At 62.7% G+C, this 56,625-nt stretch carries 49 protein-coding genes, 3 tRNA genes and 2 riboswitches; of the genes, 29 read left to right on the forward strand and 23 right to left on the reverse strand.

Features of this window, described 5'->3' with window-relative positions:
• On the forward strand, positions 1-1,939 hold a 1,939-nt coding region (locus AC4BBN_RS17060; protein ID WP_490593193.1), incomplete at its 5' end, for a type I secretion C-terminal target domain-containing protein.
• Positions 1,940-2,056: 117 nt separating this feature from the next.
• Here the strand turns inward: AC4BBN_RS17060 and AC4BBN_RS17065 are convergent.
• Together AC4BBN_RS17065 and AC4BBN_RS17070 are read right to left on the reverse strand one after the other, a co-directional pair.
• Entirely contained in the window at positions 2,057-3,982 is a 1,926-nt protein-coding gene (locus tag AC4BBN_RS17065; protein ID WP_490593194.1) for a bifunctional diguanylate cyclase/phosphodiesterase, read from the reverse strand.
• 34 nt (positions 3,983-4,016) lie between these two features.
• Positions 4,017-4,658: a transglutaminase-like cysteine peptidase gene (locus tag AC4BBN_RS17070; protein WP_490593195.1), complete on the reverse strand. Its 642-nt coding sequence runs from the start codon at positions 4,656-4,658 to the stop codon at positions 4,017-4,019.
• A gap of 326 nt (positions 4,659-4,984) precedes the next feature.
• Here AC4BBN_RS17070 and AC4BBN_RS17075 point away from each other — a divergent pair, with 326 nt between their 5' ends.
• On the forward strand, positions 4,985-6,322 hold the full coding sequence (locus AC4BBN_RS17075; RefSeq protein ID WP_490593196.1) for a TolC family outer membrane protein: 1,338 nt from the start codon (positions 4,985-4,987) through the stop codon (positions 6,320-6,322).
• A gap of 42 nt (positions 6,323-6,364) precedes the next feature.
• Here AC4BBN_RS17075 and AC4BBN_RS17080 read toward each other — a convergent pair whose 3' ends face one another.
• Entirely contained in the window at positions 6,365-6,871 is a 507-nt protein-coding gene (locus AC4BBN_RS17080) for a hypothetical protein (protein ID WP_490593197.1), read from the reverse strand.
• 233 nt (positions 6,872-7,104) lie between these two features.
• Between AC4BBN_RS17080 and AC4BBN_RS17085 the strand changes: the two genes are divergently transcribed.
• Entirely contained in the window at positions 7,105-8,388 is a 1,284-nt protein-coding gene (locus tag AC4BBN_RS17085; RefSeq protein WP_490593198.1) for a purine-cytosine permease family protein, read from the forward strand.
• Between the two features lie 58 nt (positions 8,389-8,446).
• Here the strand turns inward: AC4BBN_RS17085 and thiD are convergent, their stop codons facing one another.
• Positions 8,447-9,289, reverse strand: coding sequence for a bifunctional hydroxymethylpyrimidine kinase/phosphomethylpyrimidine kinase (gene thiD, locus AC4BBN_RS17090; protein WP_490593199.1), 843 nt, complete (start codon positions 9,287-9,289; stop codon positions 8,447-8,449).
• Between the two features lie 42 nt (positions 9,290-9,331).
• A riboswitch (TPP riboswitch) is annotated at positions 9,332-9,429 on the forward strand.
• A 45-nt stretch (positions 9,430-9,474) separates the two neighbouring features.
• Between thiD and AC4BBN_RS17095 the strand changes: the two genes are divergently transcribed.
• The 7 genes from AC4BBN_RS17095 to AC4BBN_RS17125 all read left to right on the forward strand — a co-directional run bounded on the left by AC4BBN_RS17095 (position 9,475) and on the right by AC4BBN_RS17125 (position 13,328).
• A complete protein-coding gene (locus AC4BBN_RS17095) occupies positions 9,475-10,542 on the forward strand; it encodes an FAD-dependent oxidoreductase (protein WP_490593200.1) in 1,068 nt (355 codons plus the stop codon).
• Positions 10,539-10,736, forward strand: a complete 198-nt coding sequence (gene thiS / locus AC4BBN_RS17100; RefSeq protein ID WP_490593201.1) for a sulfur carrier protein ThiS — start codon at positions 10,539-10,541, stop codon at positions 10,734-10,736. Before AC4BBN_RS17095 ends, thiS begins: the two co-directional genes overlap by 4 nt.
• Before the next feature lie 4 nt (positions 10,737-10,740).
• Positions 10,741-11,541, forward strand: coding sequence for a thiazole synthase (locus tag AC4BBN_RS17105; protein ID WP_490593202.1), 801 nt, complete (start codon positions 10,741-10,743; stop codon positions 11,539-11,541).
• A 6-nt stretch (positions 11,542-11,547) separates the two neighbouring features.
• Complete coding sequence (gene thiE, locus AC4BBN_RS17110; RefSeq protein WP_490593203.1) at positions 11,548-12,420, forward strand: thiamine phosphate synthase; 873 nt, start codon at positions 11,548-11,550, stop codon at positions 12,418-12,420.
• 71 nt (positions 12,421-12,491) lie between these two features.
• Positions 12,492-12,567: transfer RNA gene (locus AC4BBN_RS17115), tRNA-Asn, on the forward strand.
• A 74-nt stretch (positions 12,568-12,641) separates the two neighbouring features.
• A tRNA-Asn gene (locus AC4BBN_RS17120) sits at positions 12,642-12,717 on the forward strand.
• 146 nt (positions 12,718-12,863) lie between these two features.
• Positions 12,864-13,328, forward strand: coding sequence for a DUF192 domain-containing protein (locus AC4BBN_RS17125; RefSeq protein ID WP_490593204.1), 465 nt, complete (start codon positions 12,864-12,866; stop codon positions 13,326-13,328).
• Positions 13,329-13,372: 44 nt separating this feature from the next.
• On the opposite strand, the gene AC4BBN_RS17130 is transcribed toward AC4BBN_RS17125, so the two are convergent.
• Positions 13,373-13,954 carry a superoxide dismutase gene (locus tag AC4BBN_RS17130; protein ID WP_092755508.1) on the reverse strand — a complete coding sequence of 194 codons (582 nt, stop codon included), beginning with the start codon at positions 13,952-13,954 and terminating at the stop codon, positions 13,373-13,375.
• A gap of 43 nt (positions 13,955-13,997) precedes the next feature.
• The gene (gene xseA / locus AC4BBN_RS17135; RefSeq protein ID WP_490593205.1) at positions 13,998-15,314 is read right to left on the reverse strand and encodes an exodeoxyribonuclease VII large subunit; all 1,317 of its coding nucleotides are present in this window, start codon (positions 15,312-15,314) and stop codon (positions 13,998-14,000) included.
• Between the two features lie 339 nt (positions 15,315-15,653).
• On the opposite strand from xseA, the gene AC4BBN_RS17140 reads away from it, so the two are divergent.
• The 6 genes from AC4BBN_RS17140 (at position 15,654) to adk (ending at position 19,431) form a co-directional block, all read left to right on the forward strand.
• Positions 15,654-16,286: a MotA/TolQ/ExbB proton channel family protein gene (locus AC4BBN_RS17140; RefSeq protein WP_490593206.1), complete on the forward strand. Its 633-nt coding sequence runs from the start codon at positions 15,654-15,656 to the stop codon at positions 16,284-16,286.
• A gap of 6 nt (positions 16,287-16,292) precedes the next feature.
• Positions 16,293-16,709 carry an ExbD/TolR family protein gene (locus AC4BBN_RS17145; protein WP_490593207.1) on the forward strand — a complete coding sequence of 139 codons (417 nt, stop codon included), beginning with the start codon at positions 16,293-16,295 and terminating at the stop codon, positions 16,707-16,709.
• 4 nt (positions 16,710-16,713) lie between these two features.
• Positions 16,714-17,730 carry a tetraacyldisaccharide 4'-kinase gene (gene lpxK / locus AC4BBN_RS17150; protein ID WP_490593208.1) on the forward strand — a complete coding sequence of 339 codons (1,017 nt, stop codon included), beginning with the start codon at positions 16,714-16,716 and terminating at the stop codon, positions 17,728-17,730.
• A gap of 18 nt (positions 17,731-17,748) precedes the next feature.
• A complete protein-coding gene (locus AC4BBN_RS17155; protein WP_490593209.1) occupies positions 17,749-17,931 on the forward strand; it encodes a Trm112 family protein in 183 nt (60 codons plus the stop codon).
• Positions 17,928-18,683, forward strand: a complete 756-nt coding sequence (kdsB, locus tag AC4BBN_RS17160; protein ID WP_490593210.1) for a 3-deoxy-manno-octulosonate cytidylyltransferase — start codon at positions 17,928-17,930, stop codon at positions 18,681-18,683. The genes AC4BBN_RS17155 and kdsB overlap by 4 nt, the downstream gene beginning before the upstream one ends.
• A gap of 91 nt (positions 18,684-18,774) precedes the next feature.
• Positions 18,775-19,431: an adenylate kinase gene (adk, locus tag AC4BBN_RS17165; protein ID WP_490593211.1), complete on the forward strand. Its 657-nt coding sequence runs from the start codon at positions 18,775-18,777 to the stop codon at positions 19,429-19,431.
• A gap of 51 nt (positions 19,432-19,482) precedes the next feature.
• Here the strand turns inward: adk and AC4BBN_RS17170 are convergent, their stop codons facing one another.
• Positions 19,483-20,505 carry an asparaginase gene (locus tag AC4BBN_RS17170; RefSeq protein ID WP_490593212.1) on the reverse strand — a complete coding sequence of 341 codons (1,023 nt, stop codon included), beginning with the start codon at positions 20,503-20,505 and terminating at the stop codon, positions 19,483-19,485.
• Between the two features lie 98 nt (positions 20,506-20,603).
• Between AC4BBN_RS17170 and lexA the strand changes: the two genes are divergently transcribed.
• The 3 genes from lexA to AC4BBN_RS17185 all read left to right on the forward strand — a co-directional run bounded on the left by lexA (position 20,604) and on the right by AC4BBN_RS17185 (position 22,798).
• A complete protein-coding gene (gene lexA, locus AC4BBN_RS17175; RefSeq protein ID WP_490593213.1) occupies positions 20,604-21,281 on the forward strand; it encodes a transcriptional repressor LexA in 678 nt (225 codons plus the stop codon).
• Between the two features lie 86 nt (positions 21,282-21,367).
• Positions 21,368-21,706, forward strand: coding sequence for a hypothetical protein (locus tag AC4BBN_RS17180; RefSeq protein ID WP_490593214.1), 339 nt, complete (start codon positions 21,368-21,370; stop codon positions 21,704-21,706).
• Between the two features lie 84 nt (positions 21,707-21,790).
• The gene (locus AC4BBN_RS17185; RefSeq protein ID WP_490593215.1) at positions 21,791-22,798 is read left to right on the forward strand and encodes a D-2-hydroxyacid dehydrogenase family protein; all 1,008 of its coding nucleotides are present in this window, start codon (positions 21,791-21,793) and stop codon (positions 22,796-22,798) included.
• Between the two features lie 109 nt (positions 22,799-22,907).
• Here AC4BBN_RS17185 and AC4BBN_RS17190 read toward each other — a convergent pair whose 3' ends face one another.
• Positions 22,908-25,067 (reverse strand): hypothetical protein, encoded by a 2,160-nt coding sequence (locus AC4BBN_RS17190; RefSeq protein ID WP_490593216.1) that lies wholly within the window; start codon positions 25,065-25,067, stop codon positions 22,908-22,910.
• A 303-nt stretch (positions 25,068-25,370) separates the two neighbouring features.
• On the opposite strand from AC4BBN_RS17190, the gene AC4BBN_RS17195 reads away from it, so the two are divergent.
• Positions 25,371-26,090 carry a Crp/Fnr family transcriptional regulator gene (locus AC4BBN_RS17195; RefSeq protein ID WP_490593217.1) on the forward strand — a complete coding sequence of 240 codons (720 nt, stop codon included), beginning with the start codon at positions 25,371-25,373 and terminating at the stop codon, positions 26,088-26,090.
• An 18-nt stretch (positions 26,091-26,108) separates the two neighbouring features.
• On the opposite strand, the gene AC4BBN_RS17200 is transcribed toward AC4BBN_RS17195, so the two are convergent.
• Complete coding sequence (locus tag AC4BBN_RS17200; RefSeq protein ID WP_490593218.1) at positions 26,109-26,795, reverse strand: hypothetical protein; 687 nt, start codon at positions 26,793-26,795, stop codon at positions 26,109-26,111.
• Positions 26,796-27,041: 246 nt separating this feature from the next.
• Positions 27,042-27,118, reverse strand: a tRNA-Arg gene (locus AC4BBN_RS17205).
• Between the two features lie 67 nt (positions 27,119-27,185).
• Here AC4BBN_RS17205 and nagA point away from each other — a divergent pair.
• The gene (gene nagA, locus AC4BBN_RS17210; protein WP_490593219.1) at positions 27,186-28,307 is read left to right on the forward strand and encodes an N-acetylglucosamine-6-phosphate deacetylase; all 1,122 of its coding nucleotides are present in this window, start codon (positions 27,186-27,188) and stop codon (positions 28,305-28,307) included.
• 86 nt (positions 28,308-28,393) lie between these two features.
• Here nagA and AC4BBN_RS17215 read toward each other — a convergent pair whose 3' ends face one another.
• The 3 genes from AC4BBN_RS17215 to AC4BBN_RS17225 are packed head-to-tail and all read right to left on the reverse strand — an operon-like array spanning position 28,394 to position 31,838.
• Positions 28,394-29,851, reverse strand: a complete 1,458-nt coding sequence (locus AC4BBN_RS17215) for an ATP-binding protein (RefSeq protein WP_490593220.1) — start codon at positions 29,849-29,851, stop codon at positions 28,394-28,396.
• Positions 29,844-30,563 (reverse strand): response regulator, encoded by a 720-nt coding sequence (locus tag AC4BBN_RS17220; RefSeq protein WP_490593221.1) that lies wholly within the window; start codon positions 30,561-30,563, stop codon positions 29,844-29,846. Before AC4BBN_RS17220 ends, AC4BBN_RS17215 begins: the two co-directional genes overlap by 8 nt.
• 9 nt (positions 30,564-30,572) lie before the next feature.
• Positions 30,573-31,838: an ABC transporter substrate-binding protein gene (locus AC4BBN_RS17225; protein ID WP_490593222.1), complete on the reverse strand. Its 1,266-nt coding sequence runs from the start codon at positions 31,836-31,838 to the stop codon at positions 30,573-30,575.
• A 272-nt stretch (positions 31,839-32,110) separates the two neighbouring features.
• On the opposite strand from AC4BBN_RS17225, the gene AC4BBN_RS17230 reads away from it, so the two are divergent.
• From AC4BBN_RS17230 to AC4BBN_RS17260, 7 genes are all read left to right on the forward strand, one after another.
• Entirely contained in the window at positions 32,111-33,358 is a 1,248-nt protein-coding gene (locus AC4BBN_RS17230; RefSeq protein ID WP_490593223.1) for an ABC transporter substrate-binding protein, read from the forward strand.
• A 122-nt stretch (positions 33,359-33,480) separates the two neighbouring features.
• Positions 33,481-34,395, forward strand: a complete 915-nt coding sequence (locus tag AC4BBN_RS17235) for a carbohydrate ABC transporter permease (protein ID WP_490593224.1) — start codon at positions 33,481-33,483, stop codon at positions 34,393-34,395.
• A gap of 19 nt (positions 34,396-34,414) precedes the next feature.
• Positions 34,415-35,245, forward strand: a complete 831-nt coding sequence (locus AC4BBN_RS17240; protein ID WP_490593225.1) for a carbohydrate ABC transporter permease — start codon at positions 34,415-34,417, stop codon at positions 35,243-35,245.
• Positions 35,246-35,259: 14 nt separating this feature from the next.
• Positions 35,260-36,399 (forward strand): ABC transporter ATP-binding protein, encoded by a 1,140-nt coding sequence (locus tag AC4BBN_RS17245; RefSeq protein ID WP_490593226.1) that lies wholly within the window; start codon positions 35,260-35,262, stop codon positions 36,397-36,399.
• A complete protein-coding gene (locus AC4BBN_RS17250) occupies positions 36,396-37,319 on the forward strand; it encodes a glucosamine kinase nucleotide-binding domain-containing protein (RefSeq protein ID WP_490593227.1) in 924 nt (307 codons plus the stop codon). Before AC4BBN_RS17245 ends, AC4BBN_RS17250 begins: the two co-directional genes overlap by 4 nt.
• A gap of 50 nt (positions 37,320-37,369) precedes the next feature.
• The gene (locus AC4BBN_RS17255) at positions 37,370-38,431 is read left to right on the forward strand and encodes an SIS domain-containing protein (protein ID WP_490593228.1); all 1,062 of its coding nucleotides are present in this window, start codon (positions 37,370-37,372) and stop codon (positions 38,429-38,431) included.
• 381 nt (positions 38,432-38,812) lie between these two features.
• Positions 38,813-41,575, forward strand: a complete 2,763-nt coding sequence (locus tag AC4BBN_RS17260) for a DEAD/DEAH box helicase (RefSeq protein WP_490593229.1) — start codon at positions 38,813-38,815, stop codon at positions 41,573-41,575.
• A 46-nt stretch (positions 41,576-41,621) separates the two neighbouring features.
• Here AC4BBN_RS17260 and AC4BBN_RS17265 read toward each other — a convergent pair whose 3' ends face one another.
• The 8 genes from AC4BBN_RS17265 to AC4BBN_RS17300 form a co-directional block, all read right to left on the reverse strand.
• Complete coding sequence (locus AC4BBN_RS17265; protein WP_490593230.1) at positions 41,622-44,081, reverse strand: putative bifunctional diguanylate cyclase/phosphodiesterase; 2,460 nt, start codon at positions 44,079-44,081, stop codon at positions 41,622-41,624.
• 111 nt (positions 44,082-44,192) lie between these two features.
• Positions 44,193-45,011 carry a substrate-binding periplasmic protein gene (locus tag AC4BBN_RS17270; RefSeq protein ID WP_490593231.1) on the reverse strand — a complete coding sequence of 273 codons (819 nt, stop codon included), beginning with the start codon at positions 45,009-45,011 and terminating at the stop codon, positions 44,193-44,195.
• Positions 45,012-45,439: 428 nt separating this feature from the next.
• Positions 45,440-46,672, reverse strand: coding sequence for a D-amino acid dehydrogenase (locus tag AC4BBN_RS17275; protein WP_490593232.1), 1,233 nt, complete (start codon positions 46,670-46,672; stop codon positions 45,440-45,442).
• Between the two features lie 158 nt (positions 46,673-46,830).
• A riboswitch (glycine riboswitch) is annotated at positions 46,831-46,939 on the reverse strand.
• Between the two features lie 18 nt (positions 46,940-46,957).
• Positions 46,958-47,671 (reverse strand): anti-sigma factor, encoded by a 714-nt coding sequence (locus AC4BBN_RS17280; protein ID WP_490593233.1) that lies wholly within the window; start codon positions 47,669-47,671, stop codon positions 46,958-46,960.
• Positions 47,668-48,261 carry a sigma-70 family RNA polymerase sigma factor gene (locus AC4BBN_RS17285; protein WP_490593234.1) on the reverse strand — a complete coding sequence of 198 codons (594 nt, stop codon included), beginning with the start codon at positions 48,259-48,261 and terminating at the stop codon, positions 47,668-47,670. Before AC4BBN_RS17285 ends, AC4BBN_RS17280 begins: the two co-directional genes overlap by 4 nt.
• Positions 48,262-48,306: 45 nt before the next feature.
• The gene (locus tag AC4BBN_RS17290; protein ID WP_490593235.1) at positions 48,307-48,861 is read right to left on the reverse strand and encodes a DUF3455 domain-containing protein; all 555 of its coding nucleotides are present in this window, start codon (positions 48,859-48,861) and stop codon (positions 48,307-48,309) included.
• 228 nt (positions 48,862-49,089) lie between these two features.
• A complete protein-coding gene (dgcA, locus tag AC4BBN_RS17295) occupies positions 49,090-50,073 on the reverse strand; it encodes an N-acetyl-D-Glu racemase DgcA (protein WP_490593236.1) in 984 nt (327 codons plus the stop codon).
• On the reverse strand, positions 50,070-51,077 hold the full coding sequence (locus AC4BBN_RS17300; RefSeq protein ID WP_490593237.1) for an N-acetyltransferase DgcN family protein: 1,008 nt from the start codon (positions 51,075-51,077) through the stop codon (positions 50,070-50,072). Before AC4BBN_RS17300 ends, dgcA begins: the two co-directional genes overlap by 4 nt.
• A gap of 291 nt (positions 51,078-51,368) precedes the next feature.
• Here AC4BBN_RS17300 and AC4BBN_RS17305 point away from each other — a divergent pair, with 291 nt between their 5' ends.
• On the forward strand, positions 51,369-52,145 hold the full coding sequence (locus AC4BBN_RS17305) for a transporter substrate-binding domain-containing protein (RefSeq protein ID WP_490593238.1): 777 nt from the start codon (positions 51,369-51,371) through the stop codon (positions 52,143-52,145).
• A gap of 4 nt (positions 52,146-52,149) precedes the next feature.
• Here the strand turns inward: AC4BBN_RS17305 and AC4BBN_RS17310 are convergent, their stop codons facing one another.
• Together AC4BBN_RS17310 and AC4BBN_RS17315 are read right to left on the reverse strand one after the other, a co-directional pair.
• Positions 52,150-53,088, reverse strand: a complete 939-nt coding sequence (locus AC4BBN_RS17310; protein WP_490593239.1) for a helix-turn-helix domain-containing protein — start codon at positions 53,086-53,088, stop codon at positions 52,150-52,152.
• Positions 53,089-53,312: 224 nt separating this feature from the next.
• Positions 53,313-56,243: an EAL domain-containing protein gene (locus AC4BBN_RS17315; protein WP_490593240.1), complete on the reverse strand. Its 2,931-nt coding sequence runs from the start codon at positions 56,241-56,243 to the stop codon at positions 53,313-53,315.
• Positions 56,244-56,625 lie beyond the last annotated feature (382 nt).

Raw genomic sequence — 56,625 nt, forward strand, 5'->3', positions numbered from 1 at the left:
CAACGGAGCGGCCTCCGCCGCCAACGATTTCGAGCAGGGCCCCAACGGCCACGCCTACAGCGTGACCGTGGTCGATGCCGCAGGCAACAGCTCTAGCGCCACCATCACCCTCAATGAGACGAATGTGGACGAGGCCTCCGTCCTTTCTGCGGACACCAAATCAACACCTGAAGATACGCAACTGCACATACTAGAAGCCGCTGGCGTCCTGGCAAATGACAGCGATGTGGACTCCAAGTTGACGGTGGTCAGCTTCTCAGTGAATGGAAGCAACTACGTAGCTGGTGACTCCGCCACCCTATCTGGCGTTGGCGTACTCACACTCAATTCCAATGGCAGCTATGACTTCACGCCGGAAGCCAACTACAGCGGCAATGTGCCCATAGTGACGTACACCACCAATACTGGCGCACATTCCACCCTTTCCATCAACGTCACACCTGTAGCCGACGCGCCGACATTGGCTGTGACAGAGCACATCTACGCACTGAGCGAGAACTTCGATAGCCACAACGGCAGCGCAGCAGCCTCTTACTCTGTGGGCTCGCTCAACAACGGTAACGGTGGCACAGGCGCCTGGCTTACTGACAATGCAGACGGCACCGTTGAAATCGGTCGGGCAAGCGATTACGGCGTAAGTCCGGGCAGCAACGCCGTATTGGAGATTGAAGCCTGGAATTCAGGTATTGCCGACAATCTGTACACCAACATCACGACCAAGGCTGGAGAGATGTACACCGTCAGCTTTGACGCTGCGCTCCGAAACATTTCTCAGGCGACTAACAGCGTGATGTACGTGTACTTCAACGGTCAATTGGTGGGTGAAGTCAACACCACATCCCATACGTTGAGCAACTACACGTTTAGCTTCATTGCCGATACATCCGGCACCAATAAGCTAGAGTTTGTTGCCGGTGACTCCAATAGCTACGGAGTTGTAATGGACAACATCAACGTGGCATTGAGCACCAACACAGGTGTTGCTGGGTACTTGGTCAATCTGCCAAGCATCTCTTCCGCACTGACGGACGCATCGGAAACTTTGACCATGTCCATCGGCAACATTCCGGTTGGCGCGGTGCTCACCGATGGCACGCCCTCTCACTCTTTCACCAGCACAGCTGGCGCGACGACCGCAGACGTCAGCAACTGGGATCTCAGCCATATCGCGTTGGTCCCGACCAGCGATGCCAGTGGCGCAGTCACGCTTACTGTGACGGCAACATCGACGGAATCCGATGGCAGCACTGCCTCCACCAGCCAAGACATTCACTTGAGCGTAACGGGCGACGCGAGTGGCTGGGTTGGCACCATATCGGCGGACACGCTCGTCAATAACTCTGCCACCGGCGCCACTCTGTGGGGACTGGATGGTGACGACACTCTGACGGGCAATTCCGGCAATGACACCCTGGTCGGCGGCGCAGGTCATGACACCTTGAATGGCGGAGCCGGAGACGACGTGCTATCGGGCGGAGCGGGCGACGACACGCTCAACGGCGGTAGCGGCGCCGATGTTCTGTCAGGCGGTGCAGGCAACGACACTCTCAGGGGCGGCGATGGTGCCGACGTCTTCGTCTGGCGGCTGGCCGATGCGGGCTCTGCGGGTCACCCGGCCATCGACACTATCAAAGACTTCAATACAGCGGCCAATACGGACGTACTGAATCTGCGTGACTTGCTGACCGGTGAGAACCAAGGCAATTTGAGCAACTACCTGCACTTCGAAGTATCAGACGGCAACACTATCGTGCATATCAGCTCCACCGGCGGCTTCTCGGCAGACGGGCATACAGTGGGCGGCAGCTACAACAGCTCGGCTGAAAACCAAGAAATTGTGCTGAACAATGTCAATTTATCCACTCTGTATGGAGGCACCAACTCGGATGCAAGCATCATCAGCAACCTATTGGCCAACCAAAAGTTGATCACCGACTGAGTGCCTGCTACGCCGCGCCAAGCCTTGGCGCGGCAAAAATATCCAGCCAGCCAGTCAGACTGTGGCCCAAGCCCCAAGCGCTGCATGCAGCTGGCCGACCCGCTGCAGCGCAGCCTTCTAGGCTACGCTGCGTACTGCAGGACCGGTAGCCCCGTCGAACCCCAACGTGCTCAGCACCTGCAACTCGGCGTCACTGGCTACACCTTCAGCCAACACTTGCAGCCCAATATTGTGGGCAATGCCAGTCAAGCCCTTCAGAAACACCGCATTTCCCGAATTGCGGTCTATCTCCCGAATAAAACTGGCGTCCACTTTCAGATAGTCCAGCCCCAAATCATGCAAGGAGCCGATCTGGCTGAAGTGGTAGCCAAAATGCTCCAGTCCGACCCGGCAATGCGCCGCCTTCAGCAGCCGGCACAAAGCCCGGAACGCAGCAAAATGCTTGTACGCGCTAGTCTCCGAAACCTCCACCCATAGGCGCGGCGCAACATCACGGTAGGGCTCCAGCAAAGTCGATATTTTTTGCAGAAATGCAGAGTCGCTCAGCGAATGCCCGGAGAGATTGATGGCAAGGCCCGGCAAACCAGGCTGTTCGCGCAAGGTGCGCAAACCCAAGCTCAGCGCCATCAAATCAATGGCCGGCGTAAGCCGCAGACGCTCGGCTACCGGGAAAAACCGCGCTGCAGGCAGCCAATCCTCGTCCAGACCCAGCTTCAAGCGCATGGGGCATTCCTGGTGCAATAACTGCCCCGACAAAGCCACCACCGGGAAGGCCGCCAACGCGACCCATTGCTTATCAAGCGCACCGAGTATCAGCTTGGACCACTGCTCGGATGTTTGCGGTCGCAGCTCGCCCCCTTGCGGCTCTTGCAAAGCCTCCTGCACCACATTGCCATTGGCCGCCTGCGCGCTGGCCAAGGCTGCATCCACCCGGGTCAGCAGTGCGCTCAGCTCCATACCTGGCACAAAGTGTCCCACCCCGATAGCCGCAACCGGGCCGTCTTGTAAAAAAGGCCCGGCCTTCTCGACAAGCTCCTGCATCAAGGCCTCGGCACCCACTCGCCCGAGTTCTTCTCCCGGCAATAGCAGCGCGAAATCTGCCCCATTGAGCCGCGCGGCCAGCCCCTGGCCGCGGCGCAGCACCTGTTGCTGTATGCATTCGGCCATGCGACACAGATAGTCGTCCGTCACCGCGCGGCCAAGACGCCGGTTCACCTCTGCCAGATCGGCCAGGCGAACCAGAAGCAAGCTGCCCGCAACCGCGTCATCGGCCACCAGCGATTGCTGCAAACGTGCAAGAAAGTGGCTGCGGTTGAATAGCCCGGTCAAGGGATCACAATGGGCCTCACGCCGCATGAGCTCCAGGCGGGCGGCCTCTTCGTCGAACATGTGTTTGAGGCGCCCCACGGTGGTGTTCATGGCCACAGCCAACTGCCGCAATTCAGGCACCTTGGGCTCTTCAATCACCACGAAGCGCCTTTGGCTGATGGCGTTGGCCTGCTGAACAACGGCATTCAAAGGGCTGCGCAAACGCTGCAAGATGAGCGCGCCCAGCAAGCCCCCTACCAAGCCCGCCAATATCAACGCCGCGACCATTTCGTAGGCACTTTTCCACAACGCGCCGTAAGCAAAACGGCTATGGCTTGCCAAGGTCACCACGCCCACCTGCTTCCAGCCATTGCTGATCTGCGCCCGCCCGGCTTGCGCACGGATGGGCAAAAGGCGCACAAACCATGCAGGCGCATCCACATCGCCGGCGGGTGCAACCCTTTCGGTCAACAAACCACCTTGCGGATTGCTCACCCGTATCCACTCGTAGTGCCCACCATCAAAAAGCGAGGCCACAGTTAGCTCCACCATGGTGGCATCCTGGTTGTTCAAGCTCAGCGACAAAGCCAGAGCGGTGGCGTTGTCCGTGTTTTTAATGCTGAGCTGCGACTCCAGATAGCTGCGCGCGCTGACCAGCGAGGCGAGCAAGCCTCCCCCCAAAGCCAGCAGCATGCTGGTCACAATGGCAAGCCAAAGCTGGCGGTACAGGGACATGGCGAAATTTTCCTAACGTAAAAAAATGGCGGCGCTATTCAAAGCCCTCGGCTCGGGCCCGCTTGAGCAAGTCTTCCCAACGTGACAGGCGGCCTATGCCACCAATCTTCTCTTCCGACTTGCCCGCCGCTCCCGAAAAAATACCGTCGCTATTGAAACTGAATACCGGCACCAGATCGGGCCGCCGCGAAGCCGGTCGGATGTCTGTGATCAGGTTATCCAGCACCAAAGGGTCCGCATCGGGCTGGGCGTAGTAGGCCAGAACCATATGGGCAATCGACGGTACGGCATCCGTCGAGCCGGTACGCACCCGGACGTACACCAGTCGCAGCCGGTCCGGCGCGACGCCCAACAGCTTCAGTGTGAAATATTTGGCAATGACAAAGTCTTCGCAATCGCCCCGGCCATTGCCCAATGTTTCCAGCAGAGTTGCCCAGTAGTCTGGTTGACCCCACGCCGTGGGGTCATCGGTAAAAACGATTTGCCGGTTGAAGAATTCGTTCGCGCGTTTAAGGCGGTCCAGCTCAGTGCCACCACCCGCCGATGGCAAAAAGTTGCGCCAGTTCTGGTATCTCTGCACACCGCCGCCGCCCCAACGCTGGGCGACCAGCTCCGCCATGCGGTCAAAATCAGGGGCGGCTGCAATCCAGCTGGCCAATGCCCCCAACAGCAACATGCACACGAACCTCAACCTCAACCTACACCAAGTTTTTGCAGCACCAACCCGGCATCTGGAGAGTTCAGCAAGCAAAAAGTGAGCACTCCATCACGGAAAAATATATTCTGTATGCCTTGAGATGTAAAAAAGTGCACCCAAACCGTGGCGAATATGCGTCAACTTATACTCGGGCACCCGCAAGGTATCGCTACGTACACCGGCCCAAAGCCATGGGTTGGGACTCCAGCACGCAACCCCCTCATCTACCTACCTCAATGATTCTAAAGCCCCTTCTTTTTGCCATTGCAAGTATCGGTTTCGCCTCTTTTCAGGTTTGCGCGCAGGTGCCTAGCAACCTGAAGGACGCGGTTGAAAAAGCCGTTCTGCAAAATCCGGAAACCAAGTTTCGCTACCAAAACCTGTCGGCAGCGCGTAGTGAGCAAGATGCAGCCAAAGGGGCCTTCCTTCCCCGGGTGGATTTGATAGACGCCGCAGTGGGTCGCTACCGCGCTGCCAGCCCCAGCTTGGGGGACCGCGCCTACAACGGAGCCAGCGCGACTCTGCAGCTGCGTCAAACCCTGTTTGATGGCAAGGCCACTGCCAGCGAAGTGCGCCGCTTAGGGCACAACCGACTGGTGTCCTACTATGAGTTGCTAGACAGCAGCGACCAGATTGCGCTGGAAGCCATCCGCACCTATCTGGACGTGCAACGCTACCGCGACACGCTGGCCCTGGCGCGCGATAACTACGCGGCCCATGTCAGCGTGCACCAGAAAATCAGTGAACGTGTACGCACCGGCGTAGGCCGTCGCGTGGACCTGGAGCAAGCTGCCGGCCGGCTGGCGCTCGCCGAATCCAACTGGTTGACGGAAGCCAGCAACCTGCATGACGTAACCGTGCGCTACCAACGCCTCACGGGCGAGGTACCAGCCGCAACGATGGCTGCCTTTCCGGTACTAGACAGCTACATTCCTGCGCGTTCGCAGTTCCTCGAAGCGGCCATTGCCCACAATCCGCAGTTTCTGGGCGCGGTGTCCACCATCCGCGCCTACCAGGCCGACCTGGAAGGACGGCGCGCAGCCAATTGGCCCACGCTGGAGTTCCGCGCACGGCAAAGCACGGAGCGCAACCAGGACGGGGTACCCGGCCACTACCGCAATGGTGCGCTGGAGCTGGTTCTGAACTACAACCTGTACCACGGTGGCAGCGACAGCGCCCGTATCAGCCAATATGCCGCCAAGCTCAACGCTGCCTATGACCTGCGCGACAAAGCCTGCCGCGACCTGAGCCAGACCGCACAAATTGCCTTCAACGACATCCAGCGCCAGGGCCAGCAAATAGCGCTGCTATCGCAGCATGAGCTATCCACTGCCAAGGCACACGAAGCCTACCGCCAACAGTTCGATATTGGCCAACGCTCGCTGCTGGATCTGCTGGATACCGAAAACGAACTATTCCAGGCCCGCCGCTCATTGGCGAATGCCGGCTTTGACCTGCAACTGGCCAAGGCCCGCGTACTGGCGGCATCCGGCAATTTGCTGAGCGCCTTGCAACTGCGCCCGCTGGAAACAGAAATGCCACCTGCACCGGGTGGCAACACTGAAAACGACGCACTACTGCAGTGCAATCTGGCCATGCCCGAAGCCATTGAGCTGGACAAAACCGGACTCCCTTCGCTGTAACAGACAGACTGCAGCCCTCCACGGGCTGCAGCTGCGCAGCGTTTAAAACTCTTTGACGATCGAGTAGGTCAGGCCCGCAGTGCCCAGCATGTCGACCTGGGCATGCCAACCGGAATCAAACTTCCAGCCTACTGCCGGCACGATGGCGGGCGAGAAGCCATTGTGATTCAGGGGCACCTTGTTCTCATAGGGTGGCTTGTAGCCATACAAGATGCCCGCCGACCATTTCAGGTACACCTTGGGATAACTGTCAAACACGCCGTAATAACTCTTGCCCAGGTAGACGTAGCCGCTGTCCTGGCCAAAAGAGTTGGTGAACAGCGCCAGTCCGTAAAAGCTGTTGTCGGCGGTGGACTCACGCTCCAGGCCCAGCAAATGCACCGGGCGGTGCTCCGGGTTGTAGCTGTAGTGGGTGGTGTGCGGGCTGAACTCGATACGCCAACGGTGGGGCTGGTCTGCACTGTCGGTGGCGGTCTGGGCCATCGCACTGCCGGTCAGGCCGAGCAATGCGCAGAAAACAAACTGCCAGGGGCGGATGAAAGCGTCCATAGTATTCAGGGATGTGGGGTAAGAATGCTCGAGCCGGCGCACCGCGCACCGGCCCAAAAACAGCCGCAGATTGTATCGCTACAAAATTAATAGCACATTAAGCAGCTAACACCTGCGCCAAACGCCCCATGCACCACAAGGTGGCGCCACGATAAAATCCTGCGTCCCTGCGCCAGCACTGGCCCGCGAGCTACAGGCCCCACAGACCAGCATCATTTGTATGGAGCGAACACATGGCTCAGCCATCCTTTTTCAATAACGAGGCCTTAACGCCGATACCGCAGGCGCAGCGCGTCTTCGGCTGGTCGGCCCATGCCGCACTCTGGTTCAGCCTGGGGGTTGGCCTGCTGGTGATGCAGATCGGCGCCTATCTGGTACCCGCCGTCGGCACGCGCGATGCCGTGCTGGCAATTGTGCTGGGCTCCCTCGTCGGCTCCGGCCTGCTGGCCTGGACGGCGCGCATTGGCTGCGACAGCGGCCTGTCCAGCGCAGGCCTGATGCACGCCACCTATGGCAGCGGCTTTGCACGCCTGCCGGTAGTTCTGAACATTGTGCAACTGCTGGGCTGGACCGCGTTTGAACTGGTGGTGATGCGCGACGGTACCTTGGCCATTGCCAAGGAGCATTTCGGATGGATGCCGCAAGGCAACCAAGGCACCCTGCTGGTCACCCTGCTGTGGGGCGCACTGCTGACCGCGCTGATGGCAGGTTCCATGTTGACCCTGGTGCGCAAATTCATCAGCCGCTACGGCCTGCCGCTGGTGGTGCTGTCGCTGCTGTGGCTGAGCTGGCAGTTCGGCCGCAAACTGATGGAGTCTGACCTGCACGCCTTCTGGACCCGGCCAGGCGACGGCAGCATGGGCCTGCTGTCGGCCATGGACCTTGTGATAGCCATGCCCGTGTCCTGGCTGCCACTGGTGGCCGACTATGCGCGCCATGGCCGCCAAGGCCGCAGCGCAATGAGCGGCACCTGGCTGGGCTATGCGCTGGCGAATATCTGGTGCTACGCGCTAGGTGTGATGGTGGTCACCGTGGCCGGCCCCGATACCGACCTGGTCACCGCGCTGCTGCTGGCCCAGGGTGGGCTGCTAGCCCTGGGCCTGGTCCTGGTGGACGAAATCGACAACGCCTATGGCGACGTGTACTCAGGCTCGGTCTCGGCCCACAGCCTGGCACCGTGGTGGAGCGTACGGCGTTGGGGCCTGCTGCTGGCCGTGGCCTGCACCGGCCTGGCACTGGTGCTGCCCATGCACAGTCTGGAGCCATTTTTGACCTTGCTGAGCTCGGTTTTTGTGCCACTGTACGGCGTGATTTTGGGCCGCTTGTCGCAAGGCACGACCACCGCGTCGCAACGCCTGGTGGAGCCCAGCGCAGCCCTGTTGTGGATAGCCGGCATTGCGGTCTACCACCTGCTAACCAACTGCGCACCACAGTTCGGCGCCGCCCTACCCACGCTGGCCCTGGTGTTCTTCGTGGCCTGGTTGACGCGGCCTTTACGCATTACCTACGCGCTATAGAAAAGAGAGCTGCTTGCGCAGGTAAAACCTGCGCTACAGCCCTATTTCTTATAAATTCTCACGCAGCCAGCACCTGCATGGGCAGGGGAGCGAAGCCGTGGTTCAAAGGCCCATGGCCCTGCCCTGTGTGCACATGGGCGCCGGCTTGTATCGCGCCACGGATATAAGCCCGGGCCTGGCCCACAGCCTCCGTCAACGCCAAACCCTGGGCTAGATACACCGCGATCGCAGACGACAGCGTGCAACCCGTGCCGTGGCCGTTGTGCGTAGCAATGCGGGCCGAGTGCCAGGGCTGGCGGCTGCCGTCGCGCTGGCCAAGCAAGTCCACCACGGTATCGCCCGGCAGGTGACCACCCTTGAGCAGCACAGCGGGCGCACCCAGCGCCAGCAAATCCGCCACGGCCGGCTCCAGCGTCTGCACCGTATCCACACTGCGGCCCAACAGCAGGGCCGCTTCGTCCAGGTTCGGCGTGACCACGGTGGCGCGGGGAAACAGCTGGTCCACCAGCACCTGCACGGTCTCAACCGCCATCAAGCGGTCACCGCTGGTAGCCACCATCACCGGGTCCAGCACCACGCGTTGCAGCTGGTACTGGTCTATGGCCCAGGCCACCACCTCCACCATCTCGGGTGAATGCAGCATGCCGATCTTCACCGCGTCAGCACCGATATCGTCCAGCACCGCCTGCAACTGGGCCTTCAAGAAGGATGCCGGCACCGGGTGGATGGCGGTCACACCCCGGGTGTTCTGTGCGGTCAACGCGGCCAGCGCCGTCATCCCGTAGCAGCCCAGCGCCGCAAAGGTTTTCAAATCGGCCTGGATGCCCGCGCCACCGCCGCTGTCAGAGCCGGCAATGGACAACAGGCGCAGATAGCGGGGAGAAGAGTCAGAAATAGTCATGCCGAAATTATCGGGCCAGCGATGTGATGTAATCCGGGCTTGCGGATGAAACAGGGGTGTCTGGTACGCGATCCAGACTGAGAAAAACCCTCATACCCGATCCAGATCATGCTGGCGTGGGAAGTTTCTATCAACGACAGCGCCTCGTTTCGTCCCATGTTGAGTTTTTGCAATCGGACGACACCTTGGCCACCCCACTCTCCACCACCATTCTTGGCGCAGGCCTGATGGGCCGCTTGCTGGCCCTGGCGCTGGCACGCGCGGGCCACGCTGTGCAGGTCTTTGAGGCCGGCGGACCCGAGGCAGAGGGCGCTGCCGCCCGTGTGGCCGCTGCCATGCTCGCGCCGCTGGCCGAATCGGCCATCACCGAAACCAGCGTGGTGCAAATGGGCCAGCATGGGCTCACGCGCTGGCCGGAACTGATGGCCGAACTGGACACGCCGGTGTTCTTCCAGCGCAACGGCACGTTGATACTCTGGCACCGACAAGATGCCTCCGAGGCCAGCCGCTTTGGCCAGCAACTCGCCGCCACCTGTCAGCAGCTACCCAGCCTGCCCGCACCGCAACAGCTGGATGCCGCAGCCATCGCCACGCTGGAGCCCACCATCGGCAACCGCTTCAGCCAGGGCCTACTGCTGCCCGGTGAAGGCCAACTGGACAACCGAGGCTTACTCAATGCCTTGCTACTGCAATTGCAACAGGCGGGTGTCACCATGCACTGGCACTGCCCGCGCCAGCCAGAAGATGTCCACAGCGACTGGGTGTTTGACTGCCGTGGCCTGGGTGCAAGCGAACAATGGCCGGCCCTGCGCGCGGTGCGCGGCGAAGTGCTACGCTTGCACGCACCGGGCGTAGAGCTGCAGCGCCCGGTGCGCCTGGTACACCCGCGCTATCCGCTGTACATCGCCCCCAAACCCGGCAACGTATTTGTCGTGGGAGCCACCGAGATCGAATCCGACGATATGTCGCCCATGAGCGTGCGCTCCAGCCTGGAGCTACTGAGCGCAGCCTACAGCGTGCACAGCGGATTTGGCGAGGCGCGCATCGTGGAAAGCGCCACCCAGTGCCGCCCCACCCTGCCCAACAACCTGCCCGCGATCCGGCGCATCAAGCCGCGCACGCTGCAAATCAACGGCCTGTACCGCCACGGCTTCCTGATCGCACCCGCCATGCTGGACGTGGTGCTGGAGCTGGTGCAGCACGGCACGTCCGCGCTGGCAGCGCAATTCGACCTGGCGATAGAAGAAGCATGAACGTCACCATCAATAACATCCCCCAGACTTTGCCCGCAGGCACCACGCTGGCCGACGCGCTGGCGCAGATGCAGGCGCAGCCGCCGTTTGCCGCCGCCGTCAACAAGGCCTTTGTGCCGCGCGCGCAGCACCCGCACACGGTGCTGGCCGAGGCCGACAGCATAGAAATCATCCACCCCGTCACCGGAGGCTGACACCATGTCCCACGACCCTCTCATCCTGTACGGCGAAAGCTTCGCCAGCCGCCTGCTGCTGGGCACCTCCCGCTACCCCTCGCCCAGCACCATGGCCGACGCCATCACCCGCGCCCGCCCGGCCATGCTGACCGCCTCGCTGCGCCGCCAGAACCTGGGCGGACAGGACAAAAGCCCCAATGGCTTCTGGGAACTACTACGGCAAACCGGGGTGCCGGTGCTGCCCAACACCGCCGGCTGCCACGGCCTGCAAGAAGCCATCACCACCTCCCACATGGCACGCGAGGTGTTCGACACACCCTGGATCAAGCTGGAACTGATAGGCGACGACTACACCCTGCAACCCGACACCTTGAACCTGGTGGAGGCCGCCAGCCGCCTCATCAAGGACGGCTTCAAGGTACTGCCCTATTGCACCGAGGACCTTGTGCTGTGCCAACGCCTGGTAGACGTGGGCTGCCAGGCCGTCATGCCCTGGGCCGCGCCCATAGGCACGGGCAAGGGCCCGATCAACCCCTACGCCATGCAGGTGCTGCGCGAACGCCTGAGCGTGCCGCTGCTGGTCGATGCCGGCCTGGGTCGCCCTTCGCATGCCTGTCAGGTCATGGAATGGGGCTATGACGGCGTGCTGCTGAACACCGCCGTGGCCCTGGCCCAAGACCCCGTCACCATGGCCGGGGCATTTGCCGATGCGGTGGCCGCTGGGCGCAGCGCATTCCTGGCCGGCGCCATGCTGGAACAGCAAGCCGCCCAACCCAGCACGCCGGTGCTGGGCACGCCGTTCTGGCACCACGCACAGGAATAAGTCCATATGCACTCTGCCCTCACCCAAAGCATCCTGGACCACCATAGCGCCATGGCGCTGCCCACCAGCGACGCGGTATTTGACGCCAGCCTGAGTGCAGCTCTGCAACTAGGCTTCATCCCGACTGACGCCCATTGCATCGCCCAGGCCTGGCAAGCCCAGGCTGCGCGCGCCGGCAACACCAGCGACTGGCCCACCGCACCAGAAGACTTCGGCCTGGCTCCCTGGCCACGCGAACAGACTTTTGCGCCATGCCCGCGCCAGCTGGGCCTGTACGCAGTCCTGCCCGACGCCGCCTGGGTCGGCCGCATGGCCAGTGCCGGCGTACCCACGGTGCAGCTGCGCTTCAAGTCCGAAGACGCCGACGCCATTCGGCGCGAAGTCCAGGCCGCAGTAGTTGCCGTGCAAGGCACACCCGCCCTGCTGTTCATCAACGACCACTGGCAGCAGGCCATCCAGGCCGGCGCCTACGGGGTCCACCTGGGCCAGGAAGACCTGGACCTGCTGAGCGCCGACGATTTGCATGCCATTCGCAGCGCCGGCCTGCGCCTGGGCATCAGCACCCATGGCTATGCCGAAATGCTGCGCGCAGACCGCGTCAGCCCCAGCTACATCGCACTGGGTGCAGTGTTCCCCACCACGCTGAAAAAAATGGCCACTGCGCCCCAAGGCACGGCCCGCCTGGCCGCCTATGCCTCGCTGCTGCGCGACTATCCACTGGTAGCCATTGGCGGCATAGACAGTGAACGCTTGCCCGCCGTGCTGGCCAGCGGAGTCGGCTCGATAGCCGTGGTGCGCGCAATTACCGCCGCCCCCAACCCGGAGAGTGCAGCAGCATCTTTACGCCAGGCCATACACGGCCCGCTGGGCCTGGAGTGAACTTTTTGCGTTAAAAAGCTGCTCGCTTGCAAAATCCAAAAAACTGACGCTATAATTTAAGTCTGTCATATTCCTCAATAGCTCAGTTGGTAGAGCGCCGGACTGTTAATCCGTAGGTCCCTGGTTCGAGCCCAGGTTGAGGAGCCAGAATTTTGCAAAAGGGCTTACGCCAATCCGTAAGCCCTTTTTATTTCAGCCACCAAGGCTGATACACCCGATATTCCTCAATAGCTCAGTTGGTAGAGCGCCGGACTGTTAATCCGTAGGTCCCTGGTTCGAGCCCAGGTTGAGGAGCCAGCTAAAAGCCCCGCACGCAAGTTCGGGGCTTTTTTGCTTTGGCGCCGACGTATGTAAACCATGCGCTGTGCTGACTGCTGCGATACACAGGCATGCCAGAATGCCAGAGCTGACAGCTCCCGATCCCATTACCCCCTGTGCCACCGATGAAAAATCTTACCTCTACCCTCTGGCTATCCCTGGCCCTGGCCTGTGCCTCGCTGGGCACGGCATCCGCGCAAGATGCGCCGCAAACTGATCTGCCCCGCGTCAACTTGACCGCAGGCATCTACCAGATCGATACCCAGCTGGCACTAACCCCGCAGCAGCGCGAGATCGGTCTGATGTTTCGCAAGGAAATGCCACAGCAGGAAGGCATGCTGTTTGTGTTCGAGCAGCCCGCCACGCAGTGCTTCTGGATGAAGAACACCATCCTGCCACTGACTGCCGCCTTCATCGACGACCACGGCACCATCGTAAATCTGGCTGACATGAAGCCGCAAACCACTGACTCCCACTGCTCCGAAAAACCGGTGCGTTATGTGCTGGAAATGAATGTGGGCTGGTTCGCCAAAAAAGGCATCAAGGCCGGCAGCAAACTCAGCGGCAAGCCCTTCGAGTTGGCCAAATAAAAAAAGCCCGTCAACGACGGGCTTTTTCTTGAGCTCTAGAAAGCTCAGGCGAAATTCTTTTCCGCGAATTCCCAGTTCACCAGCTTGTCGAGGAAGGTTTCGACAAACTTGGGACGCATATTGCGGTAGTCGATGTAATAGGCGTGTTCCCACACGTCCACAGTCAGCAGCGCTTTGTCGGCGGTGGTCAAGGGGGTGCCAGCTGCACCGGTGTTGACGATGTCTACCGAGCCGTCAGGCTTCTTCACCAGCCAGGTCCAGCCGGAGCCAAAGTTGCCCACGGCGGACTTGACGAAGGCTTCCTTGAAGGCTGCGTAGGAGCCAAACTTGGCGTTGATGGCCGTGGCCAGCGCGCCGCTGGGTTCGCCGCCGCCTTGGGGCTTCATGCAATTCCAGAAGAAGGTGTGGTTCCAGATTTGAGCGGAGTTGTTGTAGATGCCGCCGCTGGACTTCTTGATGATTTCCTCCAGGGTCAGCGACTCAAACTCGGTGCCCTTTTGCAGGTTGTTCAGGTTGACCACGTAGGCGTTGTGGTGCTTGCCGTGGTGGAACTCCAGGGTTTCCTGGGAGTAAGCAGGCGCCAGAGCGTCAATCGCGTAGGGCAATGGTGGCAGGGTATGTTCCATGTTTTTCCTCGTGGGTTGGTGGTTAACAGAATGATTGTAGAAACTAATTTGCGTGCGCCTGTAGGACTTGGAGAGCAACCTCACCATCGGCCAGGGTTGCCAGCAGGGGCTCGCCGGCTATAGCCTGCACCGTACTGGTGATGGGCATCCCTTGAGGCGTTCGCAACAAGGCGTAACCGCGCTGCAACACCAATAAAGGGTCCAGCAAAGCCAGACTGCGGTCGGCACGATCCAAGCGCTCGCCGCGCTGCCGCAGGACGCTCTGCACACTGGCCGGGAAATCTATCTTTTGCGCCAGCAAATGGGTCTTTTCTTGCTGCAATTTGGATAGTGCGGCATAGCGCAGCCGCTGTGCCTGCTGGCCCAGCTTCCATTGCTGGCGCGCCACCAGGCCCGAAGGCCGGCCCAAGCGCTGGGCCGCGCTGTCCAGCCGCTGGCCCTGGGCATCCAATTGGCGCAGTGCGGCATCCTGCAGACGCTGGCCCGCCAAAGCCAAAGCCCCCAGCCAGACATCGCGCGGCTGGGCCACCAGCTCGGCGGCTGCCGTGGGCGTGGGCGCGCGCAGGTCGGCGACAAAGTCCGCAATGGTGAAGTCGGTTTCATGGCCTACGCCACTGACCACCGGCACCGGGCTCTGGCAAATGGTGCGCGCCAGTTGCTCGTCGTTGAAGGCCCACAGGTCTTCCAGCGAGCCGCCGCCGCGCACCAGCAGGATGGCATCTATATGTACCGAATCGGCCTCTGGCGCAGATTCCGCCTGCGCAAAGCGATACAAAGTTGATAGCGCCTTGACCAGTTCACCTGGTGCCGCCGCACCCTGCACCAAAGCCGGCACCAGCACCACAGGGATATGCGGCACCCGCCGCTGCAAGGCCGCCACCACATCGTGTAAGGCAGCAGCCCCCAAGGAGGTCACCACACCAATGCCGCGTGGCAACGGTGGCAAGGGGCGTTTGCGTGCAGGGTCAAACAGGCCTTCGGACTCCAGCTGGGCCTTGAGCCGTAGAAACTGCTCAAACAAGGCGCCCTGCCCTGCGCGGCCCATGCTCTCCACGATCAGCTGCAAATCACCACGCGGCTCATACACACCCAGGCGGCCGCGTACTTCCACCAGCTCACCATCGCGTGGCGCAAAGTCCAGCAGGCTGGCCGCGCGCCGGAACATGGCACAGCGGATCTGGCCTTGGCCGTCCTTGAGGTTGAAGTAGCAATGCCCACTGGATGCGCGCGAAAAGCCCGAAATCTCGCCGCGCACCGCGACAGGGTTGAAGCGCGCCTCCAGCGCATCAGCAATGGCGCGGCATAACGCACCAACCGGCCAGATACGCGGCGCCAATGCTGGGTTTGGGGCGTCCACCATCAGTCCTGGCGCGCCGCAGCGCGAGGTTGGCCGGGCAAGTGCTCCACAGGCACGGCACGGATGGCACAAATCCGTCGAATTTCGAAAAAACCCGCGGGAAACGCTGAATTTGTGTGGTAAGTGATTGATTTCACTGGATTTTTTTCTGCCTAAATTTTCATCGAAGTGTCACGAGCCCGCATGGATGCTGGATTTCAGCACTTTGGATATAAGTTCTTCACAAAGTTATCCACAGGAAATGTGGGTGGCTTGGGGGTTTCAAGAGATACGGAACAAAACGCGGATGTCGCAAGCGGCTAAGCCATAATCGCAAAGAATCTATCAGCGCGGAGAGCCATATTGTTTTCGATCATACAAGCCGCAGGCTGGCCCATCTGGCCCCTCGTAGCCTGCTCCATCCTGGCGCTGGCCCTGGTTATTGAACGCTTTCTGAGCCTCAAGACCGCCAAAATTGCCCCCCCGAAACTGCTTGACGAGGTACTGGCCGTGTCCCAGGTCACTCTGCCTGCGCCGGGCGTGGTGAACCAGCTGGCGCAAAACTCGCTGCTGGGCGAAGTGCTGGCCAGCGGCATTCGCGTGCTGCACACGCACCCGCGCTGCAGCGACGAAGACATCCGCACCGCCATGGAAAGCACCGGCCGCTCGGTCGCCCACAAGCTGGAGAAATACCTCAGCGCCCTGGCCACCATTGCCTCCGCAGCACCATTGCTGGGTCTGCTGGGAACCGTGATCGGCATGATCGACATCTTTGGCTCGCAAACCGGCGGTGGCAGCTCGGGCGGCAACCCAGCCCAGCTGGCACACGGCATCTCGGTAGCGCTGTACAACACCGCTTTCGGGCTGATGGTGGCGATCCCCTCGCTGATCTTCTGGCGCTACTTCCGTGCCCGTGTGGACGAATACCTGTTGGCGCTGGAGCTGGCCGCAGACCAGTTCGCCCGCCACTTGAGCTCGGTACGCAAGCGGGGCTGACAGGCTATGAACTTTCGCCACCGCCACCGGGAAGAGCCCGAAATCAACCTGATCCCGTTCATCGACGTTCTGTTGGTGGTGCTGATCTTCTTGATGCTGTCCACCACCTACAGCAAGTTCACCGAGCTGCAGGTCAAACTGCCGGTAGCCAATGCCGATGCACAGCGCGACTACCCCAAGGAAATCATCGTCGCCGTCAGCAGCGACGGGCGCTACGCGGTGAACAAAAGCGCGGTAGAAGGCCGCAGCATCGACGTGGTCTCGCAAGCCCTGGCCAACGCTGCCCAAGGCGGCAAAGACATGGTGGTCATCATCAGCGCCGATGCCAGCGCCACCCACCAGTCAGTCATCACCGTGATGGAGGCCGCGCGCCGCGCAGGCCTGAACCAGATCACGTTTGCCACCCAATCCACCCCCAAGTAAGCCCATGGCCGAGGGCATGGAAGGCAGGCTGCTGCGCACCTGGCGCACGCGCGGGGCGCTGGCCTGGCTGCTGTGGCCGCTGTCACTGCTGTACGGTCTGCTGCATTCCTTGCGCAAGCTGCTGTACCGCACGGGCTGGCTCAGCACCGGTGGTGTGCCGGTGCCGGTCATCGTGGTCGGCAACGTGGTCGCTGGCGGCTCGGGCAAAACCCCGGTGGTGATGGCCTTGGCCCAGCACTGGAAGTCGCGTGGCATTGCAGTAGGCGTGGTGTCCCGTGGCTACGGCCGCAGCACCGACGATTGCCGAGAGGTACTGCCCGATAGCCCCGCCGCCGAGGTGGGCGACGAGCCCGCCCTGGTGCGCCGCAGCTGCCAGGTGCCGGTGTTCGTAGCGCGCAAACGCCTAGATGCGGCCCAGGCCCTGCTGGCGGCCTACCCCCAGACCCAGCTGATACTTTGCGACGACGGTCTGCAGCATTACGCGCTGCAGCGCGATCTGGAAATCTGCATTTTTGACGACCGTGGCGTGGGCAACGGCTTTCTGCTGCCCGCCGGGCCGCTGCGCGAAGCCTGGCCGCGCCATGTGGATCTCGTGCTGCACACCGGCCAGTACCCGGCCTTTGCCGGCTTTCGGGCGCAGCGCAGGCTCGCCGACTATGCGCTGCAGGCCGACGGCACGCGGCGCCCGCTGTCCAGCCTGCAGGCCACCCCCCTGCATGCCGTGGCCGCCATTGCCCAGCCAGACCATTTTTTCGCCATGCTGCGGGCGGCTGGCCTGCAGCTGTCACAGACCCAGGCTTTGCCAGATCACTACAATTTTGATAGCTGGCAGCGCACGGATCACCTGCGCGAAACCGTTATTTGTACCGAAAAAGATGCAGTCAAACTATGGCGCTACCAGCCGGACGCACTGGCTGTACCCTTGGTGCTGGAGCTGGACGCCGGCTTTCTGGCTGCGCTCGACCAACGGGTCGATCCCTGGCTATCATCGCCCCCTGCACGCACTTCTGCGCTTACCTAATACCGACCGAGATTCCCCATGGATAGCAAACTTCTGGAGCTGCTGGTCTGCCCCGTCACCAAGGGCCCGCTGCAATACGCCCGCGAAAAGCAAGAGCTGGTCTCGCGCAGTGCCCGCCTGGCCTACCCGGTGCGCGACGGCATTCCCATCCTGCTGGAAAACGAAGCCCGCACTTTGAGCGACGAGGAGCTGGGCCTGTGAGCTTCACTGTATTGATCCCGGCCCGCATGGCCTCTACCCGCCTGCCGAACAAGCCCTTGGCGGCTCTGGGCGATGCGCCCATGGTGGTGCGGGTAGCACAGCGCGCCATGCAGTCCCAGGCCCAACGCACCGTGGTGGCCTGCGACAGCCCAGCCATCTTAGCCGCCTGCCAGGCCCATGGCGTGGAAGCCATCCTGACCCGCGACGACCACCCTTCCGGCAGCGACCGCCTGGCCGAAGCTTGCGAACTGCTCGGCCTGACCGACGACGCCATCGTGGTCAACGTACAGGGCGATGAGCCGCTGATCGACCCGGCGCTGATCAACGAAGTCGGCGCCTTGCTGCAGCAGCGCCCCCAGGCCAGCATGGGCACTGCCGCCCATGCCATCACCAGCCTGGCAGACTTCTGCAACCCGAATGTGGTCAAGGTGGTGCTGGACGCCCAGCAGCACGCGCTGTATTTCAGCCGCGCACCCATCGCCTGGTGGCGTGACGGTGCCACGGCAGAGCGCAGCTTCACCGCCCTGCCCGACCCGGCACCGCTGCGCCACATCGGCATCTACGCCTACCGGGTAGGATTTTTGAGGCTGTTTCCAACCCTGCCGCAGGCCCCGATCGAGGTCACCGAAGCCCTTGAACAGCTGCGCGCCATGTGGCACGGCCACCGTATTGCGGTCCATGTGACAGCCCATGCGCCCGGCGCAGGCGTGGACACGCCAGACGACCTGGAACGCGTAAGCAAACTGTACTGAAGCCTCTGGTATCCTCCAGCGCAATGAAGCGTTGCGGCCACCCCGTGTGGCCAGCAGCGCCACGTGGTTTTAAATACTCCGAGGAACTTCCATGAGACTAATTTTGTTGGGTGCACCCGGTGCCGGCAAAGGCACGCAAGCAACTTTTATCTGCCAAAAATACGGCATCCCACAAATCTCTACCGGCGACATGCTGCGCGCAGCCGTCAAGGCAGGCACCCCCCTGGGCCAGCAAGCCGATGCGGTCATGAAGTCCGGCGGCCTGGTCAGCGACGACCTGATCATCAATTTGGTGAAAGAACGCCTGGCCCAGCCCGATTGCGCCAACGGCTGCCTGTTCGACGGCTTCCCCCGCACCCTGCCCCAGGCGGACGCCATGAAGGCCGCCGGCGTGAAGCTGGACTACGTGCTGGAAATCGATGTGCCGTTTGACGCCATCATCGAACGCATGAGTGGCCGCCGCTCGCACCCTGCATCGGGCCGCACCTACCACGTCAAGTTCAACCCGCCCAAGGTCGAAGGCCAGGACGACGTGACCGGCGAACCGCTGATCCAGCGCGACGACGACAAGGAAGAAACCGTGCGCAAGCGCCTGGAGGTGTACAGCGCCCAAACGCGTCCGCTGGTGGATTACTACTCCAGCTGGGCCCGCAACGAACCCAGCCTGGCGCCTAAATACCGCGCCATCAGCGGCACCGGCAGCGTGGACGAAATCACCGCACGGGCTTTTGCCGCACTGGCCAACTGAGCCCCCACGCAGTTTTGCGAAAGGCCGCCAGGCATGCCTGGCGGCCTTTTTTCATACGATGGCCAGCAACGCCAACATCAGCGCAATGCGCGCCTTCGCGGGAGACAGGCCTTGCGCATCGGCAATAGCATCGGCGGGCGTCGCCAGTACCCTGCCAAACACGCAGCGCGTCGCCCGAACCACCGCTACACCTGCCTCCATGGCCCGCAGCAGGGCGGCCTGCAAGTCCACATGCAAAGTGCCATTGCCGGTACCCGCAACCACGATGCCGCGCACCCCCTGGGCCACGAGGGCATCTACCACCAAGCCGCCGGCACCTGCATAGTTCAGGACGATTTCGACACGTGGCCAATCTTCAGAAGCCGATTCCGACATCACTCTATTTTTGATAGCTACTTGTGCAGATACTGCCTGCGCTACAGGCCTATTTTTTACATGGAATTCAGGTACGGTCGGCCAAGGCCGCAGCTGGCGCACCTGCCCCTCTTCCACCAAGCCAACCAGGCCCGCATCGCCAGAAGAAAACGCATCCACCTTGTAGCTATGTACCTTTTGCACATCCAGCGCGCTGTGGATGTTGCCGGCGCACACGGCCACCACCCCATGGGCTCCTGGCGTTGACGCCACCACGACGGCATCCAGCAGGTTCTGCGGCCCATCCGGCACCAAGGCGGTGGCCGGGCGCATGGCGCAGGTCAGCACCACCGGCTTGGCTGGCAGCAGCACCGCCTGCAGAAAATACGCCGTCTCTTCCAGCGTATCAGTGCCGTGGGTGATGACGATGCCTGCCACGTCAGCCTGCTCCAGCCAGTAGGCGCAGCGCCGTGCCAGTTGCTGCCACAGGGCAAAGCCCATGTCCTTGCTGTCCACCTGTGCCACCTGCTCGGCCACGAACTCCACACCGGCGCCCTGGAAGGCCGCCACCGGCCCCAGCAGCTGCTCCACGCCCACCTCGCCAGCGGTGTAACCAATGTTGTCACCGGCACTGGTGGCGCGGCCGGCAATCGTGCCGCCAGTGCCCAGCACCACGATCTTGGCCGGGCTGGAACCCGCCGCGTTTGTATTTACCGCCATGGCTTGCAAACTTTCAAAAACTGGTTAAAAATACAGGTACTGGATATTAAAACAGCCATCTAAACCGCTATCCACACCGCCACGTACCGGAGTCACCCATGGATCTGCCCACGTTCACCTCGAACTTGTCCGCCAAACTCACCGCCCGCCAGCAGCAGATTCTGGACCTGATCCAGTCCGCCATCGCCCGCACCGGCGCCCCCCCCACCCGGGCCGAAATCGCCAGCACCCTTGGCTTCAAGTCGGCCAATGCCGCCGAAGAACATTTGCAGGCCCTGGCCCGCAAAGGCGCCATCGAACTGGTCAGTGGCACCTCCCGCGGCATCCGGCTCAAGACCGACACTCTGCGCTCCATCAATGAATCACGCTTCCAGCACACACTCAGCCAATTAGCCCTGCCACTGATTGGCCGTGTCGCTGCCGGCTCCCCGATTTTGGCGCAGGAACACATCGACCAAACCTACCATGTGGAAAGCAGCATGTTCCGCTACAAGCCCGACTACCTTCTCAAGGTGCGCGGCATGTCCATGCGCGACATCGGCATCCTGGACGGCGACCTGCTCGCCGTGCAGTCTGCCAACGACGCCAAAAACGGCCAGATCATCGTTGCCCGCCTTGGCGATGAAGTCACCGTCAAGCGCTTCCGCCGCACCCAGGAACTGATCGAGCTGCTACCCGAAAACCCCGACTACTCCACCATCGTGGTCGCACCAGGTGAAAACTTCGCTATCGAAGGCCTGGCCGTGGGGCTGATACGTAATACCTTGCTGAACTGATTCAGCCGCATCGTCTGCCAGGTTAGCCCTGCTCCGCACGCCAACCTGTTCCGTGTCCATCGCCAAACAAGCTGAGGGAGTTTCATATGGGAATCGCATCGTTTTCGTCTATTGACCTGCTGGGTTCGTTCCAGGGCCTGGTCGGCTGGTTCACTGCAAGCAGCAGCTCCCGGCGCATGCCATATACCGGGGCGGCATCACGTACCAATGCCTGCGCGCCCTACACCGCCACAGGTGCCCTGCGCCCTGCCGCCTATCCACAAACCGCACCACAGCGGCCACTGCGCGTACTCCGTGTCATGGACGCACAGCAGTCTGGCATAGGCCGCATGCGCATTTCTGGTCGCATGGCCGATGTCTGCGCCGAGCTGGACCGCCTGGCCGCCCTGGAAGCCGCGCCTCGGGCGGGTGCCCTGCTGCAGTAAAAGCGCCGCTTTTAGGGCCTCACCAGCCCGGCTTTGACAGGCCGCCAATGCTGGATGGTCTTTGCGCCAAGGCACAATGCGGGGATGAACATCGTGATCCTCGACGACTACCAAGACGCGGTGCGCAAACTAGATTGCGCCACCAAGCTGGAACCCTATGCAGCCAAGGTCTACACCAACACCGTCAAAGGCCTGGGCCAGCTCTCCGTCCGACTCAAAGATGCCGACATCATTGTGCTGATCCGCGAGCGCACGCAACTCAACCGCCAACTGATCGAGAAGCTGCCACGCCTGAAGCTGATTGCCCAAACCGGCCGCATCGGCGCCCATGTGGATGTAGCCGCCTGTACCGAACGCGGCATTGCTGTGGCCGAAGGTGTGGGCTCACCCACAGCGCCAGCCGAGCTGACCTGGGCACTGATCATGGCCTCCACCCGCCGTCTACCAAACTACATCAGCAACCTGAAGCACGGCGTCTGGCAGCAGTCAGGGCTGAAAACCGCTTCCATGCCACCCAATTTCGGCATGGGCACCCTGCTCAAGGGCAAGACCATGGGTATTTGGGGCTATGGCCGCATTGGCCAGATCGTCACTGGCTACGCACGCGCATTTGGCATGCGGGTGCTGGTCTGGGGCCGCGACACTTCACGCGCACGCGCGCTGACCGATGGCGTGGAAGTAACGTCGAGTAAAGAAGACCTGTTCATGCAGTCGGACGTGCTGTCCCTGCACCTGCGTTTGAACGACGAAACCCGGGGCATCGTCACGCTAGAAGACCTTTCGCGCATGAAACCTACATCCCTGCTGGTGAACACCTCGCGCGCCGAACTGATCGAGCCCGATGCCCTGCTGGCCGGCCTGAACCGGGGCCACCCCGGTATGGCCGCCGTGGACGTATTTGAGAGCGAGCCAATTCTGCAGGGCCACGCGCTGCTGCGGCTGGAGAACTGCATCTGCACGCCACATATCGGCTATGTGGAGCAAAACAGCTATGAGATGTACTTCAACGCCGCGTTTGACAACGTGCTGAACTTCATCAAGGGTACGCCGACCAATATCGTCAACCCCGGTGCTTTGCAGGTGCGCCGCTAAGCCGCAGCTCACCCATCCATCAAAAAAGGCCTGACGCTATTTGATTTATAGCGTCAGGCCCTTTTTTCTGGGCAAGAGCACTGAAGCTCTTGTCCGCCATCCGATAGGCTTATTTGTTCTTCGGCGCGATCTTGGCTTCGACCTGTGGATCAAAGAGATCGAACTCCAGCAAATGGCTGTTCGGTGCAGCAGGAGTCGGTGCCACCGAAGGCGGTGGCAGCGTAGGCGCGGGCTCATCGTCGATCACAAAATCCAGGCTGGGCAAAGCCGAATCTTGAGGCTCCTGAGGCTCCTGGGTATCTGGAGCCACGGGCCGCTGCTCCATGGCCGCCAGTTCGGAGTTGGAGAAGTCCAGATCCAAGTCCAAGTCAAGATCCAGGTCCACCGGCGCTTTCTCGACCGCAGCCTCTTCCGTGTCATCCGGCACATCGTCCAAGGTCGCCACAGCCGACTCCTGCATCAACAGCATGGGCTGGGTGAAAGTGGTTTCGCGCAGCCCAGCCTCGCCATCAACCATCGAAGATTTCAGGCCTGGCTCCAGCTGTTGGCGCCCGCTGATACGGCCGCCACGCTCCGAAGAAACACCATCCACAGCCAGCGGTGCAACACCCTTGCGAACCACACTCTTGGCCATGGCGTACAACAATAGCAACTCGCGGTAGGCCGCGAGGTCGAAGGGCTTGATCGGAGCTGCGGCCGGGTCGCGGAAGAGGCAGGACTCAATAAAGTCCAAAACCTTGGGGCTTTCCCACAGGGTTTCGATGCTGCGCAGGACGGCGGGATAAGCTTCCAGCGCACGCCCCTCATCCGCATACGACTCGAACGCAGGTACATGGCCGTTGAAGATGCGGTTGAACGCATCGCGCTGGTGGTTGAACTCGCTCTTGCGGCCCAGCGAGTGGAATATCTTCAGCAGCTCCAGGTAGGCAAGTGGGTTGACTTCGATGTTTTCATCGACGTTCTTGCGCAGCACCTCAATCGCCTGGTCATATTGGCCCAGGGACACAAAGAACTCGGCATGCTGTTGCACATCCAGAAAATCTTCGGGGTACTGGCCACGCACAGGCTCAGACGTCACACGCTGACGTAGCGTGGGCGCTTGCACCGGCGGCACGGGCGGCGCCGTCATGGCATTCAGCCGCTGCAGATCGGCTACCAAGGACTCATCTACCTCGGTGTCCTGGTTTGCGCCGGGCAAAGTGTTGGGCGGTGGTTGTACCGTCAGCGGGGCGGCACGGCTAGGAGTTGCCAGGTGTTCAACCTCTTCGGCGCTGAGCTCGCCATGGTGGGCCCAATCGGTTCCGCCGCCTGAGCGTGGCGACTTGCGCGCGCGGTTCCAGAAAAAGCCCGCAGCAGCCACAGCGGCTGCCAGCAGACCAGCCAGGGTATAGACCAGGCCGTCGTCGGAGCGGCTGTTTTCCAGCCGCTCCAAGCGCAGCTTGAAGTCCGCTTCATTCTTGGCCAGCAGGGCTTTGAGCGCCTTGGATTCAGCCTCCAGACTGAGCAGCCTTTGCTTCTCTTCCGGTTTATCCGCAGGCAAATGGTTCAGCTCGCGCCATGCTGCGGCGGCCTCAGCCCGTTTTTGTGCATTTTCCTCAGGAGCCACCACCATATCCGTTGCAGGCTTCAGCTGGACCACGCGTTCGTCGGGGGTCTCGGTGGCCTCTAGCTTCAAATGCGGCTTGTTGTCTGGTGTTTCGGCCTTGACGACCGGCTTGGGTGCGGGCGGCGCTTCTTTGGCAACGACGGGCTTCGGCGCCGCCTCCACTTTCGGGGCCGCCACGGCCTGGGGCACATTGGCCGGGTTTGGCGTAGCACGCACACGCGCCGGACGGGGCGCAGGAGCCGGAGTGCGGGCCTGCACAGGTGCAGGCGCATCGGGGGCCGGTGATGGAGCGGCCGCCGGAGGACTGGTAACCGCTGCCGCGATGATGGTGGGCACGGCCGCAGAACGCGTCTCTACTGGGAAATCTGTCAAAAAATCGTAGCGGCGGGAAGTTTTTTGGCTGCACAGCGATCGCAGCACCACGCCAACCACGGGTTCGTCTACCGCCGCAGATGAACGCACGCGCACCACGGCGTCCTGCGTTTGCGAGCCAGCAACCAGAATCACGCGTACCCGGTTGGGGTCCACCCGGGTCTCCGCGTGGAACACCTCGGCCTCGAAGCAATTGCTCGCGCTGTCATCCGCAGAGTCCAAACGCACGTCTATCGCCAAGTCCAGTGGCTGACCCAATACGACGGCGCCTCTTGCACGTCCCAGCGACAAGGCGGAACTACCAAAAGCGGCGACGAGAAGGGTCGAACCTAGGAGGGTGTTACGTAATTTCACTGCGATTTGATGACGTTTTTTTAATACAGATAGACCATACCATTAGAGGGCGCGACTGGTAACAATTTTAAGCATCGAAATTATGGCCTTAACAACCCCCATTTAAGGCATATCCGGCGCCCTGCGAGACCGCAGAACCATATTAGCCAGCTTTTTTAAACCCCGGGTAACAACCCGCAAACGCGGCAGATAAGCGCGGCGCGACAATCCAGGATTCAGCCGCCAGGAAAATAAGAGACCATGGACGAACCCATACTGACCATTGAAGAACGTGCAGCAATCAACACCGGCCGCTGGTTTTCCACGCTCTCACCCTCGCTACGGCACGATATTCTTCGCTGCGCCTACGTCAAACGCTACCAGGACAACGGGCTGATCGCAGCCCGCGGCGACCCGCCAGAGGAGTGGATTGCCTGCGCCAAGGGCGCAGTGCGGGTCAGCTCCACCTCGATCTCGGGCAAGCAGATCACCCTGACCTATATGGAGCCTGGCACCTGGTTTGGCGACGTGGCCATCTTCGACGGCGACCGCCGCACCCATGACGCCTATGCGCACGGCGACACCACGCTACTGTGCGTGGCCAAGGCCGACTTCCAAAAAATACTGGGCCAGCACACCGAGCTGTATGAAGCGCTGCTGCGACTGCACTCGCGGCGCATCCGCCAGCTATTTGGCCTGGTGGAAGACCTGAACACCCTGCCCTTGCGCGCCCGGCTGGCCAAACAGTTGCTGCACCTGGTGCGCAGCTACGGCATTCCCAACCTGGCCAATGCCAACGAGGTGCGCATCAGCCTGCAGCTGGCTCAGGAAGAGCTGGCGCAGTTGCTAGGTGCGTCACGCCAGCGCGTAAACCAGGAGCTCAAGTCCATGGAGCGCGACGAGGTGATACGCATCGAGCCCTCGGGCCTGATGGTGCGGGACCGTGCAGCGCTGCTGCGCATCATTGAGTCCGACGGCTGAGCTAGCCGCAGAGCCGATTCAGCGGTACTGCGCTCCATCCGCCACCAAGGTCTGCGCCGATATGCAGGCTTGCTGGAACAGCTTGCAGACATGCTCCAGCACAGCCAGGTCAGCGTTGCCGTACTCCATGCGCAGTTCCAGCCGCCCGTGATGCAGGCGCAGGATGAACGGCGTCATCTGCTGCACGGCCGGCGTAGGCCAGTCCATCAACAGGGGGAGCAAGGGGCCCTCCAGCCACTGCTGGGCCTGGGCCCGGGTTTCCGCCACGATGGCGTAGCGGTCCCAGAATTCCAGGGGGGCGCTGCTCCAGCCGACCTGGTCGTAGAGCGCCAGCCAGCGCGCCTCCTCGGGGAGATCGGTGTCCACCATGGTCTGCACGCCGTGCGTTACCTGCTCAAAGGCGCGCTGCTCCAACGCTTCTTTCAGGGGCCGATTGATCAGCATGATGGCGATTCCGGGGTCCAGAGAAACGTCCGCGCGTACGCGCAACTCGGTGCCGACGATAAAGTCTCTGTCAGTCTGCAAGCGCTGCAAGCGCCACTCGTAGCCACCGACTTTGCCAGCCAAGGCAAAATTTCCAGCAATCTCCGAGGGCTCAAAAACAAAGCCCCGCGCAGCAGCCCAGGCCTCGATCTGGTCCAACTCGCCGCCGCCCTGTACGGCCTCAGACGCGAGGGCGATCCATTTTTTTATGCGGCCAAACATGCCATTGCGCTTTCGCCTAAAGTTGATCGCCCCAGCGCTTCGCGCAGCGAAACGATATACGGTTGCGGGCCAGTGGGTGCACAGCGCCAAGAGACGAAGAAAAGCGCGGCATCTTGTTCAACAAGATCCAATATCCCCGTCCAGGCAGCGAGAAAGCTATAATTTATATAGCTACCAACGCAGATAATACCTGCGCCGCAGGCAGTTTTGATAAGAATCTGGAAGATATTGGGAAGCGGTGTGTGATGGTCTACCCGACAGGGATCGAACCTGTGACCCTCAGCTTAGAAGGCTGATGCTCTATCCAACTGAGCTACGGGTAGAAGCTTAAGATTCTAACCTTACGCCTTTGCGGCACTTTACCGGCCAGCTCCGCTTGAAAAGACTTCTATGCCATCCATCCACGGACATATCCTGACCCCTGAAGGTTTCGTCAGCGGCCACATCCACTTCGGCGCAGACGGCCGCATTGCCCAGCTGACCGGTACGGCGGTAGACGCGGCACAAGTACGCAATGGCAGCCTGCCGCTGGTGCTACCCGGCTTCATCGACCTGCATGTGCACGGTGGCGCGGGCCACGACATCATGGAAGGCGGCGACGCGGCTCTGCACGTAGCCACGCTGCACGCACGCCACGGCACGACCAGCCTGCTGGCCACCACGATGACCGCACCGCAGAGCGATCTGGACATGGCCTTTGCCGCCATGGGCCGGCTGTGTGCGCAGCGCGCACCCAACGCCGCGCGCGTGCTGGGCGTGCATCTGGAGGGCCCGTACATCAGCGAGGCGCGCCTGGGCGCGCAGCCACCGTTCGCCCGCCCCGCGAGCTTTGAAGAAATACACCGCCTGCACGCCATCGCGCCCATCCGCCTCATCACGCTGGCGCCCGAGGTGGGCGGCAACGACGCCCTCATCGCGCAGTTGGTGGCCGAAGGCTTCAAAGTGCAACTGGGCCACACCACGGGCAGCTACGAGCAAGGTGTGGCCGCGCTGCGCTGCGGCGCCACGGGCTTCACGCACTTGTTCAACGCCATGTCGGCCCTGCACCACCGCGAGCCCGGCATGGTGGGCGCGGCGCTGGCCCATGCCGAGTTTGCCGAGGTGATCCCGGACCTGCTGCACGTGCACCCCGGCGCCATCCACACCGCGCTGCGCGCCATTCCCAAGCTCTACTGCGTGACCGACTCCACGTCGGCCGCCGGCATGCCCGACGGCGATTACAAGCTGGGCCGCCACACGGTCACCAAATGCATGGGCGGTGTACGCCTGCCTGACGGCACGCTGGCAGGCTCGGTACTCAGCATGGACCAGGCCCTGCGCAACCTGGTGGACAAGCTGGGGCTGGACCTGGCGGATGCGTCGCACCGCGTGTCCACCTATGCAGCCGACCACATGGGCTGGACTGACCGGGGCCGCTTGCAGCCTGGCGCCTGGGCCGATGTGGTGGTGCTGGACCGCGACCTGGCCTTGCAGGCGGTCTACGTCGAAGGTGGGTCGATCAGCCTGTGCTGAAACTGCTACGTCTTTTATAGCTACTCGCGCAGGTAACATCTGCACCAGAGGCTTATTTCTTATAAATTTTCGCTGCAGGCTTGCCGCTACTCCGTCTGCACAGCGGGCAGCAGCACGGTCACCACCAGGCCGCACTCCGCGTGGTTGTGCAGGCGGATTTCGCCGCCGTGCGCCAGGATGATGTTGCGCGCAATGCCCAGGCCCAGGCCGGTGCCGGTGCGGTTGTTCTGCTGGCCGTGGCCCAGGCGCACATGCGGCTCAAACGCGGCAGACATAGAGGCCTGCGCGATGCCCGGGCCAAAGTCACGCACCTCCACCACCGCCAAGGCGCCCCGGTCGCTCAGGCGCATTTGCACCCGTTCACCGTAGAGCACAGCGTTGTCCAGCAGGTTGCTGAAAGCCCGCTCCAGCGCCAGCGGCTTGCCCTGCACACTCACAGCATCGGCCACGAACTCGATACTGGCATTCGGGTGGATGGGCCGCTTGGCCAGGCGCGCCAGCAAGGTGTCCAGCCGCACGGGCGTCAGGTTTTCGTGGATGTCGGTGTCTTTCACGCTTTGCAGCGCAGCCTTGACCATCACGTCCAGGTCGTCCAGGTCTTCGTGGAAATCGGCTTGCAGGGCCTCGTCGTCCAGCAACTCGGTGCGCAGCTTGAGCCGCATGATGGGCGTCTTCAAGCCGTGCGAGATGCCCAGAAACAGGCGCTCGCGGTCCACCAGGTAGCGCTGGATACGGGCCTGCATCTCGTTGAAGGCGCGCGCGGTGCGGCGCAGCTCGGCAGTGCCGGTTTCGGGCACAGGCTCGGGTGCGCTGTCGCTGCCGAAGGCATTGGCGGCGGATGCAATACGGTTCAGCGGGTGGATCAGGCCACGCACCAGCAAGACGGCCAGCAGCAGCACCGTTAGCAAGGTCACCAGCTGCAGCGCGACCCGGTCGGCGGTGAGCGGGTTGGCGTTATCCAGAAAGTACGGGTCGGGCATGGGCGCGGCCAGGTACAGCCAGCGCCCCGGCTCAAACTCGGCCTGTATCACCAGCACCGGCGCCGGGCGCGGGCGTATCAGCAAAGTGGCTTCGACCCAGGACTCGGGCAGGTCGCGCACCATGCGGCCGTCGTCAGACACTTGCAATCCATCCGGCCAGGCGAAGGCCACGTCGGGCGCCTGGGCGGTGTGCAGGTTGCGCATCAGGTCGTCGCGCACCACGTCCACCACCGCATCCACCAGGCCATTGCCGGCAATCGGCGTCAGCGGCACGCGGGCACGGTTTACGTTGACGAAGAAGCGGGTGCCGCCCATGGTGCGCAGCTGCTCGATCAAAATGGGCCGGTACTTGGGCGGCAGGTCGCGGAAGAAGCGCAAAGCGCCCGCCGCATTCAAGGCCAGGTGCCGGCCCGCCACTAGGGCCTCGGTGCGTGCGCTCTCGCGCAGCTGGCGCGCCCACAGCAGCGTGCCTACCAGCTGCGCGCTGCCTACGCCCAGGGCCATCACCAGCACGATGCGGCCCAGCAGGCTGTCGGGCAGCCTCCAGTGCAGGCGTTTAGCCATCGCTGGCGGGCACCACGTCGGCAGAGAACACGTAGCCGCTGCCACGCACCGTCTTGATCAGCAGGGGCTGCTTGCCATCGTCGTGCAGGCGCTGGCGCAGGCGGCTGATCTGCACGTCCAGCGAGCGGTCCAGCGGGCCCAGGTCGCGGCCCCGGGTTTGCTCCATCAGCCGGCCACGGTCCAGGGTTTCACCGGCATGCTCGGCGAAGAAGCGCAGCAGGTTGAAGTCCATGCTGGTCAGCACCACCAGGGCGCCGGCCGGGTCGGTCAGCTGGCGCTCCAGCAGGTCCATGGTGAAGCCCGCAAAGCGCAGATAACGCAGTGCCGCCCCGCCCCCGCCCAGCTGCATGCGCCGGTGGATGGCCTTGATGCGGGCCAGCAGTTCGCGCGGGTTGTACGGTTTGGCGATGTAGTCGTCGGCGCCCAGCTCCAGGCCGACGATGCGGTCTGTGTCGTCAGCGCTGGCGGTCAGCATGATGATGGGCACGGGCGACTGCTTGCGCACGGTCTGGCACAGCGTGAAGCCGTCGGTGTCGGGCAGCATCACGTCCAGAATCACCAGGCTCAGCTCATCTTTGAAGCGCTCAAATTCGGCCAGAAAGCTGGCACCGTCATGCGCCACGCGCACCTCGTACTGGTGCTTCTCCAGGTAAGTCTTGAGCAGGTTGCGGGTTTTTTGGTCGTCGTCCACGACCAGGATGGTTCTGTTCATAGCTCAGTTTCAACGTTCGGCACTGGGTGCACGGATCACGGCGGCTAGCCGGCGCTGGGCCTCAGCGGGCTCCATGCGCGCGTCGGCCAGGAAACGCCACAGGGTTTGGGCGACCGCGTCTTTGATGGACTCGTCGGCCGCCATGCGGTGCGCCAGGCTGGGCACACGGGCGCTGCGCGGGTCGGCAAAAGTGTCCCAGGAGTCGCGCGCGCAGCTGTCCAGGCTGCTGATGTCGATATCGCGGTGCGTGGGCACCGAGCCCTTGATACGGTTGTAGGCCAGCTGCGCTGGCAGGCTGGAGACCAGCTCGGCCACCTTCTCCTGCGTGGCCTCACGGTGCCGCGCGTTCACCAGCATGGCCAGGGTGTCGATGCTGTAGAGGTGCATGTTCTCGGTGCCGGGCACGACCACGCAGCCAAAATCCTTCACAGGGCTGGCGCCCCAGGCCATCAGCTCGCCCTTGGCCCAGTCGCCCATGACCATCATGCCCACATTGCCCAACAACAACTGACGGGCTGCGTCGGTCCAGGGTTGCTCGCGCGGGGTGTCGCCATTCACGGCACGCAGCCAGCGCAGGCGGTTCAGCGCACGCTCTACGCGCGGGTCTAGCCAGGCGCTGCTTTTGCGCTGCACGATCAGGTCGCGGTACAGCGCCGGGCCGACCTCGCCCAGCAATACGGACTCGAACACCGTGGCGATCTGCCAGGGCTCGTCGCTCCAGGCCAGCGGCTTGATGCCGGAAGCCTGCAGCTTGCGCGCCAGGATCTCAAACTCGGCCCAGCTGCGGGGTGGCACCAGGCCCAGGCGGGTGAAGATGCGGCGGTTGTACAGCAAGGTGTTGATGCGGTGTATGCCCAGTGGCGCCGCAATCACATCGCCCTGGTAGCTCACCAGTTCCATCACCGTGGGAAACAGGGTTTGCGCCCAGCGCTGGCGGGTGGCGACAGCATTCAGGGGCAGTACCAAGCCCACGTCGGCCCAGTCGGTCAAGGTGGTGCCTATCAGCTGGGCCACGTCCGGCGGGTCGCCCAGCAGCACCCGGCTTTTCAGCACCTTGACCGCCGCCATGCCACCTCCGCCAGGAATTGCGGCATCGCGCCACTGCACGCCGTTGGCCGCCAGGTACTGGCTGAGCAGGTTGGCCGCCCGGCGCTCGCTGGCCGAGGTCAACCAGTGCAAGACGTCCACCGGCTGGGGCTGGGCTTGCGCCTGCACTGCCGGCAGCCCAGCCAGCCAGCCGGCCAGACCCAAGACGAACAAGGCGAATACTTTCATTTCCTGTCGAAATGTAATGTTATGTGAGCCCAGCGCCCGCCAGGTCGCCCCAGCCACCCAGGCGAAGCGTACCGCAACGTAATAAAGCGTAATGCAACGGAATGGAAGGCGAAATAAACATAAACAAAATCAACAACTTAAACAGTAAGTTACGCGAATGTGGGCGGTTTGATGTTACGGACATCACAGCATAACCTCCGGGCTACTGTGCACCCAGACATCCCGTCCGTAGTGGCAGTCAGCCTCAACCAACGACCAGGAGAACACCCCCCATGCGCTACCAACTCCGCCTTGCCGCCACCGCCGTGGCTCTTGTTTGCAGCGGCCTTGCCAGTGCCGGCAGCCTCACCATCGAGAGTTGGCGTGTCGACGACAAGGCCTTGTGGGAAGAAGTTTTGTTGCCCGCCTTCAACAAGACCAACCCCAACATCACCGTCAAGTTTTCGCCCACCTCGCCACCCGAATACGACTCTGCCCTGAACACCCGCCTGACCGCAGGCACCGCCGGCGACCTGATCACCTGCCGCCCGTTCGACGTGTCGCTGGACCTGGCCAAGAAAGGTTTTCTGGAAAAGCTCAATGGCACTCCGGGCCTGAAGAACTTTCCCGAGTCGGCCCAAGTGGCCTGGCAGTCGGACGATGGCAAGAGCACCCACTGCATGCCCATGGCATCCGTCATCCACGGTTTCTTCTACAACAAAAAGGTGTTTGCCGACCTGGGCCTGAGCGTGCCCGTGACCGAGGCCGACTTCTTCACCGCACTGGACAAGATCAAGGCCGCCGGCAAGGTCACACCGCTGGCCCTGGGCACCGCCGACCAGTGGGAAACCAACCAGATCGTCTTCACCGGCATTGGCCCGAACCACTGGAAGGGTGAAGAAGGCCGCAAGGGCATCATCAGCGGCAAGAAGAAGTTCACCGACCCCGAATTCGTCAGCACCTGGGAAACCATGGCCAAGTGGGCACCCTATATGTCCAAGGGCTACCAGGCGCAGACCTATGGCGACTCGCAAAACCTGTTCGGCTCTGGCCGCGCTGCCATCTACCCTACCGGCTCGTGGGACATCTCGTACTTTGAGCAAAACAGCAAAGTCGATTTCGGCGCCTTCAAGCCACCGGTGCAAAAAGCCGGCGACCCCTGCTACATCTCGGACCACACCGACATCGGCATGGGCATCAACAGCAAGAGCAAAAACAAGGCCGACGCCCAGGTGTTCCTGAACTGGCTGGCCAGCAAGGAGTTTGCCGACCTGTACACCAACAAGGCCACCGGCTTCTTCTCGCTGTCCAGCCACGCGATCGAGGTGAAGAACCCGGTCGCCAAGGAAATGATCAGCTGGCGCAGCCAGTGCAAGAGCACCATCCGCCTGAACGCACAGATCATGAACCGAGGCACCCCCAGCATGGAAAACGAGCTGTGGAACGTGAGCTCGCAGGTCATGAACCTAAAGATGGCGCCCAAAGACGCCGCGCAGCAAATCCAGACCGGATTTGCCAAGTGGTACACGCCAGGCAAGTAAAGCGCCCAATCCCCGTTCGCGTTGAGCCTGTCGAAACGCCCCTTCGAGAGGGCTTCGACGAGCTCAGCCCGAGCGGGGCTTGATGCCCCTTCCGCTTCTTTCTCCGACCAACAAGGTCTCCCATGAAACAAGGATTTTCCTGGCGGGTGCTGGTGTTTATTACGCCCGCCTTGCTGATCTACGCCATCTTCAGCGCCCTGCCGTTGATCGATACATTACGCCTGGGCCTCTACAGCACCAATGAAACCGGTGTGCGCAGCTTCTCCGGCCTGGCCAACTACAGCACCATCTTGCAAGACCCGCAGTGGTCGGCCAGCTTCTGGAACGCCATGCAGAACAACCTGAAGTTCTTCGGCATCCACATGCTGTTGCAGAACCCGATTGGCCTGCTGCTGGCCGCACTGCTGTCGCTGCGCAATGTGCGCTTTGCGGCCTTCTACCGCACGGTATTCTTTCTGCCGACGCTGCTGTCGGTGGTGATCGTCGGCTTTGTCTGGCAGCTGATTTTGTCGCCGCTGTGGGGCGTGTCCGAGCACCTGCTGTCGCTGGTCGGGCTGCAGGACTGGTTCGCACCCTGGCTGGGGCTGGAGTCGTCAGCCCTGGTCACGCTGTCGCTAATGTCGGTATGGCAGTACGTGGGCATTCCCATGATGCTGATATACGCCGCGATGATCGCCATCCCAGAAGACGTAATCGAAGCTGCCGTGGTCGAAGGTGCCTCGCCCTGGCGCATCTTCTGGCAGATACGCCTGCCGCTGATTTTGCCAACCCTGGGCCTGGTCACCATCCTGACCTTTGTGGCCAACTTCAATGCGTTTGACCTGATCTACACCGTCAAAGGCGGGCTGGCCGGGCCCAACTACAGCAGCGACATTCTGGGCACGCTGTTCTACCGCACCTTCTTCGGCTACCAGTCGCAGGTGGCCAGCGCCACCATGGGTGCGGCCGTGGCCACGCTGATGTTCCTGGTGATTCTGCTGGGCGTGGCGGCTTACTTTCTGCTGGTACAGCGCCGCCTGCAGCGCTTCGCCCTGTGAGGAAATGATGGCTAAACCTATGATGAAAGTCGCCCCCAGCCGTGTCTTTGTGCATGCCGCCCTGCTGGGCTACCTGGTGCTGGCCTTGGCGCCCATACTGCTGGTGTTCATGAACTCCTTCAAGGAACGCGGCGCCATATTTGACGACCCGCTGGCCTGGCCCACGCCGGAGACCTTTTCACTGATCGGCTACCACAAGGTGCTGGCCCGCTCGGACGTATGGCTGTACTTTGGCAACAGCTTCATCGTCACCGTGGCGTCGCTGTTTTTCATCCTGCTGCTGGGCTCCATGGCGGCCTGGGGCCTGACCGAATACCGCTTCAAAGGCAGCCGCTGGCTGCGCCTGTTCTTTGCCTTCGGCATCATGGTGCCGATACGCCTGGGCACGGTGTCCATACTGCAAACCATGGTCAGCCTGGGCCTGGTGAACACCCTCACCGCCCTGGTGCTGGTGTACGTGGCCCAGGGCCTGCCGCTGGCCATCATGATCCTGTCGGAATTCATGGGCCAGGTGCCGGGCGAGCTGAAAGACGCTGCGCGCTGCGACGGCATTGACGAGTTCCGCATCTTCTTCCAGGTGGTGGTGCCGCTGATACGCCCGGCGATTGCCACGGTGGCGGTATTCACCATGGTGCCGATCTGGAACGACCTGTGGTTCCCGCTGATCCTGGCGCCCTCGGAAAAGACCCAGACCATCACCCTGGGCATACAACAGTTCGTGGGCCAGTACGCCACCGACTGGAATGCCGTGCTGGCCGCGCTGGCCCTGGCCATCGTGCCGGTCGTCGTGCTCTACGCCCTGTTTTCCCGTCAACTGATACGCGGCATTACCGCCGGCGCAGTCAAGTAACCCGTTAAAAAACCATGGCAAAAGTTTCCATCCAAAACGTCTCCAAATCCTTCGGCAGCACGCCCGTGCTGCAGGACGTTAGCCTCGACATCGAACACGGTGAACTGGTAGTGCTGGTCGGCCCCAGTGGCTGCGGCAAGTCCACCCTGCTGCGCGTGCTGTGCGGCCTGGAAGACATTGACAGCGGCACGCTGCGCATTGGCGACGACGTGGTCACCCACCTGCCCCCGGCCGAGCGCGGCATCGCCATGGTGTTCCAAAGCTATGCGCTGTATCCGCACATGACGGTGTACCGCAACATGGCTTTCGGTCTGAAGATCCATGGCGCCGACAAGGCCGAAATTGAGCGCCGGGTGGTGGAGGCCGCCAAGGTACTGCACATAGACCACCTGCTGCAGCGCCTGCCACGCGAACTGTCTGGCGGCCAGCGCCAGCGCGTAGCCATTGGCCGCGCCATCGTGCGCGAGCCGCGTCTGTTCCTGTTCGACGAACCGCTCTCCAACCTGGACGCCGCCCTGCGCGCCAAGACCCGCATCGAACTGGCCCGCCTGCACCGCGACCTGGCGGCCACCATGGTCTACGTGACGCACGACCAGATCGAAGCCATGACCCTGGGCGACAAGATCGTGGTGCTGCATGAAGGCCGGGTGCAGCAGGCCGGCACGCCGCTGTCGCTGTACCAGCAGCCGGCCAACCGCTTTGTGGCCACCTTTATAGGTTCGCCCACCATCAACCTGCTGCCGGCGCGCGTCATCGAGCTGGCGGAGAACGGCGTGCGCGTGCAACTGGGCAATGGCTGCAAATTCCTTGCCACGGTGGACAACACCGGGCTGCAGGTGGGCGAATCGGTAGAAATCGGCCTGCGGCCCGAGCACTGCGAAATCCTCTCTGGCGAGCGTGCACCGGGTGTAGACGATGCCGCACTGGACGCCGAGATCAGCCTGGTGGAACACCTGGGCGAATCCAACTTGCTGTACCTGAAGACCGACGACGGCCAGGAACTGGTGGTGCGCGGCGACGGCAATGCCCTGGTGCGCCTGGGCGACTCCGTCATCGTGCGCGCCTCGCCCGAAGCCATGTACCTGTTCCGCGCCGACGGCAGCGCCTGCCCACGCCTGCGCCCCGGCAATATGCGATCGGCCCACACGGTATGACGCAGCCGCCCCCCATAGTCACACGCACAAACCTGCCCGCACACATCCACTACCTGGTGGGCGTGGACGGCGGCGGTAGCAGCACCCGCGCCCGCCTGACCCTGCGCGACGGTACGCTACTGGGCGAAGGCAAGGCTGGCGCGTCCGGCTTGATGCAAGGCATACCCCAGGCCTGGCAGAACATCACGCTGGCGATTGAACGGGCCGCGCAAGCCAGCACGCTGGGCGAGCAGCCCCTACCCGACCTGCACAACTGCGCGCTGGGCATAGGCATTGCGGGCTACAACCACACCGGCTGGCGCTCGGCCTTTCTGGCGGCCAACCCGGGCTACGCCCATCTGGCGGCGGATTCCGATGTATTCACCGCCCTGCTGGGGGCGTACCAGGGCCAACCTGGCGCCTTGGTCATCGCCGGCACCGGCACCGTGGCCCAGGCCCAGCATGCGGACGGCCGGCGCTCTGGGGCCGGTGGCTGGGGCTTTCCGTCGGGTGACGAAGGCGGCGGCGCCGTGCTGGGCCTGCGCGCGGTCAACCGGACACAGCAGGCGCTGGACGGCCGCTGCCCGCCCAGCCCGCTCACCCACGCCGTACTGCAAGCCGCAGGCCCGTCTGCCGAGGCCTTGCTGGTCTGGTGCTGTGCCGCAGGCCAGGCCGAATTCGCCACGCTCGCGCCCCTGGTGTTCGACTGCGCGGCGCAAGATACTTTTGCTGCGCAACTGCTGGACGAAGCCGTCCACACGCTGGAGCGCCTGGCGCTGTCGGTAGACCCGGCGGGCCAATTACCGCTGGCCATCTGGGGCAGCGTAGGCCAGCGCTTGGCGCCGCGCCTGCCAGCCTATCTGCATGCGCGGCTGGTGCAGCCCCAGGCCGATGCGCTGCAAGGCGCGCTGCAGCTGCTGGCCATGCATTTCGTCTCCTGATCTTCCTAGTTCCACTTCTTCGGCCCAACAAGTCACCACACCACAGCGCCATGACGGTATCCACTCACACCCCCACTACCCCCTCTACCCCCTCTACCCATATGTACGCCGAGGCGGTCGCATCCGCCCAACAAGTCCAGCTGCAACTTGCCGCCGATGCCGACCGCTATGCCGCCCTGGGCGCAGCCCTGCGCGCCCGCCCGCCCAGTGGCACCGTGACCATTGCACGCGGCAGCTCGGACCACGCAGCCGCCTACATGGCCTACCTGATCATGGCGCGCAACGGCCAGCTGGTCACATCCCTGCCCATGTCGCTGCTGACCCTTTACAAGGCGCCGCTGGCCATAGAACACATGCTGGCCATCTCCATCTCGCAATCTGGCCGCAGCCCGGACCTTGTAGAGCCCATGCAGCTATTCCAGCGCGCGGGTGCCAGCACCGTGGCCCTGGTGAACGACGTGGCCTCGCCACTGGCCGCCGCCGTGGACTGGGCCATGCCCTTGCACGCCGGCCCCGAGCTCAGCGTGGCCGCCACCAAGAGCTTCATCTGCGCCCTGGTCGCCGGCGCCCGCCTGGCCGCCTGCTGGAGCGAACAAAACGACTTCATCGCCCACATGGCCGGCCTGCCCGACGCGCTGCACCAAGCCTGCCAGCAAGACTGGTCCGCCGCCATCGCGCCGCTGCTGAACGCCGAGCGGCTGATGGTCATAGGCCGCGGCCCCGGCCTGGCCATTGCCAATGAAGCCGCGCTGAAGTTCAAGGAAACCTGCGGCATCCAGGCCGAAGCCTTCAGTGCCGCCGAGGTCAAACACGGCCCCATGGCCCTGGTCAGCGACGCCTACCCCATGCTGGTGTTCGCCCCACGCGGCCCCGCCCAGGCCAGCCTGGTAGCCCTGGCCGCAGAAATGCGCGAGCGCGGCGCCCGCGTGCTGCTGGCAGCGCCCAAGGATGTCACCAGCCGCGACCTGACCCTGGCCACCGCCCCGCACGAAGACCTGGACCCCATCACCGCCATCCAAAGCTTCTACCTGCTGGTCGAAGCCGTAGCCCGCGCCCGCGGCCAGGACCCGGATCGGCCTAGGCATTTGTCCAAGGTCACCAGCACGCGCTGAGCTTGCAGTTGGTTTTATAAAAAATTGATATGAATTTGATAGCTGCTAGCGCAGGCGATACCTGCGCTAGCAGTTATTTTTACCTGATTAGGTACATGCCTCAGAACGCAAGCACGCCCATGCCCCCCCCCGTTCGCCCTGAGCTTGTCGAAGGGCTTGCAACCTGAGCCCTTCGACAAGCTCAGGACAGGCTCCTTCGACAAGCTCAGGGCGAACGGTTGTGGTGGTGTGTCTGAGGCAAGTAACTAATCAGGTATTTTTATTCCTATAAATTAATCACTTTTTTGTAGCAATTCGATAGCCGGAGGAGGCTCTACAAACCTCTGGCTAGGATGGGGCTTGTCTTTTTGTTCTAGCCACCCCGCGCGGCACAATCCCCGCATGGCCCGACCCCGCACCAGCCCCCCGAATCTGCCCCCCAGCGCCGACCGGCGCGACCAGGCTGTGGCCGCCTGGGTCGATGCGCTGCGGCGCCAGGCCGATGCTGCGACGCTGAAAAGCCTGCCAACCCTGGCTGACGAAGATGCGGCGCGGGTCATGGCCGTGCTGCGCGTAGATCGTCCACAGGAGGCGGAAGCAACGCTGCCGCCAGCACCGCCGACCGAAGCTGTCACCGGCCACTTCCGCCCACGCCTCACCCTGCAAACGCTGGGCCGTGGCGATGGCCTGCTGGGCCTGAAGCCGCAGGGCAAGCTAGGCCCGCGCGGCGACAGCGTGACGCTGGCGCAATTCGACTGGACGTACCACACCGACGGCGGCGCGCGCTGGCAGACACCGGCGCCAACCTCGATCCTGAACAACCGCCCTGCCGCCGTTCAAGAACTGTTCGACACCGGCGGCCCAGTCGTCAAAATGCGGCGCGACTTGGCTGCCGAGGCGGATGCGATGGACAGGGTATGGGACATGGGTTTCGTGCCGCTGGACCCGAGCTCTTTCCAGTGGCGCAGCCGCGACCACAGCCCGTTGATAGGCCCTGTGTGGACCCTGCCGCAGGAAGCATTCTTTGGCGACTTCTGGGCCGACCAGGTGCCGCAGTTGCAGGCCCTGGGCTGGTCGGTGGTGGTGAAGCCCGGCTTCGCGCATGAAAGCGTACCGGTGCAACGCTGGAAGCTGGTGGTCAGCCCAGATACGGGCGAGATCATCGGCAAGGAGCTGGACAGCCCGCTGGTCAAGCCCGGGCGCGGCGTGGAGAAGCTGCAGCTGCCGGCGCGCGAAGGTGCCTGGCTGTTGAGTCTAGGCATCGACATCGACGGAGAAACGCTGGACCTGGCGCCGATGCTGGCCGACCTGCTGCGCCGCGATAGACGCTGGCTGAACGCTGCGCAGATTGCAGGCATTGATGACCTGGCCATCGTCTCGCTGCGCGCACCTGGCGGCCGCCGCATCGACGCGCCGGCCGCGCCGCTGAAGGCCATCATCGGCGCCATGGTCGACCTGCTGACCGACCCGCTGCGCGCGCAGAACCTGGGCCTGCTGAAGCTGGGCGCCTGGGAGGCCCGGCGCCTGGATGCACTACGCGCCAGCCTGCTGGACGCGCACCGTGTCGGCGCGCACAACACTTGGCAATTGCAGGGCGATCTGGGCCTGGCGAGCCTGGCGAAACGATTGAAGGCGCTGGGCGCGCCGCAGCCAGTGGCCGCACCCGCCGGCCTGCAGGTGCAGCTGCGCGGCTACCAGTTCGAAGGCCTGGCCTGGCTGCAATATCTGCGCGCGCACAGCCTGGGCGGCATATTGGCCGACGACATGGGCCTGGGCAAAACCGCGCAGGCGCTGGCCCATGTGCTGACCGAGAAAAATGCGGGCCGGCTGGATCTGCCGGCGCTGGTGGTGCTGCCAACCTCGCTGGTCTTCAACTGGCAGGCCGAGGCGCAACGCATGGCACCGGGCTTGCGCGTGCTCACACTGCAGGGGCCGGAGCGCAGCGCGCTGTTTGCGCAGATGGCCGGCTACGACCTGGTGCTGACCACCTACCCGCTGCTGTGGCGCGATATGGATAAGCTGGCAGAGCAGCACTTCCATCTGGTGATCCTCGATGAAGCGCAGGTGGTGAAGAACGCCGGCAGCCGCAGCGCCCGCGCCCTGCGCCGTCTGCAGACACGGCACAGCCTGTGCATGACTGGCACGCCGATGGAGAACCACCTGGGCGAACTCTGGACCCAGTTCGACTGGCTGATGCCGGGGTTTCTGGGCGACGCCCGCCACTTTGCTGCGCGCTGGCGCAAGCCGATTGAAGAAAACGGCGAGACCCTGCGCGCCGCACTGCTGGCCCAGCGCGTACGCCCGTTCATCCTGCGCCGGCGCAAGCAGGATGTGGCCAGCGAACTGCCGCCGCGCACCGAGGTGATCCAGCGCGTGCAGCTGCAAGGCCAGCAGCGCGAGCTGTATGAAGGCGTGCGCGCGGCGGCCGATGTGCAGGTGCGCCGCGTGCTGCAGCGCCAAAGCTTCAATGGCGCGCAGATCAGCATCCTGGACGCGCTACTGAAGCTGCGCCAGGTGTGCTGCGACCCCCATTTGGTCAAAGGCAGCAAGCCCGCCAAGACTATGGAGCGCGCCAAGCTGGAGCTGCTGAGCGACATGCTGCCCGCGCTGGTGGCCGAAGGCCGGCGCGTGCTGGTGTTTTCGCAATTCACCGAGCTGCTGGAGCTGGTGGCCGAGCAGCTGCCTTCGCTGGAACTGCCGTTTCTCAGCCTCACCGGCAAGACGCTGCCAAAGGAGCGTGGCGCGGTGGTGCGGCGCTTCCAGGCGCAGGAAGTTCCGGTGCTGCTGCTAAGCCTGAAGGCCGGCGGCGTCGGCCTGAACCTGACTGCCGCTGACACCGTGATCCACATGGACCCGTGGTGGAACCCTGCTGTGGAGGAACAGGCGACGGCCCGCGCCCACCGCATCGGCCAGGACCAGCCGGTGTTCGTCTACAAGCTGGTGGTGGAAGGCAGCATCGAAGAGCGCATGCTGGAGCTGCAGGCGCGCAAACTGGCGCTGGCCGACAGCGTGCTGGGCCACGACACGGCCGGAGCGCTGAAGTTTGACGCCGCTGATCTGGATGCGCTGCTGGCACCGCTGGCGACCTTGGCACAGAGCCCCCCAAGCCCGCCAACCCCGGAAGAAGCTGCCCGCCGCTGGGGCCGAACGGGCAGCCGGCCCTAGACGCACACTATAAAAAATATAGCTACCAGCGCAAGCAATACAAGCGCTAGATGCTCATTGAGTACGTAGCTTGGGGGGCAGGCTTCCACGCAAGGTTCAACGGCATATCTGCCGCTGGCGTAGGCCGCGCGAACAGATAACCCTGGCCGTAGTCACAGCCGGCGGCAGCCAGAAGATCGCACTGCTCCTGCGTTTCCACGCCCTCGGCCACCACCTTCAGGCCCAGTGTATGGGCCATGACGATGATCACGTTACACAAAGCCATATCGTCCGAACCGGCAGTGAGGTTGCGCACAAAGGCCTGATCGATCTTCAGAATATCGATGTCAAATTTCTTCAGATAAGACAGCGAGGAGTAGCCGGTACCGAAGTCGTCCAGAGAAAGGCCTATGCCGGCCTGACGGAAACTGCGCAGTTGCTCGGTGACGTTGCCGCCGGCGTCCATCAGCAGGCCTTCAGTGATCTCGATCATCACCGCCTCGCCCGGCATATCGGCAGCTTGCAAATGCGCCAGCCAGGTGACCTGGTCTATGCCTTCGTTGCGAAACTGCACCGGCGATACATTCACGCTGACCTGGAACTGCGGGTCGTGCGTCTTGCGCCAGGCCGCCGCCTGTTGCACCGCCTCGCTGAAAACCCAGTTGCCTATGTCCACGATCATGCCGGTCTCTTCGGCGATAGGCACAAAGTCGGCCGGGCTGACCATGCCATCTACCGGGTGGTGCCAGCGTACCAAGGCCTCGGCCTTGTGGATATGGCCGGTACGCAGGTCCACAATGGGTTGGTAGAAAACGCTGAACTGTTGCTCGGCTATCGCCACACGCAGGTCGTTGATGAGCCGCATGCGCTTCTGCGCCGCGTCCTGCATGGACGGCGTAAACACGGTGTAGCGGTTGCGCCCCTGGCTCTTGGCGGCATACATGGCCTGGTCGGCGTTCTTCAGCAAAGCCTCTACCTGGGTTGCATCCTGCGGGTAGAAGGTCAAACCAGCACTGGTGGAGATGTGTACCTGCTGCCCGGCCAGCAAAAAGGGCTCGGCCAGGCGCTGCAGCGCACCCTGTACGATATGGTGCACATAGCCTACATCCGTCAGACCGCTGAGGATCAGGGTGAACTCGTCGCCGCCCAGGCGGGCCACCAGGTCCGTTTGCCGCACGCCCACGCGCAGGCGACGCGCCGCCTCCTGCAGCAGCATGTCGCCTACTTCGTGGCCCAGCGTGTCATTGACTTCCTTGAACAAGTCCAGGTCAAAAAACACCAGCGCCAGAGAACAGCCGTCGCGCTCGGCAGCCGCCATATCCTGCTCCAGCCGGTTTTGGAACATATGCCGGTTCGGCAGGCCGGTCAGGCGGTCAAAGTTGGCCTGGTTCCAAATCATCTCGGCAGCGCGCTTGCGCTCGGTCACATCTTCCAGTACCAACACGAACAGCTGCTCGCTGCCCACATCGATCTTGCGGCCAGAGATTTCGCAAAGGATGGCGTCTTCACGCCCTTCCACCATCGTGCTCTTGGCGCCTGCAGCCAAGTCTTCCTGGGCGCGCGCCGGCAGTATGTCACCCCGGTGCAACCAAGCCTCATAGCCCTTGATTTGACCTACACGCTCAATCACGTTCAGCACATTGGTCTGGTCCTGTGGGTTGCACCACAGCACCGCATGCCGGGCGCCGACCAGGTCGTCGCGTAGCAGACCAAACTGGCGCAGTCCCGCGTCGTTGATGTCGGCAATCAGGTAGTCGGGCTCGTTGCGGCTCACCGTCATGGCCAGCGGCGAAGCATGGAAGATGGCCTTGAACTTGGCCTCGGTAAAACGCAGAGCGTGCTCGGCACGCAGGCGGTCATACAGCTCCTGCTGCAGGTCTGCATTCTTCGCGTCACGCTCGGCAATGGCCCGGCCGAGGGACGCGCGCATCTTGTCCAGGCTGTACGCGAGGCTGCCGATCTCATCGTGTCTGTGCCAGTCTAGCGCCTGGTCCAGCTCGCCACGCGCTAGCCTAGCCGTGGCCATTTGCAGCCTATACAAGGGGCGAACCACACGGCGCTCCACCAGCAAGAACACCAGCAGAAATGAAATGCCCACCTGGGCCAGGATGAACAGGCCCAGCCGGGTGAAGTCGGCCCATAGCTGCCCCACAACGCGGGCGGTGCTGAGCTCCACCGTGACACGGCCCACACGCCGCCCATCCATCAAGATATCGCTTTGCTGGCTCAGCACCGTGCCCTGGCGCCGACCCGCAGATTCACTGGAAACAAAGACCTTGCCAAATTCGTCATCGATCCTCACGCCCACCACGTCGGCGTTGCGCATGACAGAGTCCATCAACTGCTTGGCCACCGCCTTGTCCACGTTCCAGATCGGTATGCCCAGGCCGCTGGACAGCAGCTGGGTGTACTGCAACATGGGCTCGCGTATGCGCAGGGCCAGCTCGCGCTCGTACCGGTTGTTCACAATTAGGCTACCCAGCACCAAGGCAGGCAACACAATGCCAAGCGCTACGCCCAGCGTCATGATTTGTCTTAGGGATAGCTTCGGCACGCGGTCCTTTTCCGACGGATGTCCTCCGGGAGGTAGCTGTATATGCAGGCTACTAACACCTGCTACGTCCCATCGCTGTGGGCTTTATTTCGTGCGCCATAGCTGGATGTTGGAATCGATCATTTTCTTCATCACGTTCTGGCGTGCCAGCTTGTACATGGCCTTGGCCAATGCAGCACGCAATTCACTGCTGTTGCAGGGAGACTTGTGCGAAAGCGTCAGGTAGAGGCTCTCGTTACTGATGGACGCAGCCATAGGCAGCAACCCATCGATGCCCAGCTTGGCAATGTAGGCCAAAGCCGGCGATTCCTCGTAAACCAAATAGTCCACCCGACCTAACTGCAACATCTTGAGCGCCTGCTCCAGGCTCGGTACGGTAGCTATCTTCAACGAAGTTTTGGCAAAGCGGTCGAAATCCTCGCCAAAACTATTATTGATAACGGTCACGCCGGACAGGCCCTGCAAGTCTGCCCAGCGCTGGTATTTGATCGGGGCAGACTGGCGGCCCCACACCAAAGAACGCGTCTCGCGGAACGATGGATAGACGTAGTCCATATAGTCCAGGCGGTCCACGGTAAAGAAAGCACCGGCAACCAGATCAACACGCCCCAGCTTGGCCTCCTCCTGCACTCGGGCCCAGGAGCCGGCATAACGTACCTCAATCGGGATACCGATCTCCTTGGCCACCATTTGCACCAAATCAGCATTGGCGCCCATCAAACGGTTGTTGTCAGCGGGGTCACGCCACAAATACGGGGGGTACTCGGGGTTGCCCGTAGCAACCAGCTGTTTGCATGTTTCAGCCGCCCAAGCAAACGAGGCCAACGACGCCAGAACGAGCAGCAAGAATGCCGGACGCACGCACCGAGGCCATGTCACTTTGGATGGAAAGCGGTTGAACATGAACGCCCTTTGAACCCGTAAGCTGTGAAAGAGTCTACTATCGAGGAAAGCAATTACAGAAATATGCCTAGACAAGATGGCGATACTACACGTTACAAGTATGAGCCTCTCGTGAGCCTCAAAATTTAACCGAAGCTGCGCCAATAAAGTGGGTTGCATGCCGGCCATAGGCATGCCCCCAGCCTGCGATACATGAAGGTGGGCCCCCTGGGAAATGTGCGACCAGGCTCGGTGCGCGGCGCCTACTCCACATTTTTTATAGCTCTGCTGGGCTGCCTATTTGACCCAAGCCTGGGCCATTTACGAAGTCAAACTACTCCGTCTTGCCCGGAGCGACGGGCAACAACAACACGCACAGATCCTACCTGGGCGTGGCCAATAAAAGCAGCCTGCTGCGCACCTATGAGCGCCCGCGCGGATAGCCAGGACTAGGCGTAGCTGGAGGCAACGATGGCCCCCACCATATCGGCCGTCACGGCCGAAAGAGTCAGGCCCAGGTGCCCGTGCCCTGTGTTGTAAAACACGCCAGGTCGCTTGCCCTGTCCCACGCGCGGCAGCATGTTGGGCATCATGGGGCGCAGCCCGGCCCAGGGCACCACGCTTTCGGTACGCACACCCGGAAAGCACTGCTGTACCCACTCCACCAAAGGACGGATACGGTCGGCCCGAATGTCGCGGTTATAGCCGTTGAACTCTGCCGTGCCGGCCACACGGAAGCGGTCAAGCCCCAAGCGGCTGGTGACCAATTTGGTGCCGTCGTCCAGCAGGCTCACCATCGGTGCAGATGCCTGGCTCTGGGCGTCCTGCAAATTCACCGTAATGGAATAGCCTTTAACGGGATAGATATTGACGCGGTCACCCAACTGCGCCGCCAGGTCCCGGCTGGCAGTACCGGCGCAAACCACCACACCGTCAAACACATGGGCCTGGCGCTGGTCACCATCGTTCGCCGTGACCGTCACTTGCTTGCCGTCACTGTGCACGGCGTCTATGTGCTGGCCATAACGGGTTTGTACGCCCAGGCGCTCGGCCGCCAAAGCCATGCCGGTGCTGAACTTATGGATGTCGCCCGTGGTGTCGCTTTCGGTGAAATAGCCGCCGTAGTAGTTGCCGGCCAGGGTGGGTTCAATGGCGCGCATCTCTTGCGGCGTGACAGCGCGGCGATCCAGCCCACCCTGGGCCAGCAATTTGGACACCTTGCCCGCCTGGTCGAAACCGGCTTTATCGCGATAAATATGCAGGATGCCTTCGCGCTTGTGGTCGAAGTCCAGGCCTTCTGCGTCGGCCCAGGCATTCAGATGCTCGCGCGCGGCAATCGCCAGGCGGGTGGTCTCTACCGTGTTCTTCTCGTAGTGCGGTATGGCCGCAATGAACTCGGCAAACCAGGCCAGCTTGTGCCAGCTGGGCTTGGGGTTGACCAGCAAAGGTGCGTCGCTCTTGAGCATCCACTTCAGCCCCTTCAGCACGGTAGACCAGTGGTTCCACACTTCGGCGTTCGAAACCGAAAACTGCCCGCCATTGGCAAACGATGTTTCCATGGCCGCATAGCGGTGCTTTTCGAACAAGGTGACGGCAAAACCGCGTTTTGCCAAAGCGTAGGCCGTGGTGACGCCCGTGATACCGCCGCCGATAACGGCAAAATGACCAGCAAACTTTTTCATGATGAGAGTTCCAAAACGTCAAAGTGGGGATAGCAACAAGCATGCGCAGCTATCGCCCCTCTGTTTTGGACCTGAGAGATTCACGGCCGGCATATAGCCAGGCCGCTTGCTCCTGCGGTGAACCGGATGACGAAACCCGGTTGCTCTTCAGATGTGTGTGACAGGTACCGGTCCTTTTGCCTGAAAGTTTCCGGGGCGGTTGCTCCTTCGGCGCTAAGAGCCAGCTTGTTGTGCAACAAGGGCCTCAGACTCTCCCGGTACCTGCGCTCATTATCGCACGCGTCCTCACAACACCTTGACCGCCCGGCCTATGAACTGGATGGGCCCAGTCGGCCGGTTGATCGGCGAGCCGGCTGCGGGCTCTAGCGTCAGCTCAAACAGTTGGTTGGGCTGCAGCGGCGGCAGCTTGTCCAGCGGAATCTGCAGGGTTTGGCCCGGTTTGACCAGGCCCAGAGACACCGGTCCACTCCAATTCTCGCCTTTGGTCCAGAACTGTAAGGACCTATCCTGAGGCACCGTGGCCTGCCCTAGTGGGATCAGGCTCAGCCGCTGCGGATTGCTCGCCTGGATCACCCAGCCAGGCGCCTTGTCCTGTGGCGCCACCAGCACCACCACGTACTGCGGGCTGGCCGGCTGCATGTCCTGGCGCGTCACCAGCACCGAAGCCATGATGGCCGCAGCGGCAAAACCAGCGCCGGCCAGGCCGCGCCACAGGTCCAGGCTGTTCCACCAACCGGCCTTGGCCGCAGGCACCGGCCGCCGACGTGGCGCCATGGCGTGGTCCACACTGTTTTCGATGCGTTGCCATAGCTGGGATGACGGCTCGACCGGCTCGGCCAGGGCAGTCAGGGGCAGCAGGCGCGCCTCCCAGCCCTGCACCGCAGCGCGCAAATCGGCATCGTGGGCCAGGCGCTGCTCCACCTCGCGACGGCGCACGGCCGATAAGGTGCCGAGCACGTATTCGGCGGCCAGGTCTTGCGTTTCTTGCGGCGCGCTCATGCCATGCACTCCTTCAGGCTGCCCATGCCGCGCTTGATCCAGGCCTTGACGGTGCCCAGCGGCGTGCGCGTGCGTTCGGCGATTTCGCCATGCGAGCAGCCGTCCACATAGGCATACAGAATGCAATTGCGCCGCGCCGGCTCCAGCCGGGCCAGGCAGTCGTTCAGCTTGCCCAGGCTCATATTCAGCTCGAAGGCATCGGCCACCTCGGCGTGGGCGGCGATGGAATGTTCGGCGTCCAGCGCCTCGGCGGTTTCCTCGTCGACCGACACCTCGCGGCCCTGGCTGCGCACCGCATTCAGCGCCTGGTGCCGCAACACGCTGTAGATCCAGCCGCGGCCAGCCCCCCGCTGGGGGTCGAAGCTGGCGGCCTGGGTCCAGATCTTCATGAAAGCGTCGTGCACCACGTCCTCCGCCTGCTGGCGTTGCCGCACGATGCGCAGCGCCACCCCCAGCAGATGGCGGCTCTCCTGGCGGTAAATGTCCTGCAGCGCCTGGCGGTCGCCGCTGGCGCAGGCCTGCAGGGCACGTTCGTAGTCGAATTCATCGGTAGCAGTCGTCACAGGGCGGCCATCTGCTGGGTCATGCATAGAGCCCCATGTTAGCCGCCGCGCGGGCTACCGCTGCTGCAGGGCTTAGACGGCCTTCCAGAAGATGTAGTCGGCCTGGTACTTGACGATTTCTTTGGCGCCCTTGTTGGCCGGGCTGCAAGCGCTGGCCGGTGCCACGCCGCCCTTGGTCGCCACGCGCTGGATGTGGGTTACGCCGGCCATCGCGCCCATGCCCATGGCGGGGTTGGCCTTGACCAGTTGGTAAGGGATGTTGCCGGCGCCGGCTGGTGCAACGGCCAGCTGGGTGGCCGTCAGCTTGGAGCCGTCCAGGGATTCCCAGGTGGCCGGTGGGCCGTAGTACTTGCCGACCTGTTTGCCGCTGCGGTCGTTCAGCGCGGCGTTCGGGCCTACGAACACCCACTCGGTCATGCCAGGGGCGTTCGCCTTGTCGCGGCATTCGTAGGTGATCTCACCCACGCCTACGGTTTCCATGGCTACTTTGTTGCCCATGGGCACTTTGACGGCTTCGGGCAGGCTGTCCTGGCTGAACATGGGCTGCATGGGTTTCATGGAACCGCAGGCACTCAGCACCACGGCAGCGGAAACAACAGCAAGCAAAGAGAGAGGTTTGATCGACATGGAAGTGCTCCAAAAATGAGTTAAGCGGATAAGGACAACAGGCAGCTTTTTTGGGCTGCTGTAGGTACTACCCACCAGACGCAGTTTTGGATGCACTCCAGCGCAAATATTTTTACGCCGGAACAGAAAATCCACAAAAATAGCTATCGATTCAATAGCTACCAGCGCATATTAAATAAGCGCTAGCGGCCCATTTCATTCAAGGTTTTCACCCTCATTTCGATAGCATTACCCCCACAGTGCCGGCGACGGCGGCTGGATCACGCCCCGGTCGTACTGCAGCGGCAGCGCCCGGTCCTGCTGCTGCAGCAAGGGGCCGTCCAGGTCTACATAGGTGCAGCTCTGCGCCAGCAGAAACGCCGGCGCCATCGCCAGTGAGGTACCGCACATATTGCCGACCATTAGCCCCAGGCCGAGCCGCCGGGCCTCGGCAGCCAGGGCCAGCGCCTCGGTAAGTCCACCGCATTTGTCCAGCTTGATGTTGACGAACTGGTAGCGGCCCACCAGGGCGCCCACCGAAGCCCGGTCGGTACAGGATTCGTCGGCGGCCAGCGGAATCAGCGGCTGCAGGCCGTCCAGCGCGGCGTCCTGGCCGCGGGCCAGCGGCTGCTCGACCAGCTCGACGCGGGCGGCGGCCAGTGCAGGTAGCAGCTCGCGCAACAGCGCGGGCGACCAGCCCTGGTTCGCATCGACCACCAGGCGCGCGCCTGGGTGCTCCTCGCGCACCCAGCGCACCACGTCCAGATGGCGCTGCGCATCCACCTTGAGCTTGAGCAAAGGGAAGTGGCGGGCCGCGCGGGCCTTGCGCCGCGTCGTGGCTTCGTCGCCCAAGCCGATGGTGAAGGCGGTGGTTACCGGCTGCAATGCCGGCAGGCCAGCCGCCTGCCACACCGGCACGCCGCTTTGCTTGGCGCGCAGGTCCCACAGCGCGCAGTCCAGCGCATTGCGCGCGCCGCCGGCCGGCAGCCACTCCAGCAGCTCGGCGCCGCTCAGTCCGTCGTGCAGGCGCGGCAGCAGCGCGGCGATCTGCGCGGCCATGCTGGCCGGGGTCTCGCCGTCGTAATCGACCCCGGCGGCTTCTGCCTGGCCGCTATGGCCGGCGGCATCGGTCAGGGTCAGCAGCAGCACCGCCTGGTCGGTGATGACTTCGCGGGCGATCTCGAAGGGCTCGTGCAAAGCCCAGCTCTCGATGCGGGTCTGGCCGCGGATCATGCTTGCAGCAAGGCTTTGGCAATCGCGTCCACGCCGCCGCGCATCGGGTCGACCACCGGCAACCGCAATGCACTGCGCAATCGGCTGGCGTAGGCATCCCACTCGGCATCCGACAGGCTGGACGAGTTGATGCTGATGCCGACGCAGCGCACCGCCGGGTTGGTCAGGCGGCCGGCTTCGACATAGCGGTCGATAGCGACCTGCAAGTCGGGAATCGGGAAGCCCGGATAGCCCTCTATGGTTTGGCGCGCCGGGTCGTGGCACAGCACCAGCGCATCGGGCTGCGAGCCATGCAGCAGGCCCAGGGTCACGCCCGCGTAGGCGGGGTGGAACAAGGCGCCCTGCCCTTCGATCACGTCCCAGTGGCCGGGCCCGTTATCGGGCGACAGCTGCTCGGCCGCGCCGGCCACGAAGTCGGAGATCACCGCGTCGATGGCCACGCCCTCGCCGGCGATCATCACCCCGGTCTGGCCGGTAGCGCGGAAGGTGGCAGCCGCGCCCTGCTTTTGCAGCGCCTGGGCCAGGGCCAGGGCGGTGTATTTCTTGCCCAGTGCGCAGTCGGTGCCGACGGTCAGCACGCGTTGGCCGCTGCGCTTGCGGCCGGTGCCGGCGGGGAATGTCTGGTCGGAATGCCGCACATCGATGAGCCGCGCGCCGCTGCGCTGCGCCGCCTGCACCAGGCGCGGGAACGCGCTGAGCCGCGAATGCTGGCCGCTGACGATGTCCAGGCCCGCGTCCAGCGCGGCCTCCAGCTCGGCCAGCCAGTGTTCGGGCAGCATACCGCCGACGGCGGCCACACCGACCACCAGCGAACCCGCGCCCTGCTGCGCGGCCTGTTGCGGCGACAAACGGGTCAGGCCCAGGCTGACCGTAGCGGCCGGCAGGCTCCATTCGCCGAGCACGGCATCGGCACACCAGTCGCGCAGGCCATAGGCGGTTTTGGCGTCGGACTTCAGCGTGACATCGCCCAGAAACAACAGATAAGGTTTACGTAGTTGGTGCATTTTTCTCAAGGGTTCAAACGGCCTGTCATCGCACAGCCGGTCGCGCGCCAAAGGCTTTGGCGAGGGCAAGCGTAAGCGCTATCCAGACCCACAACATGACCTTCCGCACCCGGCTACACCCAGCGGGATAGGCCGCCATTCGCCCGTACTGTGCGCCGCCAAACCGCTCTATCCCTCTGGGGGTAGAGCCCGTTTTCAGCGGGCCGAATCACCGTATTCTTGCGCCGCGCTTCCACCGCAACCACCGCTTATCCCGCGCCGATCCGGCGCCCCAACCTGCAGGAACCACCGATGAAACTCCACTACCTACTCGCCATGGCCGGCCTGGTGCTTGGCCTCTCCGTCCAGGCGACCGAGCAGAAAGACCTGCGCATCGGCACCGATGCCACCTACGAGCCGTTTGAGTACAAAGCCCCCGACGGCAAGCTGGTGGGCTTTGAGATCGATCTCGGCCAGGCGATCTGCGCCGAGATGAAGCGCCGCTGTGTGTTTGTCGAGTCGCCCTGGGACGCCATCGTGCCCTCGCTGCTGGCGCGCAAGTTCGACATGGTCATGTCGGGCATGACAGTGACCGACGAGCGCCGCAAGACTGTTACCTTCAGCGACAAGATCACCGACATCCCCTACCGCGTGATCGTCAAGCACGGCAGCGGCCTGGACGGCTCGCCAGCCGCGCTGAAGGGCAAAAAGGTCGGCGTACTGAAAGGCTCGACCGAGGCCGACTACGCCGAAAAATACTACGCCAAGGCGGGCGCCACCATCCAGCGCTACGAGTCCACCCAGGACTCGTACCTGGACATCGCCTCGGGCCGGCTGGACGCCATCATCGGCAACCTGGTGGAGATGAAAATGGGCTTTCTGGCCAAGCCCGAGGGCAAGCCCTTCGAGTTCGCCAGCTACGAGCTGAAAGACACTGCGGTGCTGGGCTACGGCACGGGTGTGGCCATGCGCAAGACCGACGCCAAGCTGAAGGCCGACTTCAATACCGCACTGAAGGCCGTGCACGCCAATGGCAGCTACAAGAAGATCGCCGACAAGTACTTCGACTTCGACGTCTACGGCAAGTAACCGTTCAGCATTGTGCCGGCCCGGCCTCCAGCAGCGTCTTGTGCCTACTGGAGGCCGGTGCGCTTTGGTAGACCGCCAGCGGGTCCAGCGCCGCATCCGGTTCGGCAAACGGGATGCAGTGTATGAACAGCGAGAACAGCTCGGCTTGCGAGCCGATGTCCAGCTTGCGGTGGATGTTCTTGCGGTGGATCTTGATCGTTCCCTCGGTGGTCTTCAGGCGCTCGGCCGTCAGCGCCGACGAGTAGCCGCTGATCATGTAGAACAACACCTGGCGCTCGCGCTGGGTCAGCAGCGAGCTGGCGAAGTTCTCCACGGTGCTCTGCACCTTGCGGTGGGTCAGCTTGTCGCTGTCACGCTCGGCGGCAGCGGCCGTCAGCGCGTAATGCCTGGCGGTAGCCGACAGGATGATGGGCGCCAGCGTTCGAATGGCCAGCAGGTCGGTGGCCTGGAACTTCGCGTGGCGGATGCTGCGCTCAATGAAGATGTTCAGCGCCGTGTCCTCGTTGATGCGCCACAGCAGGTCTACCGAGTCTGACAGGCCGATCTGCGAATAGAACACCCGGTAGTACTCGCTGTCGTAGAAATCGTCGGGCGCAATATCGCGCAGCCAGTACACGCCGCTAGGGCAGCCCTGCAGGAACAGCTGGTAGTTCGGGTCCAGCACATAGGGGCCGGACAGGAAAGCGTCTTCAGGCAGGCTGCGCTCCTGCGGGTTGAAGCGGTGCAGGATGCGGCGCGGCTGCTGGTGCCGGTGGAACACCATGGCACCGCCCGAATCCACGCCGCAGACCGTGCCCAGCAGGTTCAGCACCGTGTCAAACCAGTCCGGGCTGCCGATGGCCTCGACCATCTGGGCCAGCGCGCCGGCCAGCGCTGCGTCCAGCGGTAAACAGAGTCGGGTGGAGGTGTAAGAGTCGTCCATCCCGCGGGAGTTGTATTGCATGTTTGATGGACCCCATAAAGCCAATGGATTTTCGACCAGGATTAGGCGCAAAACACCTCCCGGGAGTGAAGACGCGGTTGTATGTTCCATATGGCGTTCAAAGCCATACTGGCGAGGCGGTGCGCAGGGCGCGCCTACCCAAGGAATCTGCCCGCCATAGCTCCCGAAAGCTATCTTATTTATAGCGGACTGATTTTACGGAATGGGCGCCACAGCCCTATTCCTTATATATCCCAGTGCCCGTCCGCCGCGCGTGCAACCGACCAATAGCTCTCGAAATCCGCCGCAGCGACCGGACGCGAAAACAGGTAGCCCTGGGCATAGTCGCATCCTGCAGAGCTCAACAGATCCCGCTGCTGCACGGTTTCCACCCCCTCGGCCACCACCTGCATGCCGAGCTCGTGGGCCATCACGATCATGGCTTTGCACAGCGCCAGTTCGGTGGACGCGGCGCACAAGTTGCGCACAAACGACTGGTCGATCTTGATGACGTCAATGTCAAACTTCTGCAAATACGACAGCGACGAATAGCCCGTGCCAAAGTCGTCCAGCGACACCTGTATGCCCGCCTCGCCCAGCTCCAGCAGGTGCCCGGTGACGCGGGGGTTGGCATCCAGCAGCAGGCCTTCGGTGATTTCCACCACGACGCTCGAACCGGGCAACCCCAGCGCGCGCAGTTGCTGGGCCCAGGCCTGTTTGCCGCTGCCGTCGTGGTGAAACTGCGCAGGGGACTTGTTCACACTGATCTGGAAGTCGGGGTGCAGGCTGCTGCGCCAGGCCTTCACCTGCAAGGCCGCCTGCTGGAACACCCATTCGCCGATGTCCACGATCAAACCGCTGGACTCGGCAATCGGTATGAATTCCGCTGGGCTCACCAGTCCGCGCAGCGGGTGCTGCCAGCGTATCAACGCCTCGGCCTTGTGCACCGCACCGGTGGCCAGCTCCACAATCGGCTGGTAAACCAGGCGGAACTGCTGCTCCAGCAGGCCGGCGCGCAGGTCGTGGGCCAGGCGCACCCGGGTTTGCGCCGCCTCCTGCAAGGCCGGGGTAAAAAAGCTGAAACGGTTGCGCCCTGCCCCCTTGGCCACATACAGCGCCTGGTCGGCGTTCTTCAGCAGGTCGTCAATATCGCACGCATCGGCCGGATACAGCGTGATGCCGATGCTGGCCGACACAAATACCTGCTCGTTGCCTAGCTGAAATACCTGTTCCACCGCCCGCAGAATCTTTTGCAGCGTGGGCTCCAGCCGGGGTGCGTCGCTGACCTCGGTCAAGATCACGGTGAACTCGTCGCCGCCCATACGGGCCACCGTATCGGCTTCACGCACGCAGTCCTGGATGCGCTGCGCCGCCTGCACCAGCAGCAGGTCGCCATTGCCGTGGCCCAGGGTGTCGTTGACCTCTTTGAAGTGGTCCAGATCAATGAACAGGATGGCCAGTTGCTGGGCGTCGCGCTTGCAACGCTTGATCTCCTGCTCCAGCCGGTCGCGCAGCATGCGCCGGTTGGGCAGACCGGTGAGCGTGTCAAAAAATGCCTGCTGGCGCACCAGGGCCTCGGCAGATTTGCGGTCGGTGATGTCGGTGTGGGTGCCGATCATGCGCAGCGGCTGGCCATCGGTATCGCGGTTGATCAGCATGCCCCGGCTCAGCACCCATTTCCAGCTGCCATCCTTGCACCGTATGCGGTGCTCGTTGTGGTAGATCGCGGTGCGCCCCTCAAAGTGGGCATCCCGGTCCAGCGCCATCTGCGCCACATCGTCCGGATGGGTGCGGCTGTCCAGCTCCGCTGCCATATTGGGGATCTCGCCTTCCTGAAAACCATACATCTCCAACAGCCGTTTGGAGAAATGCTCAACCCCGCTCTGGACGTCCCAGTCCCACACGCCGTCTCCGGTGCTTTCCAAAGCCAGCTTCCAGCGGTTCTCGGTGTCTTGCAGGGCCAGCTGGGCCTGCTTGCGCTCTGTAATGTTCTGTAGCACCGAGGTGCGCGACACCAGCCGGCCGTCCTTCCAGACCGAAGTTCCCACCGCTTGCACCCAGATGCGCTCTCCCCGGAAGGTGGTGGCCTCCAGTTCGTAGTCGTGCGCGGCTGGCTGGTGCTGCACATCGCCATAGGAAGCCCGTATCCTGGCGATGGAGGCCGGCGTAAACACGCGCTCTATCGCCTCCTGCGGCGTGCTGGGCGTGTACTCCTCCGGCGTGGTCTGCAAAATGCGGTAGACACCCTCGGTCCAGAAGACGCGGTTGCTCGGTATGTCCACCTCCCAGCCCCCCACTTGCGCCAACGACTGCATGGCCGTCAACAGCTGGTCCAGGCGCTTGCGCGCAGTCTGGGCCTGCACATAGTCCGACACGTCGGCAAAGGTGCGCACCATGCCGCCTTCGGGCAACTGCTGGCTTTTGACCTCCAGGGTACGCCCGCTTTGCGTCACGCGAAGATAGTGCGCCGGTAAGTCCGACTTGCCGCCGCTCAGCACATAGCTGCGCGCATGGCTTTCTACCCAGCCGCCGTTGGGGCCGAAGTCGCCGCGCACCGTTTGAAGGTGGTTGATCTGTTCCAGCGTCGGGCGGGTGGCCAGAAAGCTCTCCGGCAGCTCCAGAAGCTCGCACACCCGGGGGTTGAACGAGATCAGGCGCATATCCGCGTCAAACACAAACAGCCCCTGGCTGATACTGGCCATGGTGGTCTGCAGCAGCCGGGTCTGCTCCAGCAGCCGGGCATTCAGACCCAGCAGTTGCGCTTCGGACTGCTTATGGGCGCTGATATCGGAATGGGTGCCAATCATGCGCTGTGGCTTGCCCTGCGCATCTCGGCTGACGATCAGGCCATGCGAAAGTATCCAGACCCAGTGCCCATCCTTGTGGCGCATGCGTAGCTGCATGATGTAGTCGGGTACCGTGCCGTCCAGATAGGCCTGGACTGCCTTTTGTACCAGCGGCAAGTCGTCGGGATGCACCATGCGCACAAAGCTGGCGTAGCCGCCTTCCAGCTCACCTCCGCCATAGCCCAGAATCGCCTCCCAGCGCTGCGAATGGGTTTGGGTGTCGCTCGCCAGATCCCAATCCCAGACCCCGACGCCCGAGGCCTCCAAGGCCACCTTCCAGGGGTTGTCTTCGGTATCTTGATCGGGCGCACGGGTCCAATTGGGCAGCATCGCGGAGCGGGCGGTGAGGAATGGAGCAGTCAAGTTAAATGGACCGGATACAAGCTGGGCTCGGGATGAGGAAAGTTCTAAGAACGTGTTCAAAGTCTTTGATGGCGTAGATTACTTTAGCGCGCAGCAGATAGCCACCACTGGCAAGCCTTCTATTTAGCCATCATATTCATAGCAACAAACCCTTTCGGGTTCTACGTCAGCAGCACTTTTATTCGGAATTCTGAGGTTTATTTTTCTCGAATACGCGGGCGCAAACCCTATGCCCGCCGCCCACCCTGACGCGCCACCCGCACCACAGCAGCCCATCGCCCACACAGCCAACACGGAAAACATTCAGTTTTTACAGAATTAATACTTCTTATTAATCTGCTTTTTCAGA

This window comes from Rhodoferax sp. SPJ21 (genome assembly GCF_058216335.1).

Excerpts from the sequence above, each read along its gene's own strand:
- AC4BBN_RS17065 (WP_490593194.1), bottom strand. The coding sequence starts at position 3,982 with ATGTCCCTGTACCGCCAGCTTTGGCTTGCCATTGTGACCAGCATGCTG.
- AC4BBN_RS17070 (WP_490593195.1), bottom strand. The coding sequence starts at position 4,658 with ATGTTGCTGTTGGGGGCATTGGCCAGCTGGATTGCAGCCGCCCCTGAT.
- AC4BBN_RS17080 (WP_490593197.1), bottom strand. The coding sequence starts at position 6,871 with ATGGACGCTTTCATCCGCCCCTGGCAGTTTGTTTTCTGCGCATTGCTC.
- AC4BBN_RS17085 (WP_490593198.1), top strand. The coding sequence starts at position 7,105 with ATGGCTCAGCCATCCTTTTTCAATAACGAGGCCTTAACGCCGATACCG.
- thiD (WP_490593199.1), bottom strand. The coding sequence starts at position 9,289 with ATGACTATTTCTGACTCTTCTCCCCGCTATCTGCGCCTGTTGTCCATT.
- thiS (WP_490593201.1), top strand. The coding sequence starts at position 10,539 with ATGAACGTCACCATCAATAACATCCCCCAGACTTTGCCCGCAGGCACC.
- AC4BBN_RS17105 (WP_490593202.1), top strand. The coding sequence starts at position 10,741 with ATGTCCCACGACCCTCTCATCCTGTACGGCGAAAGCTTCGCCAGCCGC.
- thiE (WP_490593203.1), top strand. The coding sequence starts at position 11,548 with ATGCACTCTGCCCTCACCCAAAGCATCCTGGACCACCATAGCGCCATG.
- AC4BBN_RS17125 (WP_490593204.1), top strand. The coding sequence starts at position 12,864 with ATGAAAAATCTTACCTCTACCCTCTGGCTATCCCTGGCCCTGGCCTGT.
- AC4BBN_RS17130 (WP_092755508.1), bottom strand. The coding sequence starts at position 13,954 with ATGGAACATACCCTGCCACCATTGCCCTACGCGATTGACGCTCTGGCG.
- xseA (WP_490593205.1), bottom strand. The coding sequence starts at position 15,314 with ATGGTGGACGCCCCAAACCCAGCATTGGCGCCGCGTATCTGGCCGGTT.
- AC4BBN_RS17145 (WP_490593207.1), top strand. The coding sequence starts at position 16,293 with ATGAACTTTCGCCACCGCCACCGGGAAGAGCCCGAAATCAACCTGATC.
- lpxK (WP_490593208.1), top strand. The coding sequence starts at position 16,714 with ATGGCCGAGGGCATGGAAGGCAGGCTGCTGCGCACCTGGCGCACGCGC.
- AC4BBN_RS17155 (WP_490593209.1), top strand. The coding sequence starts at position 17,749 with ATGGATAGCAAACTTCTGGAGCTGCTGGTCTGCCCCGTCACCAAGGGC.
- adk (WP_490593211.1), top strand. The coding sequence starts at position 18,775 with ATGAGACTAATTTTGTTGGGTGCACCCGGTGCCGGCAAAGGCACGCAA.
- AC4BBN_RS17170 (WP_490593212.1), bottom strand. The coding sequence starts at position 20,505 with ATGGCGGTAAATACAAACGCGGCGGGTTCCAGCCCGGCCAAGATCGTG.
- lexA (WP_490593213.1), top strand. The coding sequence starts at position 20,604 with ATGGATCTGCCCACGTTCACCTCGAACTTGTCCGCCAAACTCACCGCC.
- AC4BBN_RS17180 (WP_490593214.1), top strand. The coding sequence starts at position 21,368 with ATGGGAATCGCATCGTTTTCGTCTATTGACCTGCTGGGTTCGTTCCAG.
- AC4BBN_RS17185 (WP_490593215.1), top strand. The coding sequence starts at position 21,791 with ATGAACATCGTGATCCTCGACGACTACCAAGACGCGGTGCGCAAACTA.
- AC4BBN_RS17195 (WP_490593217.1), top strand. The coding sequence starts at position 25,371 with ATGGACGAACCCATACTGACCATTGAAGAACGTGCAGCAATCAACACC.
- AC4BBN_RS17200 (WP_490593218.1), bottom strand. The coding sequence starts at position 26,795 with ATGTTTGGCCGCATAAAAAAATGGATCGCCCTCGCGTCTGAGGCCGTA.
- nagA (WP_490593219.1), top strand. The coding sequence starts at position 27,186 with ATGCCATCCATCCACGGACATATCCTGACCCCTGAAGGTTTCGTCAGC.
- AC4BBN_RS17215 (WP_490593220.1), bottom strand. The coding sequence starts at position 29,851 with ATGGCTAAACGCCTGCACTGGAGGCTGCCCGACAGCCTGCTGGGCCGC.
- AC4BBN_RS17220 (WP_490593221.1), bottom strand. The coding sequence starts at position 30,563 with ATGAACAGAACCATCCTGGTCGTGGACGACGACCAAAAAACCCGCAAC.
- AC4BBN_RS17225 (WP_490593222.1), bottom strand. The coding sequence starts at position 31,838 with ATGAAAGTATTCGCCTTGTTCGTCTTGGGTCTGGCCGGCTGGCTGGCT.
- AC4BBN_RS17230 (WP_490593223.1), top strand. The coding sequence starts at position 32,111 with ATGCGCTACCAACTCCGCCTTGCCGCCACCGCCGTGGCTCTTGTTTGC.
- AC4BBN_RS17235 (WP_490593224.1), top strand. The coding sequence starts at position 33,481 with ATGAAACAAGGATTTTCCTGGCGGGTGCTGGTGTTTATTACGCCCGCC.
- AC4BBN_RS17240 (WP_490593225.1), top strand. The coding sequence starts at position 34,415 with ATGATGAAAGTCGCCCCCAGCCGTGTCTTTGTGCATGCCGCCCTGCTG.
- AC4BBN_RS17245 (WP_490593226.1), top strand. The coding sequence starts at position 35,260 with ATGGCAAAAGTTTCCATCCAAAACGTCTCCAAATCCTTCGGCAGCACG.
- AC4BBN_RS17250 (WP_490593227.1), top strand. The coding sequence starts at position 36,396 with ATGACGCAGCCGCCCCCCATAGTCACACGCACAAACCTGCCCGCACAC.
- AC4BBN_RS17255 (WP_490593228.1), top strand. The coding sequence starts at position 37,370 with ATGACGGTATCCACTCACACCCCCACTACCCCCTCTACCCCCTCTACC.
- AC4BBN_RS17260 (WP_490593229.1), top strand. The coding sequence starts at position 38,813 with ATGGCCCGACCCCGCACCAGCCCCCCGAATCTGCCCCCCAGCGCCGAC.
- AC4BBN_RS17265 (WP_490593230.1), bottom strand. The coding sequence starts at position 44,081 with ATGACGCTGGGCGTAGCGCTTGGCATTGTGTTGCCTGCCTTGGTGCTG.
- AC4BBN_RS17270 (WP_490593231.1), bottom strand. The coding sequence starts at position 45,011 with ATGTTCAACCGCTTTCCATCCAAAGTGACATGGCCTCGGTGCGTGCGT.
- AC4BBN_RS17275 (WP_490593232.1), bottom strand. The coding sequence starts at position 46,672 with ATGAAAAAGTTTGCTGGTCATTTTGCCGTTATCGGCGGCGGTATCACG.
- AC4BBN_RS17280 (WP_490593233.1), bottom strand. The coding sequence starts at position 47,671 with ATGAGCGCGCCGCAAGAAACGCAAGACCTGGCCGCCGAATACGTGCTC.
- AC4BBN_RS17285 (WP_490593234.1), bottom strand. The coding sequence starts at position 48,261 with ATGCATGACCCAGCAGATGGCCGCCCTGTGACGACTGCTACCGATGAA.
- AC4BBN_RS17290 (WP_490593235.1), bottom strand. The coding sequence starts at position 48,861 with ATGTCGATCAAACCTCTCTCTTTGCTTGCTGTTGTTTCCGCTGCCGTG.
- dgcA (WP_490593236.1), bottom strand. The coding sequence starts at position 50,073 with ATGATCCGCGGCCAGACCCGCATCGAGAGCTGGGCTTTGCACGAGCCC.
- AC4BBN_RS17300 (WP_490593237.1), bottom strand. The coding sequence starts at position 51,077 with ATGCACCAACTACGTAAACCTTATCTGTTGTTTCTGGGCGATGTCACG.
- AC4BBN_RS17305 (WP_490593238.1), top strand. The coding sequence starts at position 51,369 with ATGAAACTCCACTACCTACTCGCCATGGCCGGCCTGGTGCTTGGCCTC.
- AC4BBN_RS17310 (WP_490593239.1), bottom strand. The coding sequence starts at position 53,088 with ATGCAATACAACTCCCGCGGGATGGACGACTCTTACACCTCCACCCGA.
- AC4BBN_RS17315 (WP_490593240.1), bottom strand. The coding sequence starts at position 56,243 with ATGCTGCCCAATTGGACCCGTGCGCCCGATCAAGATACCGAAGACAAC.